At 63.4% G+C, this 57,671-nt stretch carries 47 protein-coding genes and 2 pseudogenes (1 of these 49 only partly in view); 35 read left to right on the forward strand and 14 right to left on the reverse strand.

Annotation, left to right across the window (positions count from 1 at the left end):
• Nucleotides 1-1,538 precede the first annotated feature (1,538 nt).
• Nucleotides 1,539-1,679, forward strand: a pseudogene (locus tag ACREYQ_RS18910) (IS110 family transposase); the annotation flags it as partial.
• A gap of 208 nt (nucleotides 1,680-1,887) precedes the next feature.
• On the opposite strand, the gene ACREYQ_RS18915 reads toward ACREYQ_RS18910, so the two are convergent.
• The gene (locus ACREYQ_RS18915) at nucleotides 1,888-2,121 is read right to left on the reverse strand and encodes a helix-turn-helix domain-containing protein (protein WP_432261725.1); all 234 of its coding nucleotides are present in this window, start codon (nucleotides 2,119-2,121) and stop codon (nucleotides 1,888-1,890) included.
• Nucleotides 2,122-2,260: 139 nt separating this feature from the next.
• On the opposite strand from ACREYQ_RS18915, the gene ACREYQ_RS18920 reads away from it, so the two are divergent.
• From ACREYQ_RS18920 to ACREYQ_RS18935, 4 genes are all read left to right on the forward strand, one after another.
• Nucleotides 2,261-2,551: a hypothetical protein gene (locus ACREYQ_RS18920; RefSeq protein ID WP_432261726.1), complete on the forward strand. Its 291-nt coding sequence runs from the start codon at nucleotides 2,261-2,263 to the stop codon at nucleotides 2,549-2,551.
• A 924-nt stretch (nucleotides 2,552-3,475) separates the two neighbouring features.
• A complete protein-coding gene (locus tag ACREYQ_RS18925) occupies nucleotides 3,476-3,796 on the forward strand; it encodes a hypothetical protein (RefSeq protein ID WP_432261727.1) in 321 nt (106 codons plus the stop codon).
• A gap of 76 nt (nucleotides 3,797-3,872) precedes the next feature.
• Nucleotides 3,873-4,373 carry a hypothetical protein gene (locus ACREYQ_RS18930; protein ID WP_432261728.1) on the forward strand — a complete coding sequence of 167 codons (501 nt, stop codon included), beginning with the start codon at nucleotides 3,873-3,875 and terminating at the stop codon, nucleotides 4,371-4,373.
• Nucleotides 4,374-4,480: 107 nt separating this feature from the next.
• Complete coding sequence (locus tag ACREYQ_RS18935; RefSeq protein WP_432261729.1) at nucleotides 4,481-4,984, forward strand: hypothetical protein; 504 nt, start codon at nucleotides 4,481-4,483, stop codon at nucleotides 4,982-4,984.
• A 359-nt stretch (nucleotides 4,985-5,343) separates the two neighbouring features.
• Here the strand turns inward: ACREYQ_RS18935 and ACREYQ_RS18940 are convergent, their stop codons facing one another.
• From ACREYQ_RS18940 to ACREYQ_RS18965, 6 genes are all read right to left on the reverse strand, one after another.
• Nucleotides 5,344-6,516 carry an adenylate/guanylate cyclase domain-containing protein gene (locus ACREYQ_RS18940; protein ID WP_432261730.1) on the reverse strand — a complete coding sequence of 391 codons (1,173 nt, stop codon included), beginning with the start codon at nucleotides 6,514-6,516 and terminating at the stop codon, nucleotides 5,344-5,346.
• Between the two features lie 26 nt (nucleotides 6,517-6,542).
• Nucleotides 6,543-8,135: a hybrid sensor histidine kinase/response regulator gene (locus ACREYQ_RS18945; RefSeq protein ID WP_432261731.1), complete on the reverse strand. Its 1,593-nt coding sequence runs from the start codon at nucleotides 8,133-8,135 to the stop codon at nucleotides 6,543-6,545.
• 290 nt (nucleotides 8,136-8,425) lie between these two features.
• Nucleotides 8,426-9,283: an alpha/beta hydrolase gene (locus ACREYQ_RS18950; RefSeq protein WP_432261732.1), complete on the reverse strand. Its 858-nt coding sequence runs from the start codon at nucleotides 9,281-9,283 to the stop codon at nucleotides 8,426-8,428.
• Between the two features lie 28 nt (nucleotides 9,284-9,311).
• The gene (locus ACREYQ_RS18955) at nucleotides 9,312-10,754 is read right to left on the reverse strand and encodes an efflux transporter outer membrane subunit (protein WP_432261733.1); all 1,443 of its coding nucleotides are present in this window, start codon (nucleotides 10,752-10,754) and stop codon (nucleotides 9,312-9,314) included.
• Between the two features lie 3 nt (nucleotides 10,755-10,757).
• The gene (locus tag ACREYQ_RS18960) at nucleotides 10,758-13,901 is read right to left on the reverse strand and encodes a multidrug efflux RND transporter permease subunit (protein ID WP_432261734.1); all 3,144 of its coding nucleotides are present in this window, start codon (nucleotides 13,899-13,901) and stop codon (nucleotides 10,758-10,760) included.
• 20 nt (nucleotides 13,902-13,921) lie between these two features.
• The gene (locus ACREYQ_RS18965; protein WP_432261735.1) at nucleotides 13,922-15,079 is read right to left on the reverse strand and encodes an efflux RND transporter periplasmic adaptor subunit; all 1,158 of its coding nucleotides are present in this window, start codon (nucleotides 15,077-15,079) and stop codon (nucleotides 13,922-13,924) included.
• A gap of 132 nt (nucleotides 15,080-15,211) precedes the next feature.
• Here ACREYQ_RS18965 and ACREYQ_RS18970 point away from each other — a divergent pair, with 132 nt between their 5' ends.
• Both ACREYQ_RS18970 and ACREYQ_RS18975 read left to right on the forward strand, forming a co-directional pair.
• On the forward strand, nucleotides 15,212-15,952 hold the full coding sequence (locus tag ACREYQ_RS18970) for a response regulator (protein ID WP_432262594.1): 741 nt from the start codon (nucleotides 15,212-15,214) through the stop codon (nucleotides 15,950-15,952).
• Nucleotides 15,949-17,022, forward strand: a complete 1,074-nt coding sequence (locus tag ACREYQ_RS18975; protein WP_432261736.1) for an ATP-binding protein — start codon at nucleotides 15,949-15,951, stop codon at nucleotides 17,020-17,022. Before ACREYQ_RS18970 ends, ACREYQ_RS18975 begins: the two co-directional genes overlap by 4 nt.
• Nucleotides 17,023-17,066: 44 nt before the next feature.
• On the opposite strand, the pseudogene ACREYQ_RS18980 reads toward ACREYQ_RS18975, so the two are convergent.
• From ACREYQ_RS18980 to ACREYQ_RS19000, 5 genes and pseudogenes are all read right to left on the reverse strand, one after another.
• Nucleotides 17,067-18,395 (reverse strand): annotated as a pseudogene (locus ACREYQ_RS18980) (M23 family metallopeptidase); the annotation flags it as partial.
• Nucleotides 18,396-18,442: 47 nt separating this feature from the next.
• Nucleotides 18,443-19,111 (reverse strand): c-type cytochrome, encoded by a 669-nt coding sequence (locus ACREYQ_RS18985; protein ID WP_432262595.1) that lies wholly within the window; start codon nucleotides 19,109-19,111, stop codon nucleotides 18,443-18,445.
• Between the two features lie 6 nt (nucleotides 19,112-19,117).
• Nucleotides 19,118-20,677 carry a flavin monoamine oxidase family protein gene (locus ACREYQ_RS18990; protein ID WP_432262596.1) on the reverse strand — a complete coding sequence of 520 codons (1,560 nt, stop codon included), beginning with the start codon at nucleotides 20,675-20,677 and terminating at the stop codon, nucleotides 19,118-19,120.
• Between the two features lie 151 nt (nucleotides 20,678-20,828).
• Entirely contained in the window at nucleotides 20,829-21,767 is a 939-nt protein-coding gene (locus tag ACREYQ_RS18995; protein ID WP_432261737.1) for an MBL fold metallo-hydrolase, read from the reverse strand.
• Between the two features lie 76 nt (nucleotides 21,768-21,843).
• Complete coding sequence (locus tag ACREYQ_RS19000) at nucleotides 21,844-23,082, reverse strand: hypothetical protein (protein ID WP_432261738.1); 1,239 nt, start codon at nucleotides 23,080-23,082, stop codon at nucleotides 21,844-21,846.
• 409 nt (nucleotides 23,083-23,491) lie between these two features.
• Here ACREYQ_RS19000 and ACREYQ_RS19005 point away from each other — a divergent pair, with 409 nt between their 5' ends.
• From ACREYQ_RS19005 to ACREYQ_RS19140, 28 genes are all read left to right on the forward strand, one after another.
• Nucleotides 23,492-24,334: a phytanoyl-CoA dioxygenase family protein gene (locus tag ACREYQ_RS19005; RefSeq protein WP_432261739.1), complete on the forward strand. Its 843-nt coding sequence runs from the start codon at nucleotides 23,492-23,494 to the stop codon at nucleotides 24,332-24,334.
• Nucleotides 24,335-24,356: 22 nt separating this feature from the next.
• A complete protein-coding gene (locus ACREYQ_RS19010; protein ID WP_432261740.1) occupies nucleotides 24,357-24,764 on the forward strand; it encodes a RidA family protein in 408 nt (135 codons plus the stop codon).
• Nucleotides 24,765-24,927: 163 nt separating this feature from the next.
• Nucleotides 24,928-26,295, forward strand: a complete 1,368-nt coding sequence (locus ACREYQ_RS19015) for a DUF1329 domain-containing protein (RefSeq protein WP_432261741.1) — start codon at nucleotides 24,928-24,930, stop codon at nucleotides 26,293-26,295.
• A 74-nt stretch (nucleotides 26,296-26,369) separates the two neighbouring features.
• Entirely contained in the window at nucleotides 26,370-28,205 is a 1,836-nt protein-coding gene (locus tag ACREYQ_RS19020; RefSeq protein WP_432261742.1) for a DUF1302 domain-containing protein, read from the forward strand.
• Nucleotides 28,206-28,268: 63 nt separating this feature from the next.
• Nucleotides 28,269-30,629, forward strand: a complete 2,361-nt coding sequence (locus ACREYQ_RS19025; RefSeq protein WP_432261743.1) for an efflux RND transporter permease subunit — start codon at nucleotides 28,269-28,271, stop codon at nucleotides 30,627-30,629.
• A 40-nt stretch (nucleotides 30,630-30,669) separates the two neighbouring features.
• Nucleotides 30,670-31,641, forward strand: a complete 972-nt coding sequence (locus ACREYQ_RS19030; protein WP_432261744.1) for a WD40/YVTN/BNR-like repeat-containing protein — start codon at nucleotides 30,670-30,672, stop codon at nucleotides 31,639-31,641.
• 152 nt (nucleotides 31,642-31,793) lie between these two features.
• Nucleotides 31,794-33,221: a flavin monoamine oxidase family protein gene (locus tag ACREYQ_RS19035; protein ID WP_432262597.1), complete on the forward strand. Its 1,428-nt coding sequence runs from the start codon at nucleotides 31,794-31,796 to the stop codon at nucleotides 33,219-33,221.
• The gene (locus ACREYQ_RS19040) at nucleotides 33,222-33,902 is read left to right on the forward strand and encodes a c-type cytochrome (RefSeq protein WP_432261745.1); all 681 of its coding nucleotides are present in this window, start codon (nucleotides 33,222-33,224) and stop codon (nucleotides 33,900-33,902) included.
• A 46-nt stretch (nucleotides 33,903-33,948) separates the two neighbouring features.
• A complete protein-coding gene (locus ACREYQ_RS19045) occupies nucleotides 33,949-34,260 on the forward strand; it encodes an EthD family reductase (protein ID WP_432261746.1) in 312 nt (103 codons plus the stop codon).
• Nucleotides 34,261-34,769: 509 nt separating this feature from the next.
• On the forward strand, nucleotides 34,770-35,903 hold the full coding sequence (locus ACREYQ_RS19050) for a saccharopine dehydrogenase family protein (protein WP_432261747.1): 1,134 nt from the start codon (nucleotides 34,770-34,772) through the stop codon (nucleotides 35,901-35,903).
• 114 nt (nucleotides 35,904-36,017) lie between these two features.
• Nucleotides 36,018-36,278, forward strand: a complete 261-nt coding sequence (locus tag ACREYQ_RS19055; RefSeq protein WP_432261748.1) for a hypothetical protein — start codon at nucleotides 36,018-36,020, stop codon at nucleotides 36,276-36,278.
• Complete coding sequence (locus ACREYQ_RS19060; RefSeq protein ID WP_432261749.1) at nucleotides 36,279-37,832, forward strand: class I adenylate-forming enzyme family protein; 1,554 nt, start codon at nucleotides 36,279-36,281, stop codon at nucleotides 37,830-37,832. It begins immediately after the preceding gene.
• A 15-nt stretch (nucleotides 37,833-37,847) separates the two neighbouring features.
• Nucleotides 37,848-39,089, forward strand: a complete 1,242-nt coding sequence (locus ACREYQ_RS19065) for a thiolase family protein (protein ID WP_432261750.1) — start codon at nucleotides 37,848-37,850, stop codon at nucleotides 39,087-39,089.
• Between the two features lie 170 nt (nucleotides 39,090-39,259).
• Nucleotides 39,260-40,597, forward strand: coding sequence for an NAD(P)/FAD-dependent oxidoreductase (locus tag ACREYQ_RS19070; RefSeq protein ID WP_432261751.1), 1,338 nt, complete (start codon nucleotides 39,260-39,262; stop codon nucleotides 40,595-40,597).
• Nucleotides 40,598-40,704: 107 nt separating this feature from the next.
• Nucleotides 40,705-41,403: a TetR/AcrR family transcriptional regulator gene (locus ACREYQ_RS19075; RefSeq protein ID WP_432261752.1), complete on the forward strand. Its 699-nt coding sequence runs from the start codon at nucleotides 40,705-40,707 to the stop codon at nucleotides 41,401-41,403.
• 170 nt (nucleotides 41,404-41,573) lie between these two features.
• On the forward strand, nucleotides 41,574-42,863 hold the full coding sequence (locus ACREYQ_RS19080; protein WP_432261753.1) for an acyl-CoA dehydrogenase family protein: 1,290 nt from the start codon (nucleotides 41,574-41,576) through the stop codon (nucleotides 42,861-42,863).
• 173 nt (nucleotides 42,864-43,036) lie between these two features.
• Complete coding sequence (locus ACREYQ_RS19085) at nucleotides 43,037-43,723, forward strand: TetR/AcrR family transcriptional regulator (protein ID WP_432261754.1); 687 nt, start codon at nucleotides 43,037-43,039, stop codon at nucleotides 43,721-43,723.
• A 168-nt stretch (nucleotides 43,724-43,891) separates the two neighbouring features.
• Complete coding sequence (locus tag ACREYQ_RS19090) at nucleotides 43,892-45,181, forward strand: acyl-CoA dehydrogenase family protein (protein ID WP_432261755.1); 1,290 nt, start codon at nucleotides 43,892-43,894, stop codon at nucleotides 45,179-45,181.
• A gap of 88 nt (nucleotides 45,182-45,269) precedes the next feature.
• The gene (locus ACREYQ_RS19095) at nucleotides 45,270-45,638 is read left to right on the forward strand and encodes a hypothetical protein (protein WP_432261756.1); all 369 of its coding nucleotides are present in this window, start codon (nucleotides 45,270-45,272) and stop codon (nucleotides 45,636-45,638) included.
• Between the two features lie 23 nt (nucleotides 45,639-45,661).
• Nucleotides 45,662-47,119: a flavin monoamine oxidase family protein gene (locus tag ACREYQ_RS19100; protein ID WP_432261757.1), complete on the forward strand. Its 1,458-nt coding sequence runs from the start codon at nucleotides 45,662-45,664 to the stop codon at nucleotides 47,117-47,119.
• Nucleotides 47,120-47,128: 9 nt separating this feature from the next.
• Nucleotides 47,129-47,788, forward strand: a complete 660-nt coding sequence (locus ACREYQ_RS19105) for a c-type cytochrome (RefSeq protein WP_432261758.1) — start codon at nucleotides 47,129-47,131, stop codon at nucleotides 47,786-47,788.
• A gap of 37 nt (nucleotides 47,789-47,825) precedes the next feature.
• A complete protein-coding gene (locus ACREYQ_RS19110) occupies nucleotides 47,826-48,494 on the forward strand; it encodes a hypothetical protein (RefSeq protein ID WP_432261759.1) in 669 nt (222 codons plus the stop codon).
• Nucleotides 48,495-48,507: 13 nt separating this feature from the next.
• Nucleotides 48,508-49,584, forward strand: coding sequence for a phosphotransferase (locus ACREYQ_RS19115; protein WP_432262598.1), 1,077 nt, complete (start codon nucleotides 48,508-48,510; stop codon nucleotides 49,582-49,584).
• 53 nt (nucleotides 49,585-49,637) lie between these two features.
• Complete coding sequence (locus ACREYQ_RS19120; RefSeq protein WP_432261760.1) at nucleotides 49,638-49,970, forward strand: hypothetical protein; 333 nt, start codon at nucleotides 49,638-49,640, stop codon at nucleotides 49,968-49,970.
• Between the two features lie 35 nt (nucleotides 49,971-50,005).
• Nucleotides 50,006-50,785 carry an SDR family NAD(P)-dependent oxidoreductase gene (locus tag ACREYQ_RS19125; RefSeq protein WP_432261761.1) on the forward strand — a complete coding sequence of 260 codons (780 nt, stop codon included), beginning with the start codon at nucleotides 50,006-50,008 and terminating at the stop codon, nucleotides 50,783-50,785.
• A gap of 19 nt (nucleotides 50,786-50,804) precedes the next feature.
• The gene (locus ACREYQ_RS19130) at nucleotides 50,805-51,923 is read left to right on the forward strand and encodes a Re/Si-specific NAD(P)(+) transhydrogenase subunit alpha (protein WP_432261762.1); all 1,119 of its coding nucleotides are present in this window, start codon (nucleotides 50,805-50,807) and stop codon (nucleotides 51,921-51,923) included.
• Between the two features lie 13 nt (nucleotides 51,924-51,936).
• The gene (locus ACREYQ_RS19135; protein WP_432261763.1) at nucleotides 51,937-52,260 is read left to right on the forward strand and encodes an NAD(P) transhydrogenase subunit alpha; all 324 of its coding nucleotides are present in this window, start codon (nucleotides 51,937-51,939) and stop codon (nucleotides 52,258-52,260) included.
• Nucleotides 52,260-53,738 carry an NAD(P)(+) transhydrogenase (Re/Si-specific) subunit beta gene (locus ACREYQ_RS19140; RefSeq protein ID WP_432261764.1) on the forward strand — a complete coding sequence of 493 codons (1,479 nt, stop codon included), beginning with the start codon at nucleotides 52,260-52,262 and terminating at the stop codon, nucleotides 53,736-53,738. Before ACREYQ_RS19135 ends, ACREYQ_RS19140 begins: the two co-directional genes overlap by 1 nt.
• A gap of 117 nt (nucleotides 53,739-53,855) precedes the next feature.
• Here the strand turns inward: ACREYQ_RS19140 and ACREYQ_RS19145 are convergent, their stop codons facing one another.
• Together ACREYQ_RS19145 and ACREYQ_RS19150 are read right to left on the reverse strand one after the other, a co-directional pair.
• Entirely contained in the window at nucleotides 53,856-56,129 is a 2,274-nt protein-coding gene (locus ACREYQ_RS19145; RefSeq protein ID WP_432261765.1) for an acyl-CoA dehydrogenase, read from the reverse strand.
• Nucleotides 56,130-56,258: 129 nt separating this feature from the next.
• On the reverse strand, nucleotides 56,259-57,671 hold the 3' portion of the coding sequence (locus ACREYQ_RS19150; RefSeq protein WP_432261766.1) for a LuxR C-terminal-related transcriptional regulator. The gene runs 1,278 nt beyond the window's last position; only the last 1,413 of its 2,691 coding nucleotides appear in the window; its start codon lies beyond the right edge, outside the window; its stop codon occupies nucleotides 56,259-56,261.

Consider the following 57,671-nt stretch of genomic DNA (forward strand, 5'->3'; position numbering starts at 1 on the left):
CTATTGTGTGACAAGTCATTCGCGCTACAGCCGATGGGCGTGCAAGGGCGACTTTGTCACTCTCGACGAGCCGTACCGGGTGGTGCGTCTCGGAACGGGCGAAGCTTCCGGGCGACGCCGAGGCATCGGGGTCGCTTCCCAACATAGGTTCGATCACGCAAGGCGGCACCTTTATAATTGGTTCACGCTTAGCCTATGAGGTCACCCCAGGTGTCATTGGTGGCCGCCAAAAGCCTGCAGATGCGGGCTTTTGTGTGTCTGGAACTTAGTTGGCGCAACTGTACTTGATGCAGGATACCTGAGGCGCAAGGCAGATGTGGGGGCATAGCTGGGCCGGCGAGCTGGCTGCTCTCTGGGGGGTATTCGATGATTCATCGGCGGCTGAAGCACGAAATGAAGCATAGACGCCGGCTGGGCACCACTTGTGATCAGTGCTAATTAAGTTCTTACTAGCAAATTAAGTTCTTACCGACCGGTCGCTCGTGTTACCTGTTGTACGACAAGGTCTTCGCGTTGCCAGTCTGATCGCCACCCGCTTCGCATGTGGTCAGTGCTAATTAACTTCTTACTCGCGAATTAAGTTCTTACTAGCAAATTAAGTTCTTACCGACCGGTCGCTCGTTTCCCTGTTGTACGACAAGGTCATAGCGTTGCCAGTCTATCCCCACGCGCTGCGTTGAAAAGGCATATGCCGGGCTGTATGAATATACAGTTGAGGTTGGGGTTTTAGCCCCAGGGACTACATAAAATCCTAGCGTTGACTCCGTTTCTGCAAAAAAACTTGGACGCGTGTAAAAAATCATGGCTGCAGCAGGCACGGCGCCGAGTTCGCGAGGGCCATCCAAGCGTCCATCGCTGTGCACGAGTTGTGGGGCGGGGCACGTAGGTGAGGGCCCTACGGCCTCGCGGAGGCTGCACAGCCAGATTTGCTGATGGCGGAATTGGTCCGCTTGCAGTATCGGATTGGTGATCACCGAGGAGTGCTGGTTACAGGGGGGACTCATCGAGCAGAAGGCGCCCTCCGAGAACAAAGCCAAACTCCTCGGGCAACTAACTAGAGCAGTGCCATCAGGGGCGGCCCAGCGGCCCCGATTGTGGGCGCCGCGATTTTGTCTTTGTTTTCCTGCCCCCTTCATGGATGGCAATGGGCGACTGTCGCGTTTCCTGTTCCATAAGGCTCTTTGCGCCTTCGGTCGTTTTGAGAGGCTTGCTCCCCTCGCCAAGCGATCCCGGCGACGACGGATCAACCCGCGCTGCCGCTTCGGCCGTCAAGTTGGGGGCCCTCCGGACATGGAAGCCGTACTGTTGCGCGAGTGGTTCGCTCTCATCGCACAGGGAGTATTGCTTGCTCTTACCGCGCAGCGAGGCCACGCGATAAAAAAGATGGAATGAACGCGCCCCGGCCCTGAGATCAAGGGCGCTGGTAATTCAGTTGTGCTTCTGGGGAACGTGACAGGATAGGTGGGGGCCCCTCCCATCACGATACGGCATCGATGTGCCAGAGTTCTCACAATCCACACAGGATGGAGGGACCCGAAATGAATACTATGACTTACGGTCTGGACATTGCAAAGGATGTTTTCCAGCTCTATTGGGTCGAGCCTTTAGGCGAGTGTTTCAACCGCCGCTTTACGCGTCAGGCGCTGCTCAACTTGCTCGCCAGACGCGCGCCTGGTCGCGCGCCTTCTGCCGATGACGCAACTCCGGTGCATGAAGGCGTGTGCGAGGTGTACTTGTCGGGCGGCGCAGCCCGCTACCCTATTGCGATGGCCACTGGCATGGGGACGTGGCATTGGTGACGGCGGGCTGGCTGGCGCGGCACGCGGCGGCCCATCAATGGGCGCGGCGGGAGATGAATGCTTATGCCCATACCAATTTCACTACCGGCTACCACCACTCGAAGCGCCTAAAGAAGGCCGCGGGCTCAAGCCCGATTGCATGCAGCCAATCCACAACTTCGACGACGTCGAGACGCCGCTCCAGTAATTCGACTTTTGCGACATACGACTGTGGCTTCCGCAAGAGTTCTGCTAGAGAGCTTTGGGTCACTTTTTGTTCGAGTCGGGCTTTACGCAACTCCGCAACGACGAACGCGTACCGCTCGGAATGAATGGTCTTCATGTTGCGAATGCGACCATCGATTCCAAAATATCCCAAAATAGGATATTTGAGGATAGAATGCTGGCCCTCTATCCCTACAGCAACTCATATGAGCTCACGCAGCGCACGCCGAAGAGCGGCGGCCGAAGGCCGCAGATCCGTGAAGGCCGAACTGAAGGTCAAGACTGATCAAAAGAAGGTCGAAGTTGAAGTGTCGAAGTTCGGCTTACACGTTGTCGTAGAGCAAGCAGATGTCGCGCAAGCAGTTTTCTTTGAGGACGCAGAAAGGCTGGATATTTGCTTGAAGCAGGGCAGTAAGGTTTCCCTTCGTTGCACACTTGAGGGCGCGCAATGGCTTGCCGTCAAGCTCTTACCCGAGGAGCGCGATCACGACTTCCTTTTCCATGCAAGAGACGGTCAACGTTATTGCGCTTGGGACGATCTACGTTGACTTTGCCACGCCTCTCGCAACCGACGCTAGGTGTTGGTATGTGGCACGAGCCATGATCCTCTTCCTCGACTATGACGGGGTTCTTGCACCCTGATCATGTCCACTTGGTCAACGGCCGCCCGGTGCTGCGGACAGATGGCGAACTCTTCATGTGGCTCCCATCCTTCCCAGAATTCTGACGCCTTACCCCAACCTGAAAATTGTCCTTTCGAGGTCATGGGGCAGCTTCTAGGATTCCGTCGAGCTAAAATCTATCTCCCCAAAGCGTTACGCGATCGCGTCTTCGGGGGAACATGGCATTCCTCGATGGGGCATCATAATGAAGGGGCTCATCGGCTCGATAGCAACTGGTTCGTTGCTGCATCGCGCTATCACCAAATTGCGACGTACGTTAGTCGTACGGGCCCACGGGTGAGCGCTAGCTCGCGTTGGACGACGACGGAGAAGGCTGGAGCCCACAACTTGAAGCTCGCCTCATTCTGACGAATGCATTATTCAGTGATTGAATATATCCAATGTCAATTCAACAGAAATTGAGGCTTTTCGCAGCCTGGTTGCCAGCAGGGCTCCCCTGCTTCATCCACGGGGCTACGACATACCTGTACCTGAAAGATGTACCCTACGAATTCGAGGGCATCCTTGGACGTTGGCTGTTACTGCATCCTGATCTTACTGATAGCGACTCCTCGGAGTGTGCACTAATAAATCATACTGAAGGCCTGGCAATAAGTCAGGAAGGTTGGGAGCAGTTTGTTTTCTGGATCATGACGGTAGCGAGGGATCGACTGGATACGTTGGAGATGGAGAGAGGAAGTCCGTAGGGTGGCTCTGAGATTTAAGCGCACCGCGATCCACGGGAAGAACTGCGTCCGCGTGGACCATTGAAGGATGGTCCATCGGGGAGCCATTTTGAGGTGCTGACCCATGTTGAGAATTCAAGTTCAGTTGATCCCGGATGGGGATGAAACTGCCACCCGTTTGCTGGGGGAAGTGGAAATTGTCAACGACGGAACGGGAACGGAGCTCACTGGTAATTACCTGATCGTCATGAATGAATATGATGAGCATATTCCGGGGCGAAGATCGATCTTTAGGACGACCGCGATGATTGAAGACATGGAGAGGGACATTGCGAGGCCAATGCAGGTTGCTGGAATAGCGATGAATCTGCTGGCGCCAGTGAAAAAAACTCTGAGCAACAATCTTGAGCCTTGGGGAAAAATTCTTTCCAAAGAGGAAGTCTAGAAGGATGCCCAGACGCCGGCGCCAAGCGGTCGATCGGCGGTGGTAAGGTCAGGCAGTTCGGGCCAGAGCGAGTGAAATGCTTGTCTTCCTCGATACAGAATACACCGGCCGCGATGTGCCGACTCCGAAGCTCATCAGCATTGCTCTTGTCGCTGAGGACGGGCATCGGGAGTTCTACGCGGAGCTTTCGGATGGCTGGCGAGTGGAGGATTGTAATGTTTTCGTTCGACGCGAGGTGTTACCTCACCTTGGTGCGGACAACGTGCTTTCGAGGGCAGAACTCAAGCCCCAACTGCGCCAATGGTTGCGAGCGGGGCCAAGGAGTATTCGGATTGCCACCGACTCCCCTATCGACTTCCAGATTCTGGCTAACTTACTGACTGGCGAATGGCCGCAAAATGTTGCGGTTGATCGCTATGACCTCAGGGCGATGGTCGACAGTGGTGCTTTCCACCACGCCGCCCAACGGTACTTCGGACCCGGGCGGCACGAGCATCATGCTCTTCATGACGCTCGCGCTCTCAGGTTAGGATGGTTAGCTTACATAGACGCCCGGAAACTCCGCGGACAGGGGTGAATTTAATACGTAAATGCCAAAATAGTTGGGTAATCCAGTTGTCGCTAATACGCAGAGGACCGGCGATGTCTGGCCCCGGAGATTCGGTTGACTTGTCGGAGGCGAGCGTGAAGCTCTATGTCGATTGCGAATTCACAGATTTCATTTGCTGCGAGTTGATCAGCATCGCGCTGGTCAGCGAGACCGGCGATGAGTTCTACGGTGAATGCTCTGATTTCGATGTGTCAGTATGCAGCCCGTTTGTTCGCGAGGCGGTACTGCCCCAACTCGGGCAGTCGACCACCGACACCTACTCAAGTTGTGACCTGCGTGATGCATTGCTAAGCTGGTGGCGGGAACTTTCCGTCACAGTGTCGGAGTGTCTAGTCTGCGTAGACAACGTTCTTGACTGGGATCTGCTCATCGAATTGCTCGGAGAGGTCCCTAGCGGATGGCGAGGGACCCTTATCGGGCATTTGGCCGATCCTGGCCGCAAGGAGGCTTACTTTTCCGAGCACGGGGGGAGGCATCATGCCCTCCATGATGCGCGAGCGCTGCGAGCCTCTCTTGTAGGGGAGTTGATCAAATCTTGCCCGGTAACTGATGTAAAGCCAACACGCTTCGGTTTCTGAACTGTGCCTTACCGCTGTCGGCCGATTCCGATGCGCGAATTGCGCGGACCGAGTTACTGCGGGCACGGAAAATGAAACTTAGAACGCTACGCGCTACTTGAGGTTGCTCATCGGGCATATCCCCAAAGGAAAGACACCATGCAGCAACACGATCTCTATGCTGGGGAGCAATTGCGCGACGAAGTGCTTGACAGCTTGGGATCAAGGTAGGCGATGCGGTGGTCCTAAAGACTGTCGCGCTGAATCCTCTAACTCAGCATGCAGTGAGCCCACGCCTTTGCATGACGTCGGAGAGCGATTTGGACGCGGTCGTCGCTGGGATCATTGCCGACAGCGTTCGTATGCTGATACGTCGCTGTCTAGTTTCTCCCAACCAGATGCCATGTATGCACGTCTCCGATGCCTCTTGCTGCAATCACCCCGTGGTCTTCGAGTAAGAAGGTTTTTCCAAGTTGCTGTCGAGTGTCGTCAGTTACTTGAATGCCGTCGACTATGCCCTGAGACTCCATCCGGCTCGCGATGTTCACGGTATCACCCCACAAGTCATAGATAAACTTTCGCCTCCCAATCACCCCGGCTACGACGGCCCCGCTATGGATGCCAATCCGCAACTGCAGGGCGTAGCCGCTTCGCTCGTTGAACCGGTTCAAGAATTCCATCATGTCCAGTGCCATATGGGCGGCGCGGGCTGCGTGGTCGGCAGCAGGAGCGGGCAGGCCAGCGGCTGCCATATATGCGTCGCCAATCGTCTTGATTTTCTCCAGCCCACGTTTGTCGGCGATATCGTCAAAGTCGGCGAAGATCTCGTTGAGGATGGCCACCAGCCGTTCGGGGCTCAGGGCAGGGGAGAAGCGGGTGAATTGAACGAGGTCGGCAAACAGCACCGAGACTTCTTCGAACCTGTCGGCGATGATTTCCGGCTGGCCGGTAGCGATAAGATCGGATCGCAGCTTCAAACGTTCGGCGATAGGAGCCGGCAACACGTTGAGCAGCAGCCGTTCGGTGACCTGTTGCTCGCAAACAAGCTTCTCGTAGAGATGCCTTAGCTCATCGCTCTGGCGAACGATAGTTTCCCTGCTCGCTTCCAGTTCGCATACCTTGCGCTCGAGCTCTCTGCCGTACTGCAGGGACTCGCTGTGTAGCAGGCGAACTTCCAGCATGTTCCGCACCCGCATCAGCACCTCGCCGAGATCGAACGGCTTGCTGACGAAGTCCTTCGCTCCGGCCCGCAATGCGCGCAGTTTGTGATCGGGTTGGGCGGTGATGACGATCACGGGAAGGTAGCTGTCTGGCTCTATGGCCTTGAGGTGCTCCATGACCTCGAACCCGTCCATGCCGGGCATCTGGAGATCCAGCAAGATCAAGTCATAGTGGTTTTTGCCGTGAAGCCCGGAAACCATGCGGGGATCGGTAGTTGATTCGACGCTGGTATATCCGGCCGCGTTCAGCATTCTTTCGAGCAGGAGGACATTTGCCTCCAGATCGTCAACGACCAGGATTCTTGCAGCCAGGATGTCCGGTGGGTGGATCATGGCAAGCCGGTTCGCGGGACTGGGTGCTAGCCCTGCGCAATGGATCCTCGTGGCCGTTCCAGTGCAGCGTTCAATGCATCCATGAATTCATGGATCCTGATCGGCTTGGTCAGGTACCGGAAGAATCCTGCCTTCATGCCCCGCTCGATGTCGCGTGGCATGGCATTGGCACTGAGCGCGATGACCGGAATATGCATGGTCATCGGGTCTTCGCGCAGGCGTCCCAGTGCTTCGATGCCATTGATGTCCGGCAGATGGATATCCATCACGATCGCATCGGGCAGGGAAGCGCGCGCAAGGTCGACTCCGAGAATGCCGGTGGCCGCCGACAACAAGTGTACGTCTGCCCGCCGAGCGAGGAGTTGCTCCAGGAGCTTGACGTTGGCGGGGTTGTCTTCCACATACAGCAAGGTGCGCATCGTGGACGAGGGGCCGATTGGCGACCGGGCAGGTGCCGTCGCCTCCGCGCTCTCGCCAGCCATTGCGGGAGGCGCGGCAGCAGGCAGTTCGACCCGGAACATGCTGCCCACGCCGGGCGTGCTTTCGACGTCGATGGTTCCACCCATCAACTCGGCCAGCCGCTTGGCCACCACGAGACCAATGCCTGTGCCTTCCACGGGGCCCGCCTCATGCCCCAGACGGTTGAACGGCTGGAATAGCTGGGCCAGCCGTTCCGGTGTCAACCCTGCACCGGTGTCGCGCACCTTGACGCATACGCGCTGCTCCGTCGTCGTCACCAGCACATCAACCGTTCCCTGTTCCCGGTTGTACTTGATGGCATTGGAAAGCAGGTTGAGGAGGATCTGCTTCAGGCGGGTTCGGTCGGCACGGACGAAGCACGGTGGTTCGCCCGCGGGAAACCGCATGCGGACAGAGCGTTTCAGTGCCTGCTGCTCAAGCATTGCCTGGCACTCGTGCAAGGTGTCGATGACCGATACCGGCTCGGGGGACAGCGACGCCTGACCGGCTTCTATCCTGGCCAGGTCAAGGACTTCGTTGATGAGCTCCAGCAAATGCCAGCCCGCTTTCAGGATCTGGTCGATACTGGCCTGCTGCGACGCAGTCGGGGGAGGAGACTCGGAGGCCATCAGTTGCGCAAAGCCGAGGATGGCGTTCAGTGGATTGCGCAACTCATGGCTCATGCTCGACAGGAACTCCGACTTCGCATGGTTGGCAATCTCGGCAGAGGCCTGGGCCTGCTTCAGCGCTTCGATGTCGGTACTGGATGCAAGCCACTTTACGATATTGCCGTCAGCGTCTTTCAACGGTGACCCGCGTTCGAGGTGCCATCGGTAGGCGCCATCGGATGCACGTTTCAGGCGATATTCGATTTCGTATTCGCAGCCTCTCGCCACCGCTTCCTCCCAGTGAGCGATATTGCGCATGAAGTCCTCGGGGTGGATGACCGATTTCCAGGCGCCGGCCCGGGTCTGCTCGAGACTGAGGCCGGTATAGCTGGTCCAACGTCGGTTGCAGTAATCGATCCGCCCACTAGAGTCGCCGGTCATGACCATGTGAGGGATGCCGTCGGCGAGCAGTCTGAAGTGCGGCTCGACCTGCCTGAAGTCGATGGCGGAAGGAAGATCCTTTCCCGGTCCGTCATGAGCCGGCTTGCGCATGATTTGCCCCGTAGTCGGCGCTCTGGCATAGGTGTGCGAGAACCGATGCCAGGCCAGCCGAAATCAGCGTAAATGGGAGTCCCGGAACCAGAATACGCGCAGCCGCCGCCGGTGCAAACCATCACGCACGGGAACGTCGGAGCTCAGATAGAAAGTCTGTCTTGCACCACTTAACGCGGATCAGCCGATGCATGTGCCACATGCGCATCGGCGCGCGCGGCGACATCGCGCGGAAATGTTCGTCCGCGGCATGGGGTGATCGGCCAACGTACCAGGTTGCCGCGCTTCCATTACTGTTTGGCTCCTGTGTCACTTCCGGTTTTACCCCGGCATGACCCCAGGAACGCTGTCACCTGCCGGGCGACCTCTTCTCGCTCATTGTCGATGCAGACCATGTGGTAGCTGTCGCTAAGCAGGACCACGTGCGCCCTGGGATCGGCACGTTTGCCTGCATCGTTGCCATTGACCCCGTCGCGAATGTACTGGGCCGACTTCAGGCTTGTCAGCTCATCGTCCGCGGCGTGAACGAGCAAGGTCTGGCATTGCAGGAGATCCAGTCCCTGGCTGGCAATATGTCTTAGCCGGTCGAGTTCACGAATCGTGCTCAACGGCACCCAGGCATAGTGGCGACCGTCACCGCGTGAGAAACGCCGCTTGAGTAGCTTGCGCAAGCGCTGGTTCTTCACGCCGTAAGGGCTGCGTTCCGGGACCCTGACGTAGTTGGCGAGCACCGGGATCCGATACAGCGCATGCCGGACCGAGCGATACCACGGCAGCGACCAGCCATCGAGGAACAGCGGCGGCGCCAGCAGGACCAGCCGGTCCCGCCCGTTGCGGCCGAGTCCCTCGATCTTGCCGACCTCCAGCGCCAGCAGCGCGCCCATGCACATGCCGACCATGTGCACCGCCCGGTATTGCTCACGGAGGCTGGCCAGCTTGCCGCGCAGCGCAGCGAGCCAGTCCTCCAGCCTGACACCGCGCAGCTCCTCGGGTTGGCTGCCATGCCCTGGCAACAGCAGCTCGGCGGTCTTCATGCCCAGGCTGGCGATCCGGCTCTTCAGCTGGCCCAGATCATGCTCGGTGCCGCCCAGCCCATGGACCAACAGCACGACTTCGGCGTCCATATTGTTCTTGTGTTCGTATTCCATCACAAATCGTTTCGACAAACGCGCTGATTCAAGGGTGAGTGACGGCGCCGTCAGTGGCGTCCGTGCCCGGCATCCCGCCGCCCAGCGCCTTGTAGAGCGCAACAGCATTGCCGAACTCGCTGCGCCTGAGGTCCAGCAGCGCCTGCCGCGCGGCGTACAGTTGCCGCTGCGAGTCCAGCAGTTCGAGCCGCCCGTCGACGCCAGCGCGGTAGCGCAGGTTGGAAAGCTCGGTCCGGCGCTCGGCGCTGCCGACCGCGCGGATCTGTGCATCGATCTGGCGGCCAAATGTCTCGCGTCCGGCCAGGCCATCTGACACTTCACGGAACGCCGTCTGGATGGCGCGTTCGTAGGCGGCGACGGCGCTGTCTTTGCGTAGCTCCGCCAGACGCAGTTCGGCGCGCAGCCTGCCTCCCTGGAACAACGGCAGCGTGACCTGTGGCGCGAAGTTCCACGTACGGTGGCCGTCGTCGAACAGGCCGCTCAGGGCCGGGCTCACAAAGCCCAGCGATGCGGTCAGCGACAAGCGCGGGAAGAACGCCGCGCGCGCCGCGCCGATATCGGCATTGGACGCCACCAGTTGCTGCTCCGCTTGCAGGATGTCCGGCCGGCGCAAGAGCAGATCGGACGGCAAGCCCGCAGGCAATTGCTTCACCACGGGCTGACGTTCCAGCGGCAGCGCGGCGGGAAGATCGTCGGGCAGTTCGGCACCCACCAGCAATTGCAGCGCGTTGCGGGCTTGTGCCACGGCGCGCGTGCGAGCCTCCAGGTCGGCTTCGGCGCCGGCTACCTGACCCTCGGCCTGCGCCACGTCCAGGCCGCTGTTCTGATGGCTTTCCTTCAGGCGCCGCGCCAGGTCGAGCGATTGCCGCCAGTCGGCAAGCGTGCGCTCGGCCAGTTGGCGCTGCTCGTCGGCCAGGCGCTCCGCGAAGTAGGCATCCGCCACGGCGCCAACCAGCGCGATCCGCGCGGCGCGGTGACCCTGTTCGCTCGCGAGGTAGCGGGCGAATGCAGCGTCTGACAGCGAGCGCACGCGGCCAAACAGGTCGATCTCGAAGGCGCTCAATCCCACGCCGACACCAAACTGCTTCTGCGTGGCGGCGGCGATGGCCGGGTCAACCTCCGCATTGGCTGCGGTGCGCTGGCGTGTGAAGGCCGCGTTGGCGTCGATGGCGGGTAGCCGCGCGGCGCGCCGGATGCCGTACTGGGCCTGCGTTGCTTCCGCGGCCAGCGTAGCCATGCGCAGGTCGCGGTTGTTGTCCAGCGCCAGCTCGATCAGGCGCTGCAGACGCGGGTCGCCAAACATCGTGCGCCAGCCCAGGTCGGCGGCCTGCGCCGGGGCCTGTGATTGTTCGCTGGCAGCGACGGTCATTGCCGAGAACGACGCGGGCACGGGTAGCTCAGGCTTGACCAGCTGGGGCGTCAACGAGCAAGCCGACAAGGCCAGGACAAGCGGAAGTATGAGGAATCGCATGATTTAGCCCTCTTGACCGTGAATGGGTGCAGCCTGCTTTCGGCGGGGCTTCAGCCACCGCCCCAGGCGCTCCTGCAAGCCCATCACGAACACAAAGAAGACGGGAACGAAGAAGATGGCCAGCACAGTGGCGGCCACCATGCCGCCGAATACGCCGGTGCCAATGGCATGCTGGGTCTCGGCACTGGCGCCTGCCGCGATCATCAGCGGCACCACGCCGAGCCCGAACGCCAGCGAGGTCATCAGGATCGGGCGCAGGCGCTGGCGCGCGGCTTCCACGGCCGACGCCACCAGCCCCTTGCCTTGCTCGCGCAATTGCCTGGCGAACTCGACGATCAGGATCGCGTTCTTGGCCGATAGGCCGATCACGGTGATCATGCCGACCTTGAAGAACACGTCGTTCGGCAAGCCGCGCAACAGCACGGCGGCCACCGCGCCGAGCAGCCCCAGCGGAACCACCAGCATCACCGACAGCGGAATGGCCCAGCTTTCATAGAGCGCCGCCAGCACCAGGAACACCACGATCATCGACAGCGCCATCAGCATCGGTGCCTGCGACGCGGACTGCCGCTCCTGCAGCGACTGCGCGGTCCACTCGACCGCGAAGCCCGCTGGAAGTTGCGCGGCCAGACGCTCCATTTCGGCCATGGCCGCGCCGCTGGAGTAGCCCGGGGCAGCACTGCCTGCAATCCGCGCGGACGGGTAGCCCTGGAAGCGGACCAGCTGCAGTGGCGTCTCGGACCACACGGGCCGGACCACTTCGGACAGCGGCACCATGCCGCCGCTCGTGTTGCGTACGTAGAGCTTCAGCACGTTGTCGATCTGCATGCGCGCGGGCGCATCGGCCTGGACGATCACTTGCTGCATGCGACCGGCGTTCGGGAAGTCGTTCACGTAGGTCGAACCCATCGCGGCGGACAGCGTGTCGCTGATGCTGGCGAACGACACACCTAGCGCCTCGGCCTTCTGCCGGTCGATCTCGAGGCGGATGCTGGTGCCCGGCGGCAGACTGTCCGGATAGACGCCAGTCACGACCTTGCTTTGCGCGGCGAGTTCGAGCAGCTTGACTTCGGCAGCCTTGAGCGCCGCGGTACCCTGGTTGGCGCGGTCCTGCAGACGCATCGTGAAGCCGGAGCTGTTGCCCAGTTCGTCAATGGCCGGCGGCTGCAGCGTCATCACCGTGCCTTCCGTGACGCCAGCCATCGCTGCCTGGGCCAGCATCCCTTCACTGGAGGCCGTCGCGCCATTGCGCTTGTCCCAGTCCTTGAGCACCGCGTAATTCAACGCCGCGTTCGGGCCGATGCCGGAGAAACCATAGCCGATGATGGAGATGCTCGACGCGATCGCGGGGCGGGAGCCGAGATGCCGCTCCAGCGTCTTCACCACATCCTGCGTGCGCTCGGTCGTGGCATCCGCGGGAAGCAGGAAGCCTGTCATGAAGTAGCCCTGGTCTTCCTCGGGCAGGAACGATGACGGCAGCGTCTTGAAGCCGAACACCAGCGCACAGCACAGGGCGCCGAACACCAGCATGACGCGGCCCGTGCGCCCGACCAGTCGGCCGACGCGCGTCTCGTACCATTGCGTCAGGCGGTCGAACCGGCGGTTGAACCCACCAAAGAAGCCCCGCTTCTCGTGATGGCCCGGTGCAACCGGCTTGAGCATGGTCGCGCACAGCGCGGGCGTCAGCGTGAGCGCCAGCAGCGCCGAGAACAGGATGGACACCGCCATCGACAGCGTGAACTGCTGGTAGATCACGCCGACCGAACCGCTCGCAAGCGCCATCGGCAGGAACACGGCCGTCAGCACCAGCGTGATGCCGATGATTGCGCCCGTGATCTCCTTCATCGCTTTGGATGTCGCGGCCCTGGGTGACAGGCCTTCCTCCGCCATCAGGCGCTCGACGTTCTCGACGACGACAATGGCGTCGTCCACGATGATGCCGATGGCCAGCACCATGCCGAACATCGTCAGCACATTGATCGAGAAGCCCGAGGCCAGCATGACCGTGAAGGTGCCGAGCAGCGCCACCGGCGCCACGATGGCGGGGATCAGCGTGTAGCGCACATTCTGCAGGAACAGGTACATGACGAGGAACACCAGCGCCATGGCTTCGAACAGCGTATGAACGACCTTCTCGATCGAGATCTTCACGAACGGCGCGGTGTCGAACGGAATCGAATACTGCATGCCGGCCGGCATCGCCTTGCTCAGGTCGGCCAGCCGAGCCCGTACGGCCTCCGCGGTCTTGACGGCGTTGGCGCCCGGAGCAAGCTGCACCGCGGCGAATGTCGCGGCCTTGCCGTTTTCGCGGTTGACGAAGTTGTACGACTGCGAGCCCAGTTCGACGCGCGCCACGTCGCCCAGCACGACTTTGGCGCCATTGGCGTTGGCGCGCAGCACGATCGCGGAGAACTGCTCGGGCGATGTCAGCTGGCCCTGCACCGTCAGCGGCACTGTCACGCGCTGGCCCGGCAAGGCCGGGGACGCGCCGACGCTGCCCGGCGCGATCTGCGCGTTCTGCTGGCCGATCGCCGTGGTCAGATCGCTCATCGAGAGGCCGTAGGTGTTCAGTTTGGCCGGATCGACCCAGACGCGCATGGCGCGCTCGGCCCCGAACATCTGCATGCGGCCCACGCCGTCGACACGCCGCAACGCCTCGACGATGTTGCGCCCCATGTAGTCGCTGAGCCCGGCTTCGTCGAAGCGGCCACTGTCGGATTTCAGGCCGATCAGCATCAGGAACCCCGAGGACGCCGATTCCACGATCAGGCCGTTCTGGCGCACGGGCTGCGGAAGACGCGGCTCGACTGTCTTGAGCTTGTTCTGCACGTCAACCTGGGCCATGGCCGGATCGGTGCCCGGCTTGAAGGTGGCGGTGATCTGCGCCGTGCCGGAGGTATCGGTGGACGACTCGTAGTAGAGCAGGTTCCTGACCCCGGACAGTTCGCGCTCGATGAGGCTGAACACGCCGTCGCTCATGGTCTGCGGCGTGGCGCCGGGGTAGGTCGCGGTGATGGTGACGGTCGGCGGCGCGACCGACGGATAGCGCGCAATCGGCAGGTTGGGCAGGGCAATCACGCCCAGCAGGACGATGAAGAGCGCGATCACCCAGGCAAAGACCGGGCGTCGGATAAAGAATTCGGACATGGCAGGACTCTCGCCGGGTTTCAAAGCGTGGAAGCCGTGGGGCGCGAGTCAGGCGCCCCCTGGTCATGCACGGTGACCCTGGCGCCATCGGACAGGCGCTCCATGCCCTCGACCACAACCTTCTGGCCGGCCTTCAGGCCTGCCTGGATGCGATACCGGCGGTCGACCAGTTCGCCCAGCGACACCGGGCTGATATGCACCTGGCTGGCCGCATCGACGGTCCAGACCTGGGGCTTGCCGCCCACATGCACGACCGCTTGCTGCGGTACGGTCAGTGCGTCCGGGTAGCTTGCGCGAGGAATGCGGGCGCGCACGAACATGCCCGGCAGCAGTTGGCGCGTCGGGTTGTCCACCAGCACGCGCAGCAGCACGTCCCCGGTACCGGCGTCGACGTTGACGCCCGAGAACAGGATGCGCCCAGTGACGTCATACGGCTCGCCGCTGTCGCGCAGGATCATTGCCGGCAATTCATTGCCCGCTGCGGGTTGCCGGGTCGCCAGCACCTGCCGCAGCGACCGCAAGGACGCCGCTGGCTGGCGGACATCGACGTAGACCTGGTCGATCTGCTGGATGCGTGCCATGGGATTGCCGTCGCTGGCGCCGACGAGCGCGCCTTCAGTGACCAGCGTCTGGTCGATGCGGCCGGAGATCGGCGCTTCCACCGTGGCGAATTTCAGGTCGAGCTGGCGGCGCGAGTGCATGGCACGGGCCTGTGCGACGTCAGCTACCGCCTGCTCGCGCTGGGACACCGCGTCGTCATAGACCTGTCGGCTGATCGCGTCGGCTTCCACGAGCGGCTGGAGCCGTGCGGCCTGCACCCGTGCCCGCGACAGGGCCGCCTCGGCGCGTCGCAACGCTGCGGCGGCCGTCTCCATGTCAGCCTTGAATGGCGCGGGGTTGATCTGGAACAGCGGCTGGCCGGCGCGCACTTCGGTGCCTTGCTCGAACAGCTGGCGCTGGACGATGCCGCTGACTTGCGGCCGGATCTCCGCGGTACGCACCGCTGCGACGCGGCCGGGCAGGTCTTCGGTCAGATGCAGCGGGGTGGCCGCTACGGTCGCGGCGGCAACTTCGATCGGGGCCGGGGCAGCGGGCGGCTGGCCTTGCCCGCAGCCTGCCAGCATCGCCAGCGCAAGGGCGCATGCGCCGCTGTAGCGGCACCATCGTTGGTTCTTCATGTGGACTCCGTGATGCGCCGGCAGTCACATGCCGACGTGGGATGCGCGGCAGTTTGCCCATGGCCGATGGAGTTTCTCGTGCGGTACCATGGAGATTCGATGGAGACGCAGCGTAAGCGTGCAGCAGCCACCATGCCGGACACGACCCCACTGAGCGACGCAGCGCAAAGCGTCCAACCCCTGATACTCATTGCCGAGGACGAACCCGAGATCGCCGAGATCCTGGCTGCCTACCTGGCGCGCAGCGGCTTGCGCAGCGCGCATGCCGCAGATGGCCGCAGGGCGCTGGAACTGCACCTGTCGCTCAAGCCCGACCTGGTGCTGCTGGATGTGCAGATGCCTCATGTCGACGGCTGGAAAGTGCTCACCGAAATCCGTCACCGAGGCGATACCCCGGTCATCATGCTGACGGCGCTGGACCAGGACATCGACAAGCTGATGGGGCTGCGCATCGGTGCCGACGACTACGTGGTCAAGCCGTTCAATCCCGCGGAAGTCGTGGCGCGCGCGCAGGCCGTGCTGCGCCGCTCAATGTCGGCGGCAAGCCAGGGCACACAGCAGCGCGTGCTGCGCGCGGCGCCGTTCGAGATCGATCTGGACAATCACGAAGCGACGGTGCAGGTGGGACAGCAGCACCATCGACTTGCGCTGACGCTGACGGAGTTCAAGCTGCTGGCGCAACTCGCGCGCGCGCCCAGGCGGGTCTTCAGCCGTGCCGAACTGATGGCCGCCTGCCTGCCGGAAGGCGATGCGCTGGAGCGGACCGTCGACAGCCACATCAGCAAGCTGCGCAGGAAGCTCGAAGACCTTGGCGTCACCGGCATTCCGGTTGGCGTGCGCGGAGTCGGCTACAAGCTGTGGAGCACCGAATGAAGCTGCAGGGTCTGAGCCGCCAGATCGCGCTGTCGATGGCGGCGATGGCGTTTGGCGTCACGCTGCTCGTGGTGGCGACGGCCACCGTTTTCTACTATTTGGCCTCGCGGTACTGGCCCGCGCACCTTGCCGAGTCGAGTTGGCTCCCGAGCGGCCCGGAATGGGTATGGCTGATCTCGACCACGCTGGCAGGCCTGGCCCTGGCAATCATTGTCGGCGTCAACCTGGCCCGCCGCATCCTGGTGCCGTTGAACTCGGTGGCCGACGGCATCCGTCGCGTCGCGCAAGGCGATCTCGATGCACGCGCCGTCGCGGGCGACCGCTCGCTGCGCGAGGCCGCATTGCTGGCGGACCAGTTCAACGCGCTGGCGGGCCAGTTGCAGCGCGTGACGAACGAGCAGACATTCTGGAACGCCGCGATCGCGCATGAACTGCGTACGCCGGTTACCATCCTGCGCGGACGCCTGCAAGGGCTGGCCGATGGCGTCTTCCATCCCGATGAAACCCAGTTCCGCAGTCTGCTCATGCAGGTGGAGGGGCTGGTCCGGCTGATCGAGGACCTGCGCGTGATCAGCCTCGCGGAAAGCGGGCATCTGGCACTCCAGCGACAGGAAACCGACCTTGCCGCCGAAGTGGGCGCCGTCGTCGCGGTCTTCGGCGATGCGCTCCAGGCGGCGGGCCTGCAGCCTGTCCTCGATCTGGATGGCAAGCCAATGCACTGCGATCCGGTGCGCATCCGGCAAGCCTTGCTGGCGTTGCTGGAGAACGCGCGCCGGTACGCCGTGCCGGGTGCCATCCGGATCCAGACCCGGGTGGAGCAGGGCCGGTGCCATTTGCGTGTCGAGGACGATGGCCCCGGCATTCCCGGCGATGTTGCGCCGCATGTCTTCGAAGCCTTCCGGCGCGGGGGTGACGCGAGCCGGAACGCAGGCGGCAGCGGCCTGGGGCTGGCCGTGGTGGCGGCTATCGCTCATGCACACGGCGGGCGGGCTACCTGCAACCCGTCGGCCGGGGGCGGAACGACATTCGAAGTGTCGTGGCCCGATATTGGCGATCGCCCATATTGCTAACGGCGCAGGGTGGGCAAACTGGCCACCCTGCAAGGGCCGGCGGCTCAGCCCAGGCTGGATGCCACTTCAATGCCGCGCATGACGTCGATGCGGCTCAGCATGTCGCTGGCCTGCTTCAGGAAGCCCTGTCGTGCGCGGCCGGTCAGCGTGACGGGTTCCATCAGCATGACGCTCAGCGGGTTCTGCGGCACGTCGTTGAAGCGAAGCTCGTAGTGCAGATGCGGTCCGGTCGCCCAGCCGGTCTGTCCGACGTACGCGATCGGCTGCCCCTGCGCGATGCGCTGGCCCGGCTGGATGCCAGCGAAGCCCGACAGGTGTGCGTAGTACGTCGAGTAGCCGTCAGGATGTTTCAGGATGACGAGATTGCCGTAGCCGGTCTGCTGGCCGACAAAGTCGACGGTCCCGTCCGCCGTGGCGAAGACCCGGGTTCCTGTCGGGGCGGCAAAGTCGACACCCTTGTGCTGAATCCATTGGTGGTGCACCGGGTGGTTGCGCCAGCCGAAGCCCGATGACAAGCGCGAGAACTCGACCGGCGAGCGGAGAAACGGGCGCGCCATGCGCCGCCCGTCGAGGGTGTAGTAGGCACCAGAGTGACTCCCCTCTGCACCGTCGTACCACAAGGCCTGGTAGCGCTGGCCGCGGTTGACGAGTTCGACGGCCACGACGCGGCCATTGCGCACCAGCGCGCCATCCCGGAATCCCGCCTCATAGACCATGCGAAAGCGATCGCCCTGAACGATGTCGTGCTGGAAGTCGACCATGCCCGAGAAGATCGAGATCAACTGCCGCACGATGTCGTCGGGCACATTGGCGGCGTCCAGTGTCCTGAAGAACCCCCCCGCCGTGATGGTGCCGGAACGCATCTCGTAGCGCAGTTCGTTCCTGACGGCCCGCAGGTTCGCCTGGAAGGCGACCTTCTGCAAGCCACCGGCCCGCCGGATCACCAGTTCGCGCGAAACGGTGGCGGTGCCGTCAACGGACGTGCGCAGCGAGACGAGCAGCTTGTCCTGGTCGACCTCGGCCTGGACAACCTGTTCCGGCTGCAGATTGAAAAGAGTGCGGGCCGCCGGATCCCTGGAGATGAACTGCTGTGCGTCGGGATCTTCCACGCCGAGCCGTCTGAGCAGCGTGGCGATCGTGTCGCCCCGTCGCACGCGCTCCTCGTGGACGTAGGTGGCACCGGCATCCGCCAGCTTTTCGAGCTGTTCGCGCAGGTCGGGCAGTCGAATGGCGTCCTGCCGGCGCGGCGCAGCCGGGTCGTAGTAGGCGCTGTGGGGCGCCACGCCCATGGCTGCCGCCATGCAAAGCGTAAGAACTGCCGCCACGCCGGCGGTCAGCCAGGACGGTGTGTATCCGCGCATCTTCCGTCTCCTGTCTGACCCGCGCATCCTGCTTACTACCCCTGCTGCCCCGTCGGACCCTATCGGGCTCCGATCTCCCGGGGGACAGGTGACATCCTGGCCAGGAAGCGGGCCACTGCCGAGATGTCTTCGTTCGCCAAGGTGGCGGCAATGGCGTCCATTCCGCCGGTCGCGTCATGGCGCTTGCCGTTCCTGAACGCGGCAAGCTGGTGCGCGAGATAGTGCTCTCCCTGGCCGGCGAGGCTCGGTGCCAGATCCTTGCCCGTCAACGCTTCCCCGTGACAGGCCTGGCAAGTGCGCGCCTGGACCACGGCCTTGCCGCGTGCTTCGAGCGCTGCGTCGGCCATGACATCCGGATTGCCGGCAGGCGCCTGGCCCGCGTAGTAGGCGGCCAGTGACCGGATTTGCGCATCTGTCAGGTTCCTGGCGAGCGGCCCCATGGTCGGGTTGTCGCGCTGCCCGCTGGCGAACGCGCGCAACTGCGCCTCGAGATACGCGGCCGGCTGACCGGCCAGGGCGGGGTATTCCGCATTGCGCGACTTCCCGTGCGGGCCGTGGCAGGCGAAGCAGGTCTCCGGAAACTGCGGCCAGGGGCCACCGTTGGCCTGGCTTGCCTGGGCCTGGTTGTCCAGTGCCGTGCCGAACCGGTGGTAGTCCACGAGATCGGGAACGACGAATGCGGCCGCTCCCGCCACTACCGCAGCCGTCGCGAACATCGCGCGCTTCATCTTCATTTATGCCTCCGTGACCGGTGCGTGCAGCGCGCCCAGTGCCTGCAGGGCGGCCCGGTGCCCGGAGCGCACGGCGCCGTCCATGGCGCCGGCCCAGATGTCGGCCGTCTCGGTGCCCGACCAGATCAGCCGACCCAGCGGCGGATGCAGGTGCTGGCCCAGCTTCGTCCAGAAGCCGGCGGGCATCGGGTTGATGCAGCTCATCGACCACGGGTCGACCTTGCCCCAGTCAAGGTCGTGGTATTGCGTCGGTTTCAGCGCCTGGTCTCCGAATGCCTTGGCATAGATGGCCGATACGATGGGCTCGGCGGCTTTCGGCTCGGCCGGCAGGTATCCAGGTTTGACGAAGGCGCTGAGCACGCCGACAGAGCCGTCCGGAGGCGAGTTGTCGACCGACCAGATCAGCGGGCCATCGAGTGGCACGACCTGTCCGTTGAAACCCTTCTCGCGCCAGAACGGCCGCGCGTAGACATGAGCGGTCTTGCGCATGGGCGCATGGGCGGGCCAGGCCCGGTGCAGCTGCGCCCGTCCGGTAGGCAGTGGCGGATCGAAAACGACCTGCTGGCACAGCGCCGGGTTCAGCGCGGCAATCACGCGACGGGCCCGTACGACGCCCTGGTCCGTGTGCAGTTCGACGATCTCGCGGTCCCAGGCGACGATCTTGCGCACCGGGGAGGACAGCCGGATCGTGTCGCCGAGGTCTTGCGCCATCCGGATGCTGAGAATCTGCGAGCCGCCGACGAAGCGGGTTTCCTGCGCGCCGTCCTTGATCTTCTCGAGCCTGTCGTAGTCACTGTCCGCGCTGTTGATCACCGACAGGTAATGCAACAGCCCGAGTTGTGCGGGCGGCGCGCCGAGCGACAGTGTCGCGGCCATGCTGAAGGAGAATTTCTCCTCGCTGCTCAGGCCTTGGCGCGCCAGCCAGTCGCCAAGCGTCAGCTTGTCGAGCTCAGCCGCTTTCGACGCCTTCCACGGTGCGCCGCTGGGCACGCCGCGCGACAGTTCGCTGAGCCTGGCGGCAACCTGCCCCTGCGCACCGACGCCTCCCTGCAGGTCCTGCGTCACGCGGATGTTGTCTGCCAGGAATACGGTCTTGCCCTCGTAATAGGTGCCGAAGGTTTCGACGCCGAGCTCGCGCGCCAGATCGGCAATGGCGGTCTGGCCAGGGCCGATCCACTGTCCGCCGGCTTCGGAGACCACCTTGTTCCCCAAATCATGGTTGTAGGTGCGCCCGCCGACGCGGTTGCGCGCTTCCAGCACGACGAATGACTGGCACCCGGCGCGCTTCAGGTCGCGCGCCGCGGTCAGGCCCGCCAGGCCTGCGCCGATGATGGCGACATCCAGCACGTCGCCGTCCGTGCGCGCCGGGGCAGCCTGCCGCGTCCCGGCGTTTGCCCTGCGTGGCGCCGCGGCAAGCGCCAGCGACGCCGCGCCTGCCGCTGCCGCTGCCGCAAATCCGAGGAGTTGGCGCCGCGTCAGTGCGTCGCGCCCGGGGCCCGGCTTGCGCGTCCGGGCTGCGTCGGTTTCCTTCGCGTCCTGGGGGCGCTTCGTGTGCTTGAACATGGTCGGTGCCGGCGTTATAAGTAGGATATGAAACCTAATATAGGACAGAAAGACAAACAAGTCAAAAGGCCATGCCCTATGGCCGTGCCACACTGCAGGCCATACCGTGCTGCTAGCGTCGTTCCTGCCTTGACGGTGGGGCTTCTGTGGATCAGTCAGCCCAGTAGACGCCCGGTTCGACTACCTGCACTCGTCCATCGGCCAGGAGTTCGGCAAGGTGCTGGGAAATCGTCCGGGTCTCGGCGCCCTCCACCCATGGGCTTTCAAAGCCCTGCGGATACAGCAACCGTCGCTCAACCAGCTGGCTCAGCGTCTTTGGGGATTCCTTCAGCAACGCCAGCAGGCGCTGCTCGCGTTCGTCGAGCTTGGCTGCGTAAGCTGCGAGATCGCGCAGCAAGTGCTCGCAGTCGGTGTAGACACCGCGGTGGTGCGACGTGACCCAAACCTTTGCGGGAATCTGCGGCAGCCGCGCCAGGCTGCGGCGGAACTCGGGCAGGCTCGAACACGCATCGCCGTAGTAGGGGCCGAAGCCGGTCAGGTCGATATCACCGATAAAGGCCACGCCTTCCGGATCTACCAGCAGCACGGTATGGCCGGCGGTGTGGCCTGGCATGTGAAAAGCGCGAATCTGTGTCCGACCGAGATTCCACGACGCGCCATCGACGTACCCCTGTGCATCGGGGCGCGGCGCATAGTGGAAATCGCGCTGGATGTTCGCCAGCATGGCCCCGGCATGGGCCTCGTCAAGGCCGTAGTGGGCAACCATGCCGTCCCAGCTGTGCACCGCGGCCAGATCGGCTTCATTCACGAACACCCTGGCATGGGGAAGGCGGTGCAGGCCTGCCATGTGGTCTTCGTGCGCGTGGCCCATCACCACCAGTTCGGTCGCGTCGAACTCTGGGCCGATATGGTTGGAGACGATCGGCGTGTCAAAGGCGGCACGCGTGTCGGAACCGCGAATGAGCACTTGGTTGCCGTCGGGGTACTTGCCACGCTTCTGGCCGAAGAGCACCGAGACGCGGCCGAAGTCGATGCGCTGGACCGGGACATCAGAACCGGATTTGCCGGCAATGGGGCGTGCGTGGATCATCTTTCTTCAGAGGTCGGGTTGATGCCGTGAAGGTGGGCACGTGATGGACTGATCTGCCCGAATCCCTCGTGGCGCTTCAATGTTGGAGAACGGCTTCGGCGGCTAGTGTCGAGGCATCGCGGCGCAAGCGGGCCGAGAGCCTTTGCGCAACCACCAGGATGAACCAGGAGGCGATCGCCAGTGCCGCCGAGAGGTCGAAGAGTGCTACCGGCGTGAAGTGCGCCAGCAGAAATCCAGCCGAGCTGGTACCGGCGGCTACGCCGAGTGCCTGGAACGCGGGAAACACAATGTAGATGCGGTCGGTCATGTCGAGGTGCCGGACCACGCCGAGGTAGTAGGTATAGCCCAGCGTCCCGAAGACCGCATGAATGACGAAGGCGGCGCCGAATGCTGTCGCCGAGTGGCTCATCAGCATGACGGGATACATCAGGACAACGATCGCGGTCGATATGCCGATCATGACCGTGGCGTCGATTCGGTCGCCCACGATCCAGGGCAGGATCGAGCCTGCCAGAGCGCCGATCAGCGAGATCGCGACAATCGGGCCGATCGCGTCTGCCTGGATGCCGACCGCCGCGGCGATCGCGTCCGCGAAGTTATAGATAGCGCCCATGAAGACGCCGGTGAAAATGGCGCCGGCCACGGCGGCGATGAGCGGCGCAGCCAGCGCCAGGCGGACTCCGCTGGGCTGTGCGAGGCGGCGCGATGTGTTGGTGGGCGCGGCCTGTGCTGCGGTTGCCCTGCGCCGCATGTCGGATAGCGCCAGGGCCAGAGGCGTTGCCACCGCGAACAGGACGGCAATCGTCACCAGCACCCCTTGGTCTCCAAACCGCGGCAGGACGATAAGCGGCAATCCGTACGATGCGAGCGCCGCAATGACCAGCGACGCGAAGAAGGCCAGGCTATACGCCCGCAGCGGGTTGGCTGCATAGCCGATCAGGGTGAACGACGGCGTTGCCATGCTGGCGCTCGCCAGGCCGATCAGGAACCACCAGGCTGTCTGGCCGGCGATGTCCGCCACGAAGGCGACGCCCAGCAGCCCGAAGGCTGCCACGAGCAACGATCCGATGGTCACCCATCGGGCGTTCAAGCGCAGTACCCAGAAGGGCCCGCTTGCGGAGGTGATGCCCGACCCCAGCACGAAGGCAGTGCCCAGCGCGCCGAGCCGCTCGTCGCTGAGCCCGCGGCCCTGATGCAGGGCCTGAAACACGATCGGCAAGATGTTGACGATCAGGGTGCCCAACGACCAGAACAAGCTGGCGGCGAAAAACTCGGCGCGATTGGGTTTCTGTTCCGGCAGTGGCGGTGTTGTCATTGCAGATCTTCAAACGGATGCATCGTGATGCGCGTAATCGGACGATCGGTCGCGTCGGATTTCCATGTCAATGGCGCCGCCCGAACACTTACGGTGATGTGATGTGTGGAGCAATTATCAAAATCTAGGTCATGATGACAACAATATGAGAAAAAGAAAGCAGGGTATTCCCTGCGGGTCGATCGCGAGCCAGGCCTCGAACCGGCTGAATACCGGTTGAGCGGCTGCTGTGGGATGCGTGGCTTGTGATTGCCCCTCGGCTTATGACCTAATAAGACAGGGAATACCCTGTCTTTTTCTTGCTTCTTATTTTTGTCATCATGACCTAAAGTTGGTTTCGTGTTCTACTTAACGAGTGACCGGTCGCGATCATGAGACGGTTGCCATTTGACGAAGCGGGAGATCGCTGATGGATGAATCCAAGCGCAAGGCGTTTGCCGAGGACGGCGCCGTTATCATGGAAGGCTGCCTTGACAAGGAGCAACTCGGGTTATGCCGAGCGGCCTATGACTGGGGTGTCGAGAACCCGGGCCCCGGGGCGACCACCATGTTCGATGGCACTGCACAAAAATCCCACGTCGATAACGCGAATCCGCTCGCGAAGGATCGACTGGATGAGCTGGTCAGCAAGCTGCCGCTCGGCCAGATGTTTGCCAAGCTGTGGGGCTCCAGGCACGTCTGGTATTTCGCAGAGGAGATCTTCCTCAAGGCCGGCGGCAATGCTGCGCGCTCGTCATGGCATCAGGACACCTCGTATCTGCCATGGGGCGGCAAGCACTGGGGCAATGCGTGGATCAGCTTCGAGGCCGTGCCCAAGCGCAACGCGTTGGAGGTTGTCCGGGGGTCGCACCGCGGCACGCGACATGACGGCACCACATTCCAGAACCTGGAAGACCCGACCGATCCGCTGCACGGTGATGCCGCGGTGCCTTGCTGGCCGCGCATGCCCAATATCGAGGCTGAGCGCCGTGCGAATCCGAATGCCTACGACATCCTCTCCTGGGCGACGAATCCGGGGGATGTGCTTGTGCTGCATCCCGGGACGCTGCACGGCGGCGCACCGACCGATGCCGACTTCCCTGACCGCCACACGCTGGTGCTGCGCTTCTTTGGCGACGACGCAATTTTCAGCCCGCTGCCCGAAAACAGCCGATCGGGCTACTCGACAGCAGGTGTCCTCTTTACCGAAGAGCTCGCACATCTGAAGGCGGGCGAGCCGTTCCGCGCATCCTGTTTCCGTCAAATCATTTAAGCAACCAAGCGAGGCGCACACCATGACTGCAAAACGGCAATCGATCGTTCCGGCTCCGTTCCAGACGTTCTACGACGCCTATCACTTCTCGCCCGCCACGCGCGTGGGCGACATCATCTGGGTGTCAGGCCAGGTTGGGATCGGCGCGGACATGAAGCCCGCCGAGGGCATGCAGGCGCAGGCGCAGATTGCGTTCGAGTGCTTGAAAGGCGTTCTTGAAGCAGCCGGCGCGAGCCTGGCTGACGTTGTCGAGCTGACGACCTTCCACACGGATTTGCGCGGCGACATGGCGGCCTTCGCGCCCGTCAAGGATGCGTACTTCCCGAACCGCTATCCGTCGTGGACGGCGGTCGGCGTGACGCAATTAGCGCTGCCCGAGTTGTGCATCGAGATTCGAGCGGTAGCGGTTGCCGGATCCGGCAAGGATTGAGTCGCGCGCGCGAAGCGCTTCGGAGCGAACGCTGGGGGAGCGCCGAACAGCGAATACCCTAGTTTTTTTGGCCCTTTTCTTTGCCATCATTGACTAAGATTGTCAATACGTACTATTAGAGAAGCACGGCCAGTGTGTGAAGGCGTTAGTCGGAAGGAGACTCATGATGAAGAAGTACGGAATCGAAACCGTGTCCGCCATCGCGGCTGCGGTGTGTCTTGCGATCGGAACCGCCGCCATGGCGGAAGACCTCACGCCGGAAGGCGGTGACCGCGCGGCGGGCAAGGACGGTGCGGTGCCGGCCTATACCGGCAAACAGCCTGCGGAGGCCGGCTGGGAATGGGGCAAGTATCGCGGTGACTTCTGGAAGCACAAGAACGAGAAGCCGCTCTATTCGATCGACGCGTCGAATGTCGATAAGTACGCCGCGCAGTTGACGCCCGGCCAGATCGCGCTGGTCAAGCAGAAGAAGGGCTATCGCATGGACGTGTATCCGTCGCACCGCGAATGCCAGGTGCCGGACTTCGTTGCGCAGAACTCCAAGGCGAATCTGACGGGCGCGAAGCTCGATTCGACCGGCGAACAACTGGGCGCCGCAACCCTCCCGGGCGTTGCGTTTCCACAGCCGAAGAACGGCGCAGAAGCGATTCTGAACTACATCTACCGCTACCGCGGGGAAGGAGTGGAATGGCCGAAGATGGTGACGGTGGTATCTCCGCGTCCGGGGGGCAACGATTGGATTGATGCGATCGCTCCGCAGCATGTGTTCTTTCCATGGGGCAAGCCGGGCAAGGTGACGCCGCAGGAAGTCGATCAGCTCAGCAATGCCGCCTTCTTCAAGATCGAATCGCCGCCGGCGCTGGCCGGGCAGGCCTTTGTGCAGCGTCAGTTCTTCAACAAGCAGTCGGAGACGTTCTACTACTTCCCCGGGCAGCGCCGCGTGCGACGCATGCCGGCCTATACGCACGATGCGCCGATTATCGGCATGGAGAACCAGTACCTGATCGATGAAGCCAACATGTTCTACGGCACCATCGACCGCTTCAACTGGAAGCTCGTCGGCAAGAAGGAATTGCTCGTGCCGTACAACGCATTCGGCATGTACAAGTTCAAGAGCAATTTGCACGACGTTGCCACGCCTGACGGCATTGCTGCCAACAATCGCCGCTACGAGATGCACCGCGTATGGGTGGTCGAGGCAACCGTCAAGCCCAGCGCGCGCCACGTTGATTCGAAGAAGGTCTTCTACCTGGACGAAGACAGCTGGCTGGCACTCGTCGGCGAGGACTACGACGCCCAGGGCAAGCTGTGGAAGGTGCGCGAGAGCTATCCGATCCCGGTATGGGAGCTGGGCGGCACCTGCGATAACGAGCCGTTCGTGCAGTACGACGTGATCAACGGGCGTTACGTCATGGATCAGACGACCTTCGGCCAGGGCCAGGACCTTCGCTGGTACCAGCAGGTCAACGATTCGCGCTTCAAGACGGATTACTTCACCGCAGAAACGCTGCGCTCGGTCAGCGAGCGCTGAAGGTAACCGCATGGGTAGGGCTGGCGCGCGTTTGAGGAGGCACGCGCCGGCATCAAACGGGATGGGGGGAGGCGATGAAAACAAAGAAGATGCGGAAGCGGACGACGATTTCGCTTGCGTTGCTGGGCGCGGCAGCATCCAGCGCACACGCTTACGATTTCACGGCAGGGCCGGAGGACGCCATCAAGGGCTCGCTGGTCAGCAACATCACCGCCGGTGCGGGGGTTCGCGTGAAGAATCCGAGCTGTGCGCTCACCGGTGATCCGACCAGCAATAGCTGCGGCGCATCGGCCAACACGGACCAGTGGGGCGCGGGCGACAACGGCGACCTGAATTACAAGAAGGGCAAGCCGTTCAGCACGTATCTGAGTGCGACCAGTGAACTGCTGCTGACGATGCCCGGCCAGGGGCTAAAGTTCATGGCGCGTGGCACGGGCATGTACGACTTCATGGCCAAGAACACGGAGCGCACGCCGCTAGCCAGCGACGCGAAGGCGCAGGTTGTCTACGACGCGCAGCTGCTCGATCTGTGGGGCGAGAAGGACTTCACGATTGCCGACCGGAACGCGCACATCCGTGTCGGTAACCAGGTGATCAACTGGGGCGAGAGCATGTACGCCATGGGCGGCATCAATGCCACCAACTCGCTCGATATCCAGAAGCTGCTGATCCCGGGTTCGCAGCTCAAACAAGCGCTGCGGCCGGCCCCGATGGTCAGCTTTGCCGCTGACCTGTCCCACGGGCTGAGCACCGAGGCCTACTACCAGGCCATCTGGAACGGTAACCGCTACCCGCCGGTGGGCACGTTCTGGTCCCCCACCAACGCATACGGTCGGGGCGCGGAGCCGTTCACGGTCAACACGAACAACTTTAACGCGAACGGCCCGAGCGCAGGTACGGTCGCGCGCCAGAACGGGCTGAACAGCCGTGATGCGGGCACGATTGCCGCGATCAACAATGGCCTCGTCAACGGAGACTTTGCGGGGCCGCCCTCGTTCGATTTTGGTCTTCCCGTCTCGACCAAGCTGCCGCCGAAGTACAAGCCGCAGTTCGGCGTCAAGTTCAACTATGTGCCGCGGACCATCGACGCGAACTTCGCCTTCTATTACCTCAACTACGTTGACAAGTCGCCGGTGTTGACCTCGTTTTCGAACAACACGCTGCAATGGACGAATCAGACCAACCGTCAGCTCTTTGGCGTGAGCGCGAATTTCCCGTTGGGCCCGTGGGCAATCGGCACCGAGTTGTCGTATCGTCCGCATGATGCGGTGGCGCTGTCGAGTTGCTACGGCGCCGGTGGCCCGGCCGACCTGAACGTGAACCCCGGCGGTGTCGACTGCCAGCAGTTTGTCGACCGCAAGAAGATTCAGTTCGGCATAAACGGCCTGCTGGCGCTGACGCGCAGCGAGTACCCGTTCATCAAGCTGCTCGGTGCGGACTCGGCAACGTTGACCGCCGAAGCGACGTGGATCTACTACCCCGGCCTGGGTTCGAGCGTCACGCGCACGATCAACGGCCAGCAGATCACGCAAGTCCCCCAGGCGGGTTACCTGACCTGGCTGAACACCAATTCTGGCACGGGCTATCCGATCGGGATGGGGCAGGGCACGTCGAGTTCCGTGGGCACGACGATCGACTTCAACTGGACCTATGACGGCACCTTGATCCCGGGTTGGCAGGTGACGCCTGGCGTGACCTTCAATGCCGCGCTCTACGGCTACACGCCGACGTTCTCGGCCAACTACATGCAAGGTGCCAAGTCGGCCAACTTCTACGTGCTGTTCAACCAGAACCCGACGGTGTGGCAGGCCGGCATCAATTTCACGATGTTCTGGGGTGGCCACAACAACGTAGGCAACCCGTACTCGGATCGCAATTTCATCGGGGCATTCGTCACGCGGAATTTCTGACGGGGCAGCCTGTTGGAAGCGGCGCACGCGGTGCGCCGCGGGAATACTTGAAGGAGCAGTGTCGTGTTGAATCGTCTTGTTGCGGGGCTGGAAAGAGCCTTCTTCGGCCACCGCGCGATCGTGCTGGCGGTGATTGGGCTGTTTACAGCCGTGATGGCCGTGTTCGCCGTGCAACTGCGCATGGACGCCGGTTTCGAGAAGCAGATGCCGATCGGCCATGAGTACATCCAGACGTTCCAGAAGTACCGGAACGATCTGCTTGGCGCGAACCGCATCACCGTGGTGGTGCGCGCGAAAAAGGGTTCGATCTGGACGCCGCAAGGGCTGACGCGTCTGTATCAGGTGACGCAGGCGGTCACGTACCTGCCGAACGTTGACCGGGTCGGGGTCCGCTCGCTCTGGACGCCCAACTCCTTCGTCAACGAGATCACGGAGGAAGGTTTTCGTGCCGAACCGATCATCTCGGGCAATATCACGCCCGATCAGCTGACACCCCAGACCGTTGCCAGCATTCGCCGCGCGACCACGCTGGGTGGCTATGTCGGCACGCTGGTGTCGCACAACGAAGACAGCGCGATGATCACGGCCGAGCTCAACGAGCGCGATCGCAACGGCAAAGTGCTCGACTATGTGGCGTTCAACCATACGCTCGAAGACAAGATCCGCAAGCCGTTCGAGGATGCCGGCTACGAAGTCCAGATCATCGGCTTTGCCAAGCAGATCGGTGACATCGCCGACGGTGCCACCGCCGTGCTCGGCTTCTGCGGCATTGCGCTGCTGCTGACTGCGCTCGCCGTCTACTGGTACTGCCATTCGGTTCGCTTTACTGTGCTGCTCATTGTCTGCTCGCTGTCGTCGCTGGTCTGGCAGTTCGGCTCGTTGCGGCTGCTGGGCTATGGCCTGGACCCGCTCGCCGTGCTGGTGCCCTTCCTGGTGTTCGCAATCGGGGTCTCGCACGGCGTGCAGCAGGTCAACTTCATCGTGCGTGAGATCGCACGCGGGAGCAGCTCGTATGACGCAGCACGCTACAGCTTCAGCGGCCTGCTAATCCCTGGCGTGCTGGCCCTCGTCACTGCTTTCGTGTCGTTCATCACGCTGCTGCTGATCCCGATCCCGATGGTGCGCGAACTGGCGATCACTGCGTCGCTGGGCGTGGCCTACAAGATCGTCACGAACCTGATCCTGCTACCGGTTGCTGCGTCATGCTTCAACTTCACCCAGGAGTACGCCGAAAGCGCGCTCAAGCGTAGCGCTCGCCGTTCGGCGTTGCTGCGTCCGCTGTCGCGGGTGGCGGAGCCGAAGTTCGCCGCTGTCACGCTCGCGGTCACGCTGGTGGTGTTTGGACTCTCGGTTTGGCAGAGCCGCGACCGCGTGATCGGCACGCTGCAGCCTGGGGCACCGGAGCTGCGTGAGGAAGCGCGGTTCAATCGCGACGCGACGTCGATCGCCGGCAACTACGACATGGGCCTTGACTGGCTGTCGCTGGCCATCGAGTCAAGCGGCAAGGCGTGTGACAACCCGGCAGTCGGCCTGTATGAGAACGAGTTCACGGCGGCCATGCGTACCGTGCCGGGTGTGGTGTCGGCCCAGTCGTACTCGGGCATGCTGCGCACCTACAACAAGGGCTACAACGAAGATTATCCAAAGATGAACGTGGTGCCGATCGACCCCGATAACTACGGTGCGGTGTCGGTCGATGTCGGGCGCCTGAAGGGCTTCATGACGGCCGATTGCAGCATGACCGCGGTCCACCTGTACCTGACTGACCACAAGGCAACGACGATCAACCGGATTCTTGACCGCGTGAAGCAGTACCGCGCTTCCCACCCGTTCCCCGGCATCAATATCCGGCTCGCGGCGGGCAACGCCGGCGTGCTCGCCGCCACGAATGACGAGGTGGAGAAGAGCGAGTTGCCGATGATGCTGTACGTGTACGCGGCGATCGTGATTCTCGTGTTCCTCGCGTACCGCGACTGGCGCTCGATGCTGGCCTGCTGCGTGCCGCTGTCGGTGGCGACCTTTATCGGCTACTGGTTCATGAAGGAGCTGAAAATCGGTCTGACAGTGGCCACCCTGCCGGTCATGGTGCTGGCGGTCGGGATCGGCGTGGACTACGCGCTGTACATCTACAACCGGCTGCAGCGGCACTTGGCCGAAGGCGATCCGATCGAGCGGGCGATGGAGCGGGCGCTCGAGTTCGAATGCGTGGCCACGATCTTTACCGCCATCACGCTGGCGATCGGCGTGGCGACATGGAGCTTCTCGGCGCTCAAGTTCCAGGCCGACATGGGCAAGCTGCTGGCCTTCATGTTCCTCGTCAACCTGGTGATGGCCATGACGGCACTGCCGGCGCTGGCCTCGGTACTGGAGCGCTGGTTCCCGCGCCGTACGCCGGCGCGCGTACCGGGCCTGCTCAGCCACTGATGCACCGATGCGCAAGAGCGTTCTTACCGAGATTTCAGCCATGATCAAGACTCTCGTTGCCAGCATCGCGCTCTGCGCGGCCACGGCGGCATTTGCACAAGCACCAGCGGAAGGCACGGTCGCAACGTGGGCCGCAAAGCCGGCGCACGCGTGGGGCGCGCCGACCCACATGATGCTGCTGGACGCCACGCGCGCCGGCAGACGCATCGTTGCCGTGGGCGAGCACGGCATCGTCCTGCTGTCGGATGACGAAGGCAAGACCTACCGGCAGGCCCGTAGTGTGCCGGTTTCCGCCACGCTGTCTGCCGTCACCTTCACCGATGACAAGCACGGCTGGGTGGTAGGGCAGTGGGGTGTGATTCTCGCGACAAATGACGGCGGTGAAACCTGGCAAAAACAGCGCATGGACACCGCGGTCGATCAACCGCTGTTCTCCGTGCACTTTATGAACGACCACGATGGCATTGCCGTCGGCCTTTGGTCGCTGATGCTGCAGACGCATGACGGCGGCAAGACCTGGGCCAAGGTGACGCTGCCTAAGCCGCCCGGCGGCGGCAAGGCCGACCGCAACCTGTACCACGTGTTTGCCGATCAGAAGGCTGCGCTCTATATCTCCGCCGAGCAGGGGACCGTGCTCAAGTCGACCGACGGCGGCGTCAATTGGGACTACCTGGCGACGGGGGGTAAGGGCTCGCTGTGGTCTGGCGTGGCGACTCCCGATGGCCGGATTGTAGTTGGCGGTCTGCTCGGCAGCCTGTTCCAGAGCAGCGATGGCGGAGCGACCTGGTCGCCGCTGAAAGCGGAAACGAAGAGCTCGATCACCAATCTCGTCGCGGCCGGCAAGGGACTCCTTGCGGTCGGGCTCGACGGACTGGTCATGCAGCAGCGTGCCGATGGTGCGCCGTTCGACGTCGCTCAACGCCCGGACCGCGCAGCGCTCACCGCAGCGGTGATCGATGCAGGCGGAAAGCCGATCCTGTTTTCGAATGACGGCGTGCTGACCGGGCTCTGAGCACGTAGGCAATTCCGGTCTGGACGCGTGGGCTGTCCTGACCATGCTCGAAGAGGAACAACAAAATGCATAGCGAAGAGGCATCGAGCGTGATGCCGGAGAACGAGCCGAAGAAACAGCCGGAGGTACCGGGCCGGCGTCAACTTCTGCGGATGGCAGCCGTGGGCGCCGCGTCACTGGCCGCAGGCAAGGTCGCGATGGCGGAGGGTGTCACGGCGCCATCTGCGAATCGCGGCGTGCTGGACGTCGTGATCATCGGCGCAGGTTTGGCGGGGCTCACTGCTGCGCGGGATCTAAAGCGCGCCGGGTGCGATTCGTTCGTCGTTCTGGAAGCGCGTGATCGTGTCGGCGGGCGCACGTTCAACCACGATCTGGGCAATGGCATTGTCTCCGAGGCCGGCGGACAGTGGGCCGGCCCCGGCCAGACCGCCATCTTCGATCTGGCGCGGGAGCTGGAGGTCGATACGTTCCCTACCTTCTATGCGGGCAAGACTACGGTACTGGCCGGCGATGCCCGGGTGGCGCAGGATTTTCACGGGGGCGCCGGCACCGATGAAGCGATCGGCGCCAAGCTTGGCGAGCTGGCGCGCGGCGTGCCGTCCAGCGCACCGTGGAAAGCGAAGAATGCGGCAGAGCTCGACAAGCTGACGTATGGTGACTGGCTATTGAAGCAAGGCCTGAAATACGAAGATGGATATTTCATGGGCCTGGCTGCGAAGCTGACGACGGGCGGCGCCCCGGCCCAGCTCGGGTTGCTGGGCTATCTGTCGCAGATCAACAGCGCCAGCAACAGCCTTGACCAGCTTGAGTCGATCAAGGGCGGTGCGCAGGAAACGCGCTTTGTCGGCGGCTCGCAGATTCTCAGCATCAAGATGGCGCAGGATCTCGGCGACAAGATCAGGCTATCCAGTCCGGTGCGCAAGATTAGCGGCTGGAATCGCGATGTGGTGGAAGTCATCACCGATCAGGGCGTCGTACGCGCCCGCCGTGTCATCGTGGCGATGAATCCTGCGCTGTGCAACCAGGTCGTCTACGACCCCCCGCTGCCCGAAGGGCGCTCGCAATTGCAGCGGCGTTGGCCTGCGAATGCGCCGATGCGCAAGACGGTGCACGTCTATGACAAGCCGTTCTGGCAGGACGATGGCCTGAACGGACAGATCTTCCAGATCGGCGGCCCCGTCTCAATGGCCTACGACAACTCGCCTCCGGACCGGTCTGTCGGGATCATCAGCGCGTTCGTGCCGCCGGGTTCGCTGCCCGGGGATCCCAAAGCTGCGGAGAAGACGTTGTCGGCGATCTATGCCAGGGCGTTCGGAGACAAAGCGCTGCACCCGAAGCAGTTCCACGACCATGACTGGGGCAGGGTCGATCCGTGGACGCTGCAGTGCATACATCCGTTGCCTCCTGGTTTCCTGACCAAGTGGGGGCAATTCCTCCATCCCTCGGTCGGCAGGCTGATCTGGTCAGGTACCGAGACTGCCGAAATCTGGCCCGGCGCGATGGACGGCGCTGTGCGCTCCGGCCATCGGGCGGCGTTGCAGGCATTGGCCGCTCTGACCCACCAGGGCGAGGTGGCATAAATGAAGCGGGCCTTGATTATTGTTACGGTTGTGGCGGTTGCCACGGCAGCCGTTGCGGGCGCGCTCTACGGTCGCGATCTGATGGATGGCTTGCATTATGAGAAAGCCATGCTCCAGTTGGGTGAAGCGGGCGAGACCAATGCCGGCCCCTGGCCGCAGTATCAGGAGACATGCTTTGTTTGCCACGGCCCGCACGGGCAGTCGCTCAACGGATGGTACCCGGCACTGTCGGGCCAGCCGAAGGCGTACATAGCCGCCCAGTTGCATGCGTTTGCCAACGACCAGCGGCCCAACCCCTATATGGGGCCGATTGCCAGGGAGATGTCCGACGCGCAGATCGATGCTCTCGCCAGCTACTTCGCCCAGCAAGCGCCGGCGCGGAATGAGGACGTTCCAGCCGATGCGGACATGCTGAAGCGAGGACTGGCCCTGGTCCAGGCCAGGAGTTGCCAGGCCTGCCATGGCGAGAAGCTGATGGGCAAGGATCAGGCGCCGCGCCTGGCGGGGCAAGGGGCGGACTATCTTGCCAAGCAGCTTGCTGACTTCAAGACAGGCGCGCGCAAGGATCCGACAGGCGCCATGAACGGCGTTGCCGCGGCGTTGTCGAGCGCGGACGTTCCTGCGGTGGCGCGCTACCTGGCCGGCGTCTCGCCTGAAGGCGATGCGGCAGCGACTCGCTAGACCGACGCATGTCCCTAACCTCCCTCACTTTCATGGAGCAACAACGGTGATCAAAGTCAGCGTGCTTTACCCGAATAACGACGACAACACTTTCGACTTCGCGTATTACCTCGACCAGCACATGCCAATGGTGCAGCGTCTCGTGGGCGACGCATGCAAGGGCAGCGAAGTCGAAGAGGGGCTGGCAGGCGGCGCGCCCGGACAGCCGCCGGCCTACCGTGCCGCGGCACACATGTACTTCGACTCGGTGGAAGCTTTCCAGTCGGCATTCGGGCCGCACGCAAACGCGATCCTTGCTGACGTGCCGAACTACACGAACATCGCGCCGATGCTGCAGATTAGCGCCGTGCGGGCGTAGTTTTCATCCCATGCTAGTCGGTGCCCTTGCTCGCTAACCAGATCAGCGCAGACATCGCGTCGACGGCGATGCGCCTTGGCTGGTGCCGTCGAGGCGGGTACGCCGGTCAGGTCTCCTAGGTCCCGGCAATTTGGTCTCCTCCGGGGTCTTTATGCCGTGTCCGCACGGCATTTTTTATGCGCCGGGCAGCGGCATCAGCCGGAGGTGCAAGTCCCGCCAAGCCTGAGATGGCAAAAAAGGAAGCACAAGGGCGTCGTCATGAGGCCGGGGCCGAAGGAAGCGTGCAGCAAAACCACGACCTCCGAGTGCGCGCGTGAACGAAAAACACAGGGTATTCCCTGTCTTTTTTTTCCTGTTCGTAATTGTCATCATGACCTACCTTTGTACATATGTTCTACAAAGTAATGCGCTCGATTTGCGAGTGTCGCGACCCCGACATTCGGGCGGCTCCGGCATTCGCGCGTTTGGATTGACCCAACTTTCAACACCTCAAAAATCAGGAGACAACCATGGCAAAGCACCCCGTCGTCGTTTATGGCGCAAGCGGTTACACCGGCATGTTGATCATGGACTGGCTGATCGACCAGAACATCCCGTTCACCGCCGTGGCGCGCAACGCAGGCCGGACCAGGGAAATGATGGCGCAGCGCGTCGTGCGCCTTGAATCGGCCGACTACGAGATCATCGAGGCGGAACACAACGTGGATGCGCTCGTGAATGCGTTCCGAGGCGCGAAGGTCGTCTGCAACACCGTCGGGCCGTTCTTCAATTTCGGCCTGGTTGCGGTGGAAGCTGCGCTCAAGGCCGGTTGCCACTACCTCGACACTACCGGCGAGCAACATTTCATTCGCCAGGTGCGCGACCAGTTTGGCGAGCTGTACCGTCAGGCTGGCCTGCTGTTGTCGCCGTCGAACGCATACATGTACACGTTCGCTGAAATCGCTGCCGAGCTGGCGCTCGAAACGCCGGGTGTCGATGCGCTCGAGACGGCAACCTTGACCCGCGGCCCGCGCGGTGCCGGCGCCGGTGTGAGCGTCGGCTCCACGGCCACCATCTTCGAAGGCTATCGCCAGGAATCCTGCTATCTGTGGGAAAAGGCGCTGGTGCCTCATGAAAAACAGGCTTCCTTCAACGTGGCGTCTCCCGATTTCCTGCAGCCGGTGTTCGCGCTGCCGTGGGGCGGCACGTCGCTGCCGGTGTACTTCCAGCACGATCCTCGCGTGCGCAGCTGCATCTCTTGCGTAGGTTTCTACGACAACAACGCGATGCAGATGGTGCACGGGCTCGGCCAGAAGTGGGATGCGGAGTATGCGCATCTGCCGCGTGAACAGCAGGATGCGGTGCTCAAGCAGCTCGTCGACTCTGTGACCCCGTCGATGCCGCCGCGCGAGCGCACGTCGCTGCATCGCACTGTCGACTTCGCGATCGGCCGTGGTCAGCTCGCTTCGGTGCGAGCGACGCTGCACGGCATCACGCCGTACATTGCCACCGGTGCCATTCACGCTGCCGGTGTCGCCAAGCTGCTCGACGGTGACAGCGCCAAGGTTGGTTTCGCCTCCGGCTCGAAGGCGTTCGGACACCGCTACCTGCTCGGCTTCCTGGAGCAGCGTGGCCTGGCGCGCGCCACGATCTCGCAGCTGTAACCGCTACTGCCGGGCGGCCTGACAAGGCATCAGGCCGCGCAGGGCACATACAGCAGCACGCCCCGGACGCTGTGCTGGGGCGGCGCCGAAAATCAATTGAAGAAGGGGTTCGCTATGCGACTCGAGCACATTGGTATTGCCGCAGTGATCGTGGCGGGCGGGCTGGCATCAGGCAGCCCATGGACGCAGACCGGCCGCATCGGCACGCTCGAGCTGGGCGCGCTGGATTCGCGCACAGAAGCCGGTACCGATGACGCTGGTTTACGCCGCTTCGACCCTTACACGCAAGGCCAGCGCGCGGGGCGGTTCGACCCCTACACGGATGGCATGGGCCGCCCCGGCTCCGACCTGGTATGGCTCCAAAGGAACACTTAAATGGCAATCATTGATTTCTTCGACCGTGGGTGGCGCATCAACCCCCATGGCATCGCCTATATCCAGGGCGAGCGCAGCTTCTCGTTCCAGGAGATCGGTGAGCTTTCATGCCGCATCGCCAACGGCCTGCTGGCTGCCGGTTTCGAGAAGGAGGCGAAGGCTGCGGTCTGGGCGGACAACGACGTGGTCGGCTGGGCCTGCGCGCTTGGCATGTGGCGCGCCGGCATGGTGTATATCCCCGTCAACGGGCGCAACGCGGTGGCCGAGAACCAGTACGTGCTCGACGCGTTCGATTGTGAGGCGCTGTTCTTTACCCAGGCCTTCGCATCGACCCTTGAAGCACTGCGTGCGAGCCTGCCTAAGGTAAAGCTGTGGGTGTGCATTGACGCCGAACTGCCGTGGGCACCGTCGCTCGAAACGTGGAGCGCCGGCCAGCCGACGACCATGCCGCGCGTCGAGTACGACATGGACGACATCGTCACACTGTCGGCCACTGGTGGCACGACGGGCACGCCCAAGGGCGTGATGAACACGCACCGTGTGTTCCAGACCTACTTCTCGCACTTCATGATCGCGTTCCCGTACGGAACGCAGCGCCCGGTGAACCTTGCCGCCGCGCCCATGACGCATACCGCGGGGATGATGTCGCTGCCGTGTACGGCACGCGGAGGCACCGTGGTCGTGCTTCCGAAGCCTGATCCGGCCCTGCTGCTGGACGCCATCGCCAGGCATCGCGTCACCGAGTTCTTCCTGCCGCCGACGGTCATCTATCGTCTGCTCGATATTCCGGGCATCGAGCAGCGGGATTTCTCGTCGCTCAGGTATTTCCTCTACGGCGCGGCACCGATGTCGATCGAGAAGCTCAAGCAAGCGATCGAGGTATTCGGCCCGGTCATGGCCGGCGGTTACGGGCAGACCGAAGCTGCGGCATCGATCTCCAACATGGCGCCGGCCGAACACTTCACTGACGGCAAGGTCGCGTCCGATGAACGGTTGTCCTCGGTTGGCCGGCCGAACCCGCTTATCCGCGTCGAGATCCTGGACGATAAGGGCGAGGCGCTGCCGCAAGGAGAGACCGGTGAAATCTGCGTGCGCGGCGACCTCGTGATGAAGGGCTACTACAAGGCACCGGACAATACCGCCGAGACCATCGTCGACGGCTGGCTGCATACCGGCGACATCGGTCACCTTGACGCAGAGGGTTACCTGCACATCACCGACCGCAAGAAGGACATGATCATCAGCGGCGGCTTCAACGTCTATCCGAGCGAGGTCGAGCAGGTCATCTGGGCGCACCCGGCGGTGCAGGACTGCGCGGTGATCGGCGTGCCTGATGACAAGTGGGGCGAAGCGGTGAAGGCGGTCGTGGAGCTCAATGTCGGCCAGACGGTAAGTGCCGACGAGCTCGTGGCCTTGTGCAAGGACAAGCTCGGTTCCGTCAAGGCGCCTAAAAGCGTGGAGTTTGTCGCTGCACTGCCGCGCAGCACGGTGGGCAAGGTGTTGAAGAAAGACTTGCGCGAGCAGTACTGGCAAGGCCTGGAACGCAAGATCTGACGAGAGCGATCAACGATGAGCAACATCTACATTGCCGGTATCGCCATGACGGTGTTCGGCCGGCACCTGGAACGCAGCATCGAAGACCTGGCGGGCGAAGCGCTGCGCGGCGCATTGCAGGACGCCGGCTGCAGCCCCGCTGCCATTGGCACGGCTTACTACTCCGGCATTACCAATGGCTCGCTGCAAGGCCAACTGTCGATCCCTGGCCAGGTCGTGTTCAGCAAGATCGGGCTGGAAGGTATTCCGGTGTTCAACGTCGAGAATGCCTGCGCATCGGGCAGCACCGCCGTGCATCTGGCGGTGCAAAGCCTGAAGGCCGGAGTGTGCGACGTGGCATTGGCCATCGGCGCGGAGAAGATGAACGTGCCGGACAAGGCGAAATCGTTTGCATTGTTCGAGGGCGGTTGGGATGTCTCGCGCGTGGAAGATAACTTTGCCAGCCTGATGACGCTGGGCGAGGGCGTCGAGCCGCCGCCCGGCTCGGAATCCGACCGGCCCTACAGCCGCTTCATGTCGGTCTACGCCGCGCTGTGCCGGTATCACATGAAGACCCACGGCACGACGCAGCGTCAGATCGCCGCCGTCTCTGCGAAGAACCACGGTCATTCGGTGCACAACCCGCTTTCGCAGTTCCGCAAGCCGTTCACGATCGACGAGGTACTCGCGGCGCCGCCGATTACTTATCCGATCACGCTGCCGATGTGTGCGCCGGTCTCGGACGGAGCGGCTGCCGCCATCCTCTGTACCGAGGATGGGCTGCGACGCATCGGTGCGGATCGCAGCCGTTGCATCCGGGTCGCGGCCAGCGTGATCCGCAGCTTCACGCATCGGCGCATCGACGAGCCAGAGAAGAACATCGGCCGCCTGGCCGCGCTGCAGGCCTACGAGCAGGCTGGCCTGGGCCCCGCGGACATGGACGTTGCCGAGGTGCACGATGCCTCGGCCATGGGGGAGATCATCCAGGCCGAAAACCTCGGGCTGGTGCCCCTCGGCCAGGGTGGCCCCGCTGCCGAGCGAGGCGACTTTACGATCGGCGGACGCATCCCCATCAACACCTCGGGCGGCCTCGAATCGAAGGGCCACCCCTTGGGCGCAACGGGCATCGGCCAGCTCTATGAACTGGTTACCCAGTTGCGGGGCGAAGCGGGTGCACGCCAGGTGCAGGGCGCACGCCATGCCATTCAGGAGAACGGTGGCGGTTTCCAGGGCATCGAAGAAGCCGCGCTGGCGGTGCACATCCTGAGCACGGATTGACGGAGTCGGAACGCGCAAAGGGCTTCGATAACAAACGGAACGGCAGGCCGGCAACTTGCGCATGACCTGGCGTACTTTCGTAAAAGGCACAGCAGCGGCGGCGGTCGTGGTGCCGGCAGTGGCTGCCACGCAAAGCATGCGCACCGAACCAATGGAGGACGAAAAAAGAGATGGCCAACCTGGAAAAGTATCGAGCCCTTGGCGGATGGGTTGAAAAGCCCGATGACATGCAACCTGCCCTCGAAGGCGACGTCAATGCCGATGTGGTGATCGTTGGCGCCGGCTTTGCCGGCCTCCTGGCCGCACTGGAATTGGCCAGGCAAGGGGCAAAAGTGGTCGTGCTGGAGCGCGAGTTCGCCGGCTTTGGTGCGAGCGGGCGCAACGCGGGCTACCTGGCCGGCGCCGGCGGGCTCGAATACGACCTGTTCCTCAAGGACATCGGCACCGAGCGCGCCAGGCAGATCATCCGCTACTACGAAGACGCCGTCCCGTTCGTCGAGGGCAAGCTCGAGGAACACGGCATCGATTGCGACTACAACCCGTCGGGGATCATTCGCGCCGGCATCCATCCATCGCAGGAAAAGAAAATCCGCAAGAGCATGCGGGTCAGCGCCGGGCTGGGGTTGCACACCGAATTTCTGGACGGTGCCCAGATGCGCGCCCGCGGGATTCCGCCGGCGTTTCTGTTCGGTGAATACACAGCGACAGGCGGCACGCTCGATCCGGGCAAGTATGTCATGGGACTGCGGCGCGCAGCACTGCGAGCCGGTGTGAAGCTCTACGAGAACACGCCGGTGCTGTCTTACACCGAGGGACCCGTCATTCAGGTGAAGACGCCGCACGGCGTCGTGAGTGCCCCGGCGCTGATGCTTGCCACCAATGCCTACACCCCGCAGCTTGGGCTGCTTGCCAACACGGTGGTGCCGCTGCGGGTGTCTGCCATCGAGACCGAGCCGCTTTCCGCCGCGCAATTGGCGTCGTTGGGCTGGGCGCGGCGTGAAGGTATCGTTACCGTGCACTGGATCATGGAAAGCCACCGTCTGACGGCGCGTAACACGCTCCTGGTGACGACCAAGCGACTCCACTATCCCTACGGCTCCAAAACACCGAATGTGCCGGACCACGATCAGTATCGCGAGCTGAGCGCGGCACTGCGTGACCGCTTCCCAACCTTGAAAGACATCGGCATCCGGGCATGCTGGAGCGGCTATATCAGTTTCGCGAACGATGCGCTGCCGGTGGTTGGCACAACGGGCACGAACCAGAATATCTATTACTCGGCCGGGTGTTCCGGACATGGTGTCGCCACGCACTCCATGGTCGGCCACCTGATTGCCCAGCGGATTGGCGGTACCGAGCCCGCGCTGCTGGCAGCGGTGCGCCACGAGACGCCCAGGACGCTGCCTGAGCCTTTCCGATGGTGCACTGTGAACGGCGCATTGGCTGGAGCGGCCGTGATGGACAACTGGCTGAACCGCAACGTGCGTGACGCCGCCCGACCGGGATAGCGCCACGGCGCACTGCGGAGCGAAAGACCGAGGTTGTTGTCAGGTGGTGTCGCGCCAATCCGGCGAAGCGCTATTATAAGGACTTCTGTTAGGTATGATGTCCAAACATGACGAAAACGACCAAGGCGCCTGTTGTGCGGCGCATCACAAAGAAGCGTCAGCCTTCCCGTGTGACCGCTGCGGGAAACGCCACTGAAGGGCTGCGGGCCCAAGGCTTGCGCACGCGCAATGCGATCGTGCGTATGGCGAGGAAGCTCCTGCTCGAGACCGGCTCGATGGATTTCTCGTTGCGCGCGGTGGCGTTGCGTGCGGGCATCAGTGTGAGCAACCTCCAGTATTACTTCCCGACCCGCGTCGCCGTGCTGCGAGCGGTGATGGAACCTGAAATCAAGGTGTACCTGGATGAACTGAAGCGCGTTATCGGTGGGGGCGTAACGCCGCATGAGGTGTTTGACAAGATCATCAAGCAAACGCTTCAGGACATGATAGACGCCAAGTACGTGGCGTTGTGGCGGGACTTCCTTTCGTTCGCGTCGACCGATCCCGAATGCGCCCGGCTCTTCGACGAGTGGTACGAGACGCTGACGGATGAACTCGCACGCGTGATTCGTGGCATGAGTCCAAAATACGACGTCGCCGGCAGCCTGCATGTTGCCGCGCTGCTCATTTCGATGGGCGACGGATTGGCGCTTCAGCTCGGGACAGGGCGTACGCGGCGCGCCGCCCTGAAAGGACTTGAAGAGCGATACCGGACCATGGCCTACGCCATGGTGGAGTTCGGAGCGTCGCGCACCAGCGAAAAGTAGCCACCCAAAAGCAGGCGCGGCAATCCAGCACGACAGGGGAATACCCTGTCTTTTTTTTTTGCCATGTTATTTGTACAGTGACCTATTGTTGGTAAGGTGTTCTATTAACGAGCGGACCCGGCGACATGAGTGCCTGGTCGCTATGTGTCCACGTAAGAAGGAGCGCTGAAATGATTCGCCTGAAGAAGTCCGTGGAGTTGCCGTCGGTCGGGTTGACCGGCTTCGAGACGCCGTTGAGCGAAGAGGAAAGTGCGATCCAGGGCACGGTGCACCGCTTCGCGCGGGACGTGATGCGCCCGATCGGCCGGGAGCTGGACCGCATGACGCCGGAGGAGGTGATCGCCCCCGGTTCTCCCTACTGGACGGCCATGATCGAGGCGTCCAAGCTAGGGCTTGACCCTCAGCTGATTGAGCAGTTTCCACCCGACATGGCGGTGCGCATCGAGTCGATCATCAGCGAAGAGCTCGGTTGGGGCGATGCGGGTCTGGCGGTGTCGATCACCGCGTCGCTCATGCCAATGATGGTGGCGCAGTCGGTCGGCAGTCAGGAACTGATCGACATGTGCGCCGGCAAGGTCGGCTGCTGGTCGAACACGCAGCCTGACCGCGGCTCTGATGGCGCGATCCTCTATCGCGAGGAAGTCAGCGCGCACGGCAAGCAGTCGCTGGGCAACGTCACCGCCAAGGTCGGCGCCGATGAAATCGTCATCAACGGGCAGTACTCGTCATGGGTGTCAAACGGCTCGGTTGCCCAGGTGGCGCTCGCGTACATGGCAGCGGATTATGGTGATGGCTTCTACGGCAGCGATGAGCGCGGTGCGTTCACGAACGGCATCGGCGTCATGATTCCGCTGGACCTGCCGGGCATCTCGCGCGGCAAGCCGTTGGACAAGATCGGCCAGCGCGCGCTGCCTCAGGGCGAGATCTTCTTCGACAACGTCAAGGTGCCGAAGCGCTTCGCAGTCGCGCTGAAGGACGATTATCTCGGCAACATCGCTTCGGCGTGGTCGCACGCCGGGACCAACATGTGTCAGGTGTTCACCGGCGTGGCGCGTTCTGCCTTCGAGCTCGCACTGGCCTATTGCCATGAGCGCAAGCAGGGCGGCGCGCTGCTCGTCGAGCACCAGATGACGCAGTTGCGCCTGGGCGAGATGCTGCGCCGGCTCGAGATGGCGCGCGCGATCTCCCGCCGCAGCCTGGCGTACTCGCGCATGTCGCCGCAAAGCCACCCGTACGCGACCGCACAGGCCAAGGTCAGCGTGACCGAAGAGGCGATGAAGATCGCGCACGAAGCCTTCCAGCTCTTCGGCGGCAACGGCACCACGCGCGAGTATCCGATCGAGAAGATCTTCCGCGACTGTCGCTCTGCACTGATCGAAGACGGCGAGAACTATGTCCTCACGTCGCGCCTCGGCGTGCTGGCAAGCCGTCTCTATCAGAACGGGTGGACCAGGGACTAAGCGTCGCTCAGGCGCAGGCAACCGCATTCACCCGGAAGCTATGGAGGAGCCGGCGCGGAAGAAGCTCCGGCGCCACGCGCCCCGACTGGCGTCAGCTATAATGACGCTCGCCCAGCGACCCGCTGGCGCGATCCTTTCCCAGTGCCGAAAGGCCCTGATTCAAGGCAGAAGAGGTGACAGTGCCCACTGAGCAGCGCAACACCAGAAAGCGGCGCACATCGATTGCGGCGTCCACAGGAGCAGATCCCGAAGGGCTGCGCGCCCAAGGCGTGCGCACGCGCAATGCCATTATCCGCGTGGCCAGGAAGCTGCTGCTCGAAGGCGGCAGCCTGGAGTTCTCGCTGCGTGCCGTGGCTCAGGGCGCGGGTATCAGCATCAGCAACCTCCAGTACTACTTTCCGACCCGGCAGGCCGTGCTGCGCGCCGTCATGGCGCCGATCATCGAAACCTACCTGGAAGACCTCAAGCGTGCGCTGGACAGCCGCATATCGCCGCGCGAGGCGCTTGATGCGCTGCTCGAAAAGGCGCTCACCGACGCGAGGAACGCTAAGGATACGGCGTTGTGGTGGCACTTCGTTTCCCTTGCCTCCACCGATCCCGAGTGTGCGCGCATGTTTGACGAGTGGTACGACACGCTCACCCGTGGCATTGCGGAACTGGCGCGCGCAGTGAATCCGGATCTGAAGATGGCCGACAGCCTGCACGCAGCCTCGCTGCTGATCGCGATGGCCGATGGTCTCGCATTGCAGCTTGGCGCGGGGCGCCGCAAGCGCTCCTACCCTGGCGGCCTCGATGAGGCATATCGTGCTGCCGTCAATCGTCTCGTACTGGGGGAGCGCTCAACCGCAGAGGCCAGCTAGCCATCACATCGTCGTTGTATGGACGCGGAAAGACAGGGAATACCCTGTCTTTTTTTATGCTTTTATGTTTGTCAACATGACCTATGTTATGTATAGTGTTCTAACAAATAGGCGAACGACCCCAGCACCCATCCGGGTCGTGTGCGCCCACGAAGAATGGAGACAGAGATGATTCGTCTGAACAAGACTGCGGTCTTGCCCGCAGTCGGCATGACCGGTTTCGAGACGCCGTTGAGCGAAGAGGAAAACGCGATCCAGCAGACGGTCCATCGTTTTGCACGCGACGTACTGCGGCCGATTGGCCGGGAGCTCGACCGCATGACGCCGGAGGAGGTCATCGCCCCCGGGTCGCCTTACTGGGCGGCGATGACGGAAAGCGCGAAGCTGGGGCTCGACCCGCAGCTCATCGCGCAGTTTCCGCCGGAGGTCGCCGTTCGCATTGAATCGCTGATCGGTGAAGAGCTCGGGTGGGGCGAATCGGGCCTGGCCGTCTCGCTAGGCGCCGCGACCATGCCGCTGACGATGGCGCAATCGCTTGGTAACCAGGAATTGATCGAGATGTGCGCGGGCAAGGTCGGCTGCTGGATGAATACGCAACCCGACCGCGGTTCCGATGCCGCGATCCTGTACCGCGAGGAAGTGAGCGCGGGTGGCAAGCAGCCAGTCGGCAACGTCACCGCGAAGGTCGGTGCCGATGAGATTGTCATCAACGGGCAGAGTTCGGCGTGGGTGTCGAACGGATCCGTGGCGCAGGTCGCGTTGGCTTACATGGCGGCGGACTACGGCGACGGCTTCCATGGCAGCGGCGAGCATGGTGCGTTCACGAACGGCATCGGCCTGATCCTGCCGCTCGACCTGCCTGGAATCTCGCGCGGCAAGCCGCTGGACAAGATCGGCCAGCGTGCCTTGCCGCAAGGCGAGATCTATTTCGACAACGTCAGGGTGCCAAAGCGCTTCGCCATCGCGCTGAAGGATGACTACCTTGGCAACTTGGCCTCGACCTGGTCGTTCGCGGGTACCCACATGTGCCAGGTCTTCGTCGGCGTGGCGCGCGCAGCCTTCGAACTGGCGCTGGGCTATTGCCACACGCGCAAGCAGGGTGGAGCGCTGCTGATGGATCACCAGATGACGCATTTGCGCGTGGGCGAGATGCTGCGCCGACTGGAGATGGCGCGCGCCATCGCACGCCGCAGCCTGGCGTTCGCGCGCCTGTCGCCGCAGAGCCATCCCTATGCGACCGCGCAGGCCAAGGTCAGCGTGACCGAAGAGGCGATGAAGATCGCGCACGAAGCCTTCCAGCTCTTCGGCGGCAACGGCACCACGCGCGAGTATCCGATCGAGAAGATCTTCCGCGATGTGCGCTCCGCGCTGATCGAGGATGGCGAGAACTACGTCCTCACCTCAAGGCTGGGCGTACTGGCCGGCAGGCTTTACCAGAATGGATGGGCGCAAGAGTAAGCGTCCGGGTATGCGTCAGGCACCGGCCGTCGCAGCGGTCGACCGGGGGCGCAGCGGGCCAACCAGCGCTTTGCATAGAGAAGCAGTCATGACGACATGTTCCAGCGCGAACGTAGCCGCATGGGGGCGGCAACCGGGCTCCAGCGAGCTGCTCCACCGGATCCGCGCCTCGGTCGCACGCATTCGCGTGGATGCCGCAAACGGCGCCGGCATCGAACGCCGCCTGTCGAGCCTTCTGCGGCACGCGCTCGCAGCGGGATCGCCCTTCGATATCGCGCTGGTACTCGGGAGCGCGGCAGAGCTCATGTTGTTCCCGGAACCGGAAGTCCTGGACCAATGTACGGCAGCCGTGCAACAGGCTGATCAGCAAGCACTGCGCGGACTGGTCTGGGCGGTCAGGCACAGAAGCATGAGAGGCGGGAAGGGCGCTCGCAGGTTCACGCTGGATTTGCAATGAGGCATAGGAAACAACGAAGCACCATGGCGAAGCATTCAATCAATACGCAGCGAAGGCAACTGCTCAAGCTGGCAGGTGTCTCGACTGCCGCAGGCAGTATGGGCCTTGGTCTGACCCCGGGACTGGCACATGCCGGCAAGTCGGATGACGTCCTCGACGTCGTGATCGTCGGCGCAGGCCTCGCCGGCCTGACCGCAGCACGGGACCTGGGCCATGCCGGCTGCGAGTCGTTCGCCGTGCTCGAGGCACGCAGCCGCGTTGGCGGGCGGACCCTGAACTACGACGTGGGTTCGGGGCAGGTGTCCGAAGTCGGCGGCCAGTGGATTGGCCCCGGCCAAACGGCCGTGGCGGATCTGGCGCGCGAACTGGAGGTCGACACGTTCCCGAGCTACTACAAGGGCAACACCGTCATCCTCGGCGGTGACGGCCGCTTGGAGATGGACCTCAAGGGCACGTTCGGCAGCGACGAGGCGATCGGGGGCAAGCTCAGCGGGCTCTCGCGCGACGTACCTTCCGGCGCTCCGTGGAAGTCACCGAAGGCGGCCGAACTGGACCAGCTCTCGGTCGGCGACTGGCTGGCGAAGCAGGACATCAAGCCGGAGGATCGCACCGGTTGGAATGCGAGCGTCGCGCTGTCCGGCGGGGTGATGCCGGCCAAGATGGGACTGCTGCATTTCCTCTCGATGATCAATTCCGCCGCCAGCGACTACATGCAGCTCGACAGCATCAAGCATAGCGCGCAGGAAACGCGCTTCGTCGGCGGTTCGCAAATCCTGAGCAACAGGATGGCGCAGGCATTGGGCAGCAAGGTGCGCCTGTCGAGCCCGGTCCGGCGGATTTCGGGCTGGGACCGCGACGTCGTCACGCTGCACACGGACCAGGGCGAGGTGCGTGCCCGCCAGGTCATCATGGCCCTGAGCCCGCCCTTGTGTCAGCAGATCCGGTTCGATCCGCCGCTGCCGGCAAAGCGTGCCGCGCTGCAACGGGCCTGGCCCGCCCACTCGCCGGCACGCAAGACGGCCATGGTCTATTCCCGCCCGTTCTGGCGCGACAAGGGATTGAACGGACATATCTTCCAGGTAAACGGGCCCATCCTGTGGGCCTTCGACAACTCTCCGCCCGGGGGAGAGATTGGCGTCATCAACGCCTTTATCTCGAACGCGCAGGTGCCGTCGGACCACAAGGCCGCGCAGCAGTTCCTCACGGCGCTCTACGCCCGCGCGTTCGGCCGCGAAGCGCTGTCCCCGGTGTCATACCACGATCACGACTGGGGCCGCGCCGATCCATGGACGATCACCTGCGTCTCCGCGATCCCGCCGGGCTTCTGGAGCGCCCACGGCGAGGCCTTGCGCCCCCCCTGCGGGAAGCTCATCTGGTCCGGCACCGAGACGGCCGAGATCTGGGCAGGCTACATGGACGGCGCCGTGCGATCGGGCCACCAGGCAGCGCTCGAGGCGCTCAACGCCCTGCGTCGCGCTTAGGAGGCAGAGATGAAGAAACGGATATTGCTGGGCGCCGCCGGCGTCATCGTTGCCGGGTTGCTGGCTTACTTCGGCCCCGACTTGCTAGGACTCTATCGGCTTGACCGCTACGTCACGGCATCCGCGGCGGCCTACGAGGCCAATAGCGGACCATGGCCTCACGTGACCGACGCCTGCATCGCGTGCCACGGCGTCAAGGGCAATTCGTTGCATCAGGGCTATCCGAGCCTGGCGGCCCAGCCGGCACCGTACGTGGCGGCCCAGCTCCACAAGTTCGCGAGCGGCGAGCGGCCCAACCCCACCATGGGCCCGCTGGCCATGACCATGAGCGAGACCGAGATCAACCATCTGGCCGATCACTTTGCCAGGCAGCCGGCCGCCGATAACCGGTATTTCACGCCGGACGCAGTCTTGCGGGAGAAGGGCAGGCATTTGGTGGCATCGGGCAATTGCGTGGCGTGCCACGGCGGCCAGTTGATGGGGCGCGACCAGTTTCCGCGCCTCGCCGGGCAGGGCCATGACTACCTGCTTGCGCAGTTCGACGCGTTTGCCGACGGCGCTCGCAGCGAGCCGACCGGCATGATGAAGCGCATTGCCACGGCCGCGTCGGCGCAGGACCGCGAAGCGATGGCGACCTATCTGGCCAGCCTCGCCCCGCAGAAGAAGTGATGGATTTCTCGTTGAATAACGTAGCCCTGGAGTCGTGATGGAACTCAGCTTTTACATTCTCTGTCTTTCGATCGCCACACTGGTGGCGACGTCCCTGGTCTTTGGCCTGAAGTTTCTTGGCAAGCGCAACTATCTTCTCGGCTTTGAGTGGCTGGTCGTGACGGTCTCGGCGTCGAACTTTCTGCTCTATTTCCTGGGCGGTGTGCAATTCTCCTATCGCATCTCGTATTTCCTGGATGCGTTCTCGCGGGGCTTCGGCATCCCGGTGATCGCCACGGCCGGGCTGTTGGCCGTCACGCATCGCTACAAGCCGTCCATCCTGGTGGATGTCCTGTTCTTTGCTGCCGCCATCGCGGGAACGGCCGTGCTGGTGTCGGCCGACTTCGTCGTGCAGCCAAAGCCGTACTTCTACGTAGCGATGTGGTCCGCATTCTCCGTGTACCTGGCCTACTTTGCCTGGAAATTGCTGAGCGCCGGCGAGGGCCTGCATGCACTCGGCGTACTCGTGGTCCTGCTGACGTCGCAGGCGATCGCCAGCATCTACGACTTCTACAAGATTCCCGGCGACGACGACCACGCCATTTTCTATGTTCTCGCGTGTCTGACGTGGTCCTTCATGTGCGTCGTGATGTTTTACGCCTATGGTGCGCTGGAGCGCGTGGAAAAGAGCGAAGCGTCGCTGGCCGCGAGGCTGTCGGCCCGATGAGCAAGGCGACCGTATGAGTAATGACTTTTCCGCGTTCGCCGGCACGCGCCCGGTAACGGATGCCATCGGATTCGATCCTGCAGCCCTCCAGGCCTGGATGGCGCAGCACGTGGAGGGCTTCGCCGGTCCGCTGCGCATCGAGCAGTTCAACGGCGGTCAGTCCAATCCGACCTTCAAGCTGGTCACGCCTCGCCAGGCCTACGTCATGCGTGCCAAGCCTGGCCCGCGTGCAAGGCTGCTGCCGTCGGCACATGCCATCGAACGTGAGTTCCGCGTGATGGCGGCGCTCGCCGGCACCGACGTGCCGGTGGCGAGGACGTATGCCATGTGCGAGGACGAGACCGTGATCGGCCGGGCCTTTTACATCATGGAGCATGTCGAAGGGCGCGTGCTGTGGGACCCGTCGCTGCCCGGCATGGGCCAGCCCGAGCGCGCGGCCATCTACGACGAGATGAACCGCGTCATCGCGGCGCTGCACAGCATCGACTACAAGGCGGTCGGCCTGGGAGACTATGGCAAGCCCGGCAATTACTTTTCCCGCCAGATCGAACGGTGGAGCAGGCAGTACAAGTCTTCCCAGACCGAATCCATCCCGGCGATGGATGCGCTCATGTCGTGCCTGCCCCAGCATATACCGCACGAAGCGGAGGAGCAGGTCTGCATCGTTCACGGCGATTACCGTCTCGATAACCTGATCTTTCATCCGACCGAGCCTCGTGTCCTAGCCTTGCTTGACTGGGAACTCTCGACGCTGGGGCATCCGATGGCGGACTTCAGTTATCACTGCATGAGTTGGCATATCGAACCGGGCCCGCTGCGGGGCATGGCAGGCGTTCATCGCGCGAGCCTGGGTATCCCGGACGAAGCGGCCTACCGCCGTGCCTATGAACAACGTACCGGGCGCAAGATCGCCGGAGACTGGAATTTCTACCTGGCTTTCAGCATGTTCCGCACCGCTGGCATCCTGCAAGGGATCATGAAGCGAGTGGTGGATGGCACGGCGTCGTCCGCGCAAGCGCTTGACACCGGGAAACTCGCCCGGCCGGTGGCGGTGATGGCCTGGAAATACCTGCAAAAGCATTTGCGATGACCGGCGTGCATCCAGGCCACAACGGCAGGGCGCATCAGTTTGCGAAAGGGCCCATGAGCTTGTGTAGCGCGGCAGGGGGTGGACTCCGCCGCCCCGTCGAGACCGGACTGAAGTTCCTGGCCCGAGATGAGCAGGTGAAAATGGAATTGCCTGGGCCTGGTCTTGAGGTCATCGTGGAACAGGCCGGCGTCGCTCAAGTGATCTTCTTCGAGGACTCGTCGATGTTGGAGATCTGCCTGAAGGAGGGCAGCAGGATCTCGCTCCATTGCACCTTCGAAACCGCGCAAAGCCTCGCGGTGGAGCTCCTGCCTGAAGCGCGGGATCACGACTTCCTGTTTCACGCCAGGAGCGGGGACCGCTACTGCGCCTGGGATGACCTGCGCTGACTTTGCTACCGCACTTCTTCCAACATCACAGCATCATGACGAACAAAACTACCTCTCCCGTCACTCAGTCTGGCATTGCCAATTTCCTGGACTTTACCGGCAAGACGGTGCTGGTCGTGGGCGGCTCCAGTGGCATCGGCAACGGCATTGCCCAGGCGTTCCGGCAACTTGGCGCAGAGGTCCACGCGTGGGGCACGCGCGCCCGCGCCTCCGACTACAGCGCCGACGAGGGCTCGGATCTGGACGGCCTGCACTATGCGCAGGTAGACGTCTCAGACCAGGCCGCGATTCACTCCGTGCAGCCTGCCTTCGAGCATCTGGATGTGCTGGTGCTGTCGCAGGGCACCATCCTGTACAAGCGGGCCGAGTTCGAGATGGAAGCCTTTGACCAGGTCCTGCGCCTGAACCTGTCCAGCGTGATGGCGTGCGCGGTCAAGTTCCGGCCGATGCTCCGTGAGAGCCAGGGTTCTCTGGTTACGCTGAGCTCGATCGCCGGCTTCCGGTCCGTGCGGGGAAACCCGGCTTACGCCGCATCCAAGTCGGGCGTGGTGGGCCTGACCCGCACGCTGGGTGAGGCCTGGGCGGGCGAAGGTATCCGCGTCAACGGCATTGCGCCGGGGCTGGTGGATACCAAGCTCACCAAGGTGACCACGGCTTCGCCGGCGCGGCTCGATGCAACGCTCTCGCGCGTGCCGCTCGGCCGCATGGGCTTGCCGCACGAGATTGCCGGGGTAGCCGTTTTCCTGGCCTCTCCCTTGGCCTCTTATATGGTTGGCGAAACCCTGCTTGTCGACGGCGGGCTGACGCTGGCCTGACACAAGGGAGTCTATCGATATGCAAATTGGTATTCCGCTGGAAATAGTCCGTGGCGAGACGCGCGTCGCCGCCACTCCTGAAACCGTCAAGAAGTATGTTGCCCAGGGCCACAAGGTCGTGGTGCAGGCTGGTGCCGGCGTACGGGCCAGCCAGCCGGACGCCGCCTATGAGGCCGCCGGCGCGCGTATCGGCAGCGCCGCCGAGGCACTCGGCGCCAACCTTGTGCTGAAGGTGCGCGCGCCGGAAGCCGCGGAGCTGGCCCAGATGAAGCCGGGCTCGGTGCTGGTGGGCATGCTAAATCCGTTCGATGTCGAGAACAATGCGCGCATGGCGGCGGCATCGATCACCGCCTTCGCGCTCGAAGCCGCGCCGCGCACCACGCGCGCGCAGAGCATGGACGTGCTCTCCTCGCAGGCCAATATCGCCGGCTACAAGGCCGTGCTGATCGCCGCGCACTATTACCAGCGATTCATGCCGATGCTGATGACCGCCGCGGGCACCGTCAAGGCGGCGCGCGTGCTGATCCTCGGCGCCGGCGTGGCGGGCCTGCAGGCCATCGCCACGGCCAAGCGCCTGGGCGCGGTGATCGAGGCCTCGGACGTGCGCCCGGCCGTGAAGGAACAGATCGAATCGCTCGGCGGCAAGTTCCTGGACGTGCCGTTCATCACCGACGAAGAACGCGAGATCGCGCAAGGCGTCGGCGGCTATGCCCGCCCGATGCCGCCCGACTGGATGCGCCGCCAGGCCGAACTGGTGCATGAGCGGGCGAAACAGGCCGACATCATCATCACCACCGCGCTGATCCCGGGCCGCATGGCACCCGTGCTGCTGCAGGAAGCCACCGTGCAGCAGATGAAGCCGGGCTCGGTGGTGGTCGACCTGGCCGCCGCGCAAGGCGGCAACTGCCCGCTGACCGTGGCCGACGAAGTGGTCGAGCGCAATGGCGTCACCCTGATCGGGCACACCAACCTCGCCAGCATGGTCGCGGCCGACGCCTCGGCGCTCTATGCCCGCAACGTGCTGGATTTCCTCAAGCTGGTCATCGACAAGGAAGGCCAGTTCACGCTGAACCTCGAAGATGACATCGTCGCCGCATGCTTGGTGAGCCGAGCCGATGAGCCGGCGCTCGTGGAATAAGGAGACAGAAGATATGGAGATGGTGAACCACACGGTGATCAACCTGATCATCTTTGTGCTGGCGATCTACGTGGGTTACCACGTGGTGTGGACGGTAACGCCCGCGCTGCACACCCCGCTGATGGCCGTGACCAATGCAATCTCGGCCATCATCATCGTCGGCGCCATGCTGGCGGCCGGCCTCACCGAGGGCGCCACGGGCCGCATCATGGGCACGCTGGCGGTGGCCTTGGCTGCCGTCAACGTGTTCGGCGGTTTCCTGGTGACCCAGCGCATGCTGGAAATGTTCAAGAAGAAAGCGCCCAAGGCCAAGGCCGGCGCCAGGGAGGCTGCGTGATGACCGAACTCGTCAGCATGAACCTTGTCTCCCTGCTCTACCTGGTCGCCTCGGTCTGCTTCATCCAGGCGCTCAAGGGGCTTTCGCACCCGGCATCGGCCCGCAAGGGCAATGCCTTCGGCATGATCGGCATGGCCATTGCCGTGGTCACCACGCTGGTGCTGATCGTCAAGCTCAAGAACGAGTTCCTGGCGGCCGGCACGGCGCAGTCATTAGTTGTTTCGGGCCCGGCGCTGATCTTCGGCGCGCTGGTGGTGGGCGGCGGCATCGGCGCCTATGTGGCGAAGAAGGTCGAGATGACCAAGATGCCGGAACTGGTTGCGGCCATGCACTCGCTGATTGGTCTGGCCGCCGTGTTCATCGCGGTGGCGGCGGTGGCCGAGCCTTCGGCGTTTGGCATCGCACCGGCGGGCTCGCATGAAATCCCGACGGGCAACCGCATCGAACTGTTCATCGGCTGCTTCGTCGGCGCCATTACCTTCTCCGGTTCGGTGATCGCCTTCGGCAAGCTGGCCGGGCGCTACAAGTTCCGCCTGTTCCAGGGCGCGCCGGTGGTGTTCGCCGGCCAGCACATGCTGAACCTGGCCCTGGCGGTCGCGATGCTCGGCTTCGGCATCGCGTTCTTCATGACGCAGGAATGGATGCCGTTCCTGGTGATGCTGGCCATCGCCTTCGTGCTCGGCGTGCTGATCATCATCCCGATCGGCGGCGCCGACATGCCGGTGGTGGTGTCGATGCTCAACTCGTATTCGGGCTGGGCGGCGGCGGGCATCGGCTTCTCTCTGAACAATCCGATGCTGATCATCGCAGGCTCGCTGGTGGGCTCAAGCGGTGCCATCCTCTCGTACATCATGTGCAAGGCGATGAACCGTTCGTTCTTCAACGTGATCCTGGGCGGCTTCGGTGGCGAAGCGGCTGGGGCCGGCGCGGCCGGTGCGCAAGCCCAGCGCAACGTCAAGTCGGGCTCCGCCGACGACGCGGCCTTCCTGATGGGCAATGCCGAGACGGTCATCATCGTGCCGGGCTACGGCCTGGCCGTGGCCCGTGCGCAGCACGCGCTCAAGGAACTGACCGAGAAGCTGCACGAGAAGGGCGTGACGGTGAAGTACGCGATCCACCCGGTGGCGGGCCGCATGCCGGGCCACATGAACGTGCTGCTGGCCGAAGCCGAAGTGCCGTACGACATGGTCTTCGAGATGGAAGACATCAACAGCGAGTTCGGCCAGGCCGACGTTGTGCTGGTACTTGGCGCCAACGACGTCGTGAACCCCTCGGCCAAGACCGATCCGAAGTCACCGATCGCGGGCATGCCGATTCTGGAGGCCTACAAGGCCAAGACCATCATCGTCAACAAGCGCTCGATGGCCGCCGGTTATGCCGGCCTGGACAACGAACTGTTCTACATGGACAAGACCATGATGGTGTTTGGCGACGCCAAGAAGGTGGTCGAGGACATGTTCAAGGCCGTCGAAGCATAACTCTCACGCATGGAGTGAATGGGTCTGTCCTCCGGAACGTTTCCCAGATGCGCTCATAGCACGAGGTAATGACACAGGGGACATGCGTGGGCTGAAGGGGACATCGGCATCCGGTCTTCAACGAGGTAACCCCAGCCCACGCTGGGCGATCAGGTTTCGCTGAATTTCCGCGGTGCCGCCGCCGATGACGGTCAGGATCGCGTAGCGCAGCAACTGTTCGAACCTGCCGTTGGCGATCGCGCTTTCGGCATCCTCGGACAAGGTTGCTCCAGTGCCGAGGATATCGAGCGCCGCCTGGCCCAGGCGTTCCATCAGTTCGCCCGTAAAGGCCTTGCTCATGGCCGCTTCATGAATGGGGACCTTGCCTTGCTCGGCCATGGCGATACTCTTCATGAACAACTGCCGCCCTGCTTCCACTTCGGCCGCCAGCGCGCCAATGCGGTCGCGAACTGCCCCATCATTGGCCAGCACCGTCTTGTCACGGACGCAACGAACCAGTCGTTCGAATTCCGCGCGGGCATTGGCGATGAAGCTTCCCATCATCATGCGCTCCGTTGCAAGCGCCGATGTCAGGATTGTCCAGCCGTCGTTGAGTTTCCCGACCAACGCACTGGCGGGAACCCGGACATTGTCCAGAAACTCCTGGCAGAACGTGTGACCGTACATCGCCATCGATGGTCTGACGGTGAGGCCCGGGCTGTTCATTGGAACAATGAAGATGCTGAGGCCAGCGTGCGGCCGCACCGCATTCCTGTCGGTGCGGGCGGCCAGCCATATGTAATCCGCCTTTTCGGCGGCCGTGGTCCAGATTTTCTGGCCGTTGATGACCCACTCGTCGCCGTCGCGCTCGGCGGTCGTCTGCATCGATGCGAGGTCCGAGCCCGACCCTGGTTCGCTGTAGCCCAGGCAGAAGGTGATCTCGCCGCAGGCGAGCCTGGGCAGGAACTCGGCCTGTTGCTCTGCCGTTCCGAAGGCCATCAGTGCATGCGCCTGGATGTCCCCGCGGCCGCCCATGGGTGCACCGGCTTGCTGGATCTCTTCCATGAATGCGAGTTGCTCGTAGGGCGTGCGTCCCTGGCCACCATACTCCCTGGGCCAGCTCATCGTGTTCCAGCCTTTGCTGCCTAACAGCCTGGTGAACTGCGTGTCGTAGCCCCACTCTTCGTAGGCATGGTCCTGTTTGTGTCTGGGCGAATCACTAGACCAGTTTTCCTTCAGCCAGGCCCGTACCTCATGACGGAACGCATTTCCGGCCGGGCCGAGATCGTGCTCGGGAAGCATCACGCCCTGCTCGAGCAGCGCCCGGGCGAGCTCCTCACGCGCCTCGCGTACGCCGCCGTGGCGCGCCAGATCCGCATGCGTGCGCCGGAAATGCCGCGGCGCCTCATGTTCCTCCGAATAAGCGATGGCGCCGAAGGTGTGATGCGTTTCGAGGGATACCTGACGCAGCGCAGGGCCGGCGAAGGCGCGTGCGGCGGCGCCAAGGATCCGCCAGTTCTCGGAGCCGAGGTCATGCGTCCTGGCGGCGTTGTGGAGCATCAGGCGTGCGGCCTCCAGCGCCATCAGGCAGTTGGCGAGTTTGTGCTGTATCGCCTGGAAGCGCCCGATCGGCTGGCCGAACTGCTGTCGTTCCTTGGCATAGGCAACGGCCATGTCGAAGCCTTGCCGGGCGGCGCCGAGCGCGCGCGCCAGCAGGGCAAGCGCGCCGATCCGACGCAGGTCCTCGGCCAGCCCGGGCGGGAGCGGCAACGTTGACGCGGGCACGTGGTCGAAGCTTGCCGCTGCCAGCGGAGGCACCGCCAACCCAGGTGTTTCCGTCACGCTCAGGCCGGCCGCGTCGCGCGGTACGATAGCCAGTACCGGCCCCGGCTCGGCCAGAACGAGCAGGTGGGTGGCATGCGTTCCGGCCTCGATAAAGGCAATGCGCCCGTGCAGCTTGCCGTTGGCGACCCGCACGCCGCCCGCTTGCCGATCGCCGTCAAAGCTGCCGAAGGCGAAGCTCACGCTGGCGTCGCCGCGATGCAGCGCACTCAGTAGTGCGGCCGACTCGTCGGAACTGGGACGCCCTGGCAGGTGCGGTGACAGGGCGAGATTGGCAAGTGCGGCACCGATCAGAGGCGCTGGGCAGGCGGCGCGCCCCAGTTCTTCCAGCGCCACGGCAATTTCTCGCATGCCGCCTTCCTGCGGATTGCTGCCCAGGCTGGTCAGGCCTTGCTCCGCCAGGTCTCGCCAGATCGACGTCAGCGCCAGAGGGGCTGCGGCAAGCTCCACGGCCTGCTCGGCGGCCCACCTCCGGGCGAGCAGGCGACGCAGGCTCTCCTGCAGCATCAGCCGCTCTTCGTCACTTGGCAGCATTGCTGCCGAGGGGAATGTCGTTTGCTCCTGGGTCATGATGTCTCCTGTGCCGCATCAGTCGCGATGCGGCCGTGATGGATGCCTTGTCAGGAGATTCTGGTTCGCCGGCGCCATACCGTCACCACACTTTTCGGGTGTCCGGCGGGCGGCGGAGTGAGCGCGCCGTCAGTCGATCAGGCCACGCCTGCGCGCGGCGGTCACCGCGTCGTAGCGGCTCGGAACTCCAAGCTTCTCGAACACGTTCTTCATGTTCCACTTCACTGTGTCCAACGTGAGGTTGAGGGTCAGTGCGATCCGCTTGTTCGACATGGACTGCGCGGCCAGGCGCAGGATTTCGATCTCGCGCGGCTTGAGCTCGGGGCCGTTCGCCTGCGCGTCGGGCGCACCGGCCTGCTGAACCGGCGTATGCGCGGCGACACCGCGGCGCAGGACCTCGACCAGATAGTCGCCGCCGGAGCCTGGGCCAAGGGTGGGCTGCAGTTGCTGCAAGGCCTGCCGCACGCGCTCGCCTTCATCGAGCAACGTGCGAACGAGCCCCAGCCTCTGTGCTGCTTCGACAGCAGCCCGCAGAAGACGCATGGCTTCGGTAGCCTCGTCCATTTCAGCAAGAGCGGTGCCCGCCAGCAAGTCGGCCTGCACCACACATTTTTGCCGCCCGTATGCCATACCGTAGCTGCGCAGCGTTTCTGCGCGCGCCAGCGCTTCGTTCCAGTCCATGCCGGCCAGCGCCAGCCGGGCTCCGGTCAGGGCCGCGATCGCCTCGATCTCAGCGAGGAAACCCGTTCCGTAGCGATAGCGGCTGGCCAATCGGTCAAGTTCAGTCTGCAGCTTCCGGGCGGCATCCTGATGGTTCAACTGGAGTTCCAACCGCGCTTGTCCGGCCAGCACATAGGCCAAAGGCCGATCCAAGGCCAGCTCGCGGCAGCGGACTTCCTCCTCGCTCAGCGCGTGCAGTCCCTGCGCTGCCGAGGCCTGCGTCGCCATCAGGCGGCTGCGGACGATGATCGCAAGCGTCATCGGCTCGGGCGAGGACAGACGCAGCAAATCGAGCCGGTTGGCCAGCACTTCGTTCGCCTCGGCCAGCAGGTCGGCCTCGTAATACGCGTTGGCGAGGAATGCCGCGCTGTTGACGGCCGACACCGAACGCCGGCCGTGCGCTGCCTCGGCTCGCGCCACCAGGGCACTGCCGGTGCGGATGGCCTCGCGATTGTTGCCCTCGAGCAGGTGGCTGAGCAGCAGGGTCGATTCGGCCACCAGGGCCATCTCATCCTGAAGCTCCGAGCGTGGCAACCGCGCGATGTGCTCGTGGAGCGAGCGGGCGTCCTCGTACCGCCCGGCCGCGCAATAGGAAAAACTGAGCACAGCCAGGTGCGCCTGGCGCAGGAAGCGATCGGTCAGGCTTTCGAAGTCCGACGGCGCCACGAGGGCCAATGCGGCTTCGGTGTCGTCGCGTTGCAGCGCGATGCTGGCCCGCAGGTAGAGCGCATGCAAGGCAAGGCCAGGCGCCAGCGTGCGCGGCGTCTTCTCCAGCCGCTCAAGCCAGCCCTGCGCGTCGCGCCAGCGGCCCGCGGCTACCAG

The sequence above is a fragment of the Cupriavidus sp. TMH.W2 genome (assembly GCF_050847365.1).
Lineage (GTDB): Bacteria > Pseudomonadota > Gammaproteobacteria > Burkholderiales > Burkholderiaceae > Cupriavidus.

Coding starts and splice junctions, on each gene's coding strand:
- ACREYQ_RS18915 (WP_432261725.1), bottom strand. CDS start 2,121: ATGAAGACCATTCATTCCGAGCGGTACGCGTTCGTCGTTGCGGAGTTG.
- ACREYQ_RS18925 (WP_432261727.1), top strand. CDS start 3,476: ATGTTGAGAATTCAAGTTCAGTTGATCCCGGATGGGGATGAAACTGCC.
- ACREYQ_RS18930 (WP_432261728.1), top strand. CDS start 3,873: ATGCTTGTCTTCCTCGATACAGAATACACCGGCCGCGATGTGCCGACT.
- ACREYQ_RS18940 (WP_432261730.1), bottom strand. CDS start 6,516: ATGATCCACCCACCGGACATCCTGGCTGCAAGAATCCTGGTCGTTGAC.
- ACREYQ_RS18945 (WP_432261731.1), bottom strand. CDS start 8,135: ATGCGCAAGCCGGCTCATGACGGACCGGGAAAGGATCTTCCTTCCGCC.
- ACREYQ_RS18950 (WP_432261732.1), bottom strand. CDS start 9,283: ATGGAATACGAACACAAGAACAATATGGACGCCGAAGTCGTGCTGTTG.
- ACREYQ_RS18955 (WP_432261733.1), bottom strand. CDS start 10,754: ATGCGATTCCTCATACTTCCGCTTGTCCTGGCCTTGTCGGCTTGCTCG.
- ACREYQ_RS18960 (WP_432261734.1), bottom strand. CDS start 13,901: ATGTCCGAATTCTTTATCCGACGCCCGGTCTTTGCCTGGGTGATCGCG.
- ACREYQ_RS18965 (WP_432261735.1), bottom strand. CDS start 15,079: ATGAAGAACCAACGATGGTGCCGCTACAGCGGCGCATGCGCCCTTGCG.
- ACREYQ_RS18970 (WP_432262594.1), top strand. CDS start 15,212: ATGCCGGACACGACCCCACTGAGCGACGCAGCGCAAAGCGTCCAACCC.
- ACREYQ_RS18975 (WP_432261736.1), top strand. CDS start 15,949: ATGAAGCTGCAGGGTCTGAGCCGCCAGATCGCGCTGTCGATGGCGGCG.
- ACREYQ_RS18985 (WP_432262595.1), bottom strand. CDS start 19,111: ATGAAGCGCGCGATGTTCGCGACGGCTGCGGTAGTGGCGGGAGCGGCC.
- ACREYQ_RS18990 (WP_432262596.1), bottom strand. CDS start 20,677: ATGTTCAAGCACACGAAGCGCCCCCAGGACGCGAAGGAAACCGACGCA.
- ACREYQ_RS18995 (WP_432261737.1), bottom strand. CDS start 21,767: ATGATCCACGCACGCCCCATTGCCGGCAAATCCGGTTCTGATGTCCCG.
- ACREYQ_RS19000 (WP_432261738.1), bottom strand. CDS start 23,082: ATGACAACACCGCCACTGCCGGAACAGAAACCCAATCGCGCCGAGTTT.
- ACREYQ_RS19005 (WP_432261739.1), top strand. CDS start 23,492: ATGGATGAATCCAAGCGCAAGGCGTTTGCCGAGGACGGCGCCGTTATC.
- ACREYQ_RS19010 (WP_432261740.1), top strand. CDS start 24,357: ATGACTGCAAAACGGCAATCGATCGTTCCGGCTCCGTTCCAGACGTTC.
- ACREYQ_RS19015 (WP_432261741.1), top strand. CDS start 24,928: ATGATGAAGAAGTACGGAATCGAAACCGTGTCCGCCATCGCGGCTGCG.
- ACREYQ_RS19020 (WP_432261742.1), top strand. CDS start 26,370: ATGAAAACAAAGAAGATGCGGAAGCGGACGACGATTTCGCTTGCGTTG.
- ACREYQ_RS19030 (WP_432261744.1), top strand. CDS start 30,670: ATGATCAAGACTCTCGTTGCCAGCATCGCGCTCTGCGCGGCCACGGCG.
- ACREYQ_RS19035 (WP_432262597.1), top strand. CDS start 31,794: ATGGCAGCCGTGGGCGCCGCGTCACTGGCCGCAGGCAAGGTCGCGATG.
- ACREYQ_RS19040 (WP_432261745.1), top strand. CDS start 33,222: ATGAAGCGGGCCTTGATTATTGTTACGGTTGTGGCGGTTGCCACGGCA.
- ACREYQ_RS19050 (WP_432261747.1), top strand. CDS start 34,770: ATGGCAAAGCACCCCGTCGTCGTTTATGGCGCAAGCGGTTACACCGGC.
- ACREYQ_RS19055 (WP_432261748.1), top strand. CDS start 36,018: ATGCGACTCGAGCACATTGGTATTGCCGCAGTGATCGTGGCGGGCGGG.
- ACREYQ_RS19060 (WP_432261749.1), top strand. CDS start 36,279: ATGGCAATCATTGATTTCTTCGACCGTGGGTGGCGCATCAACCCCCAT.
- ACREYQ_RS19065 (WP_432261750.1), top strand. CDS start 37,848: ATGAGCAACATCTACATTGCCGGTATCGCCATGACGGTGTTCGGCCGG.
- ACREYQ_RS19070 (WP_432261751.1), top strand. CDS start 39,260: ATGGCCAACCTGGAAAAGTATCGAGCCCTTGGCGGATGGGTTGAAAAG.
- ACREYQ_RS19075 (WP_432261752.1), top strand. CDS start 40,705: ATGACGAAAACGACCAAGGCGCCTGTTGTGCGGCGCATCACAAAGAAG.
- ACREYQ_RS19080 (WP_432261753.1), top strand. CDS start 41,574: ATGATTCGCCTGAAGAAGTCCGTGGAGTTGCCGTCGGTCGGGTTGACC.
- ACREYQ_RS19090 (WP_432261755.1), top strand. CDS start 43,892: ATGATTCGTCTGAACAAGACTGCGGTCTTGCCCGCAGTCGGCATGACC.
- ACREYQ_RS19095 (WP_432261756.1), top strand. CDS start 45,270: ATGACGACATGTTCCAGCGCGAACGTAGCCGCATGGGGGCGGCAACCG.
- ACREYQ_RS19100 (WP_432261757.1), top strand. CDS start 45,662: ATGGCGAAGCATTCAATCAATACGCAGCGAAGGCAACTGCTCAAGCTG.
- ACREYQ_RS19105 (WP_432261758.1), top strand. CDS start 47,129: ATGAAGAAACGGATATTGCTGGGCGCCGCCGGCGTCATCGTTGCCGGG.
- ACREYQ_RS19110 (WP_432261759.1), top strand. CDS start 47,826: ATGGAACTCAGCTTTTACATTCTCTGTCTTTCGATCGCCACACTGGTG.
- ACREYQ_RS19115 (WP_432262598.1), top strand. CDS start 48,508: ATGAGTAATGACTTTTCCGCGTTCGCCGGCACGCGCCCGGTAACGGAT.
- ACREYQ_RS19120 (WP_432261760.1), top strand. CDS start 49,638: ATGAGCTTGTGTAGCGCGGCAGGGGGTGGACTCCGCCGCCCCGTCGAG.
- ACREYQ_RS19125 (WP_432261761.1), top strand. CDS start 50,006: ATGACGAACAAAACTACCTCTCCCGTCACTCAGTCTGGCATTGCCAAT.
- ACREYQ_RS19130 (WP_432261762.1), top strand. CDS start 50,805: ATGCAAATTGGTATTCCGCTGGAAATAGTCCGTGGCGAGACGCGCGTC.
- ACREYQ_RS19135 (WP_432261763.1), top strand. CDS start 51,937: ATGGAGATGGTGAACCACACGGTGATCAACCTGATCATCTTTGTGCTG.
- ACREYQ_RS19140 (WP_432261764.1), top strand. CDS start 52,260: ATGACCGAACTCGTCAGCATGAACCTTGTCTCCCTGCTCTACCTGGTC.
- ACREYQ_RS19145 (WP_432261765.1), bottom strand. CDS start 56,129: ATGACCCAGGAGCAAACGACATTCCCCTCGGCAGCAATGCTGCCAAGT.